Annotated in this window: 46 protein-coding genes and 2 pseudogenes (2 of these 48 cut by a window edge); 29 read left to right on the top strand and 19 right to left on the bottom strand. The window is 68.6% G+C overall.

What is annotated here, in order from left to right:
• Both ACFXGJ_RS00450 and ACFXGJ_RS00445 read right to left on the bottom strand, forming a co-directional pair.
• Nucleotides 1-505 carry the 5' portion of an HAD family hydrolase gene (locus ACFXGJ_RS00450; protein WP_378615321.1) on the bottom strand. 269 nt of this gene lie to the left of the window's left edge, so 505 of the gene's 774 nt are visible here — the first part of the coding sequence; its start codon is at nucleotides 503-505; its stop codon lies off the left edge, out of view.
• Between the two features lie 154 nt (nucleotides 506-659).
• Entirely contained in the window at nucleotides 660-1,550 is an 891-nt protein-coding gene (locus ACFXGJ_RS00445; protein ID WP_378615319.1) for a universal stress protein, read from the bottom strand.
• Nucleotides 1,551-1,835: 285 nt separating this feature from the next.
• On the opposite strand from ACFXGJ_RS00445, the gene ACFXGJ_RS00440 reads away from it, so the two are divergent.
• The 5 genes and pseudogenes from ACFXGJ_RS00440 to ACFXGJ_RS00420 all read left to right on the top strand — a co-directional run bounded on the left by ACFXGJ_RS00440 (nucleotide 1,836) and on the right by ACFXGJ_RS00420 (nucleotide 6,849).
• Nucleotides 1,836-2,813 (top strand): Acg family FMN-binding oxidoreductase, encoded by a 978-nt coding sequence (locus tag ACFXGJ_RS00440; protein WP_378615317.1) that lies wholly within the window; start codon nucleotides 1,836-1,838, stop codon nucleotides 2,811-2,813.
• Between the two features lie 223 nt (nucleotides 2,814-3,036).
• The gene (locus ACFXGJ_RS00435; protein WP_378615315.1) at nucleotides 3,037-3,678 is read left to right on the top strand and encodes a response regulator; all 642 of its coding nucleotides are present in this window, start codon (nucleotides 3,037-3,039) and stop codon (nucleotides 3,676-3,678) included.
• Between the two features lie 44 nt (nucleotides 3,679-3,722).
• On the top strand, nucleotides 3,723-5,477 hold the full coding sequence (locus ACFXGJ_RS00430; protein ID WP_378615313.1) for a GAF domain-containing protein: 1,755 nt from the start codon (nucleotides 3,723-3,725) through the stop codon (nucleotides 5,475-5,477).
• A 286-nt stretch (nucleotides 5,478-5,763) separates the two neighbouring features.
• On the top strand, nucleotides 5,764-6,300 hold the full coding sequence (locus ACFXGJ_RS00425) for a DUF2231 domain-containing protein (protein ID WP_378615311.1): 537 nt from the start codon (nucleotides 5,764-5,766) through the stop codon (nucleotides 6,298-6,300).
• Nucleotides 6,301-6,369: 69 nt separating this feature from the next.
• Nucleotides 6,370-6,849: pseudogene (locus tag ACFXGJ_RS00420) on the top strand (DUF6328 family protein).
• Nucleotides 6,850-6,909: 60 nt separating this feature from the next.
• Here the strand turns inward: ACFXGJ_RS00420 and ACFXGJ_RS00415 are convergent.
• Both ACFXGJ_RS00415 and ACFXGJ_RS00410 read right to left on the bottom strand, forming a co-directional pair.
• Nucleotides 6,910-7,323, bottom strand: a complete 414-nt coding sequence (locus tag ACFXGJ_RS00415; protein WP_378615309.1) for a hypothetical protein — start codon at nucleotides 7,321-7,323, stop codon at nucleotides 6,910-6,912.
• Between the two features lie 20 nt (nucleotides 7,324-7,343).
• A pseudogene (locus ACFXGJ_RS00410) lies at nucleotides 7,344-8,013 on the bottom strand (glutamate-cysteine ligase family protein).
• A 282-nt stretch (nucleotides 8,014-8,295) separates the two neighbouring features.
• Here ACFXGJ_RS00410 and ACFXGJ_RS00405 point away from each other — a divergent pair.
• A complete protein-coding gene (locus ACFXGJ_RS00405; RefSeq protein ID WP_378615307.1) occupies nucleotides 8,296-8,469 on the top strand; it encodes a CsbD family protein in 174 nt (57 codons plus the stop codon).
• A gap of 8 nt (nucleotides 8,470-8,477) precedes the next feature.
• A complete protein-coding gene (locus tag ACFXGJ_RS00400) occupies nucleotides 8,478-9,677 on the top strand; it encodes an AI-2E family transporter (protein ID WP_378615305.1) in 1,200 nt (399 codons plus the stop codon).
• On the opposite strand, the gene ACFXGJ_RS00395 is transcribed toward ACFXGJ_RS00400, so the two are convergent.
• From ACFXGJ_RS00395 to ACFXGJ_RS00380, 4 genes are all read right to left on the bottom strand, one after another.
• On the bottom strand, nucleotides 9,674-10,450 hold the full coding sequence (locus ACFXGJ_RS00395; protein ID WP_378615303.1) for a SigB/SigF/SigG family RNA polymerase sigma factor: 777 nt from the start codon (nucleotides 10,448-10,450) through the stop codon (nucleotides 9,674-9,676). The genes ACFXGJ_RS00400 and ACFXGJ_RS00395 overlap by 4 nt on opposite strands.
• 41 nt (nucleotides 10,451-10,491) lie before the next feature.
• Nucleotides 10,492-10,923 (bottom strand): ATP-binding protein, encoded by a 432-nt coding sequence (locus ACFXGJ_RS00390; RefSeq protein WP_378615301.1) that lies wholly within the window; start codon nucleotides 10,921-10,923, stop codon nucleotides 10,492-10,494.
• Nucleotides 10,924-11,009: 86 nt separating this feature from the next.
• The gene (locus tag ACFXGJ_RS00385; protein WP_378615299.1) at nucleotides 11,010-11,165 is read right to left on the bottom strand and encodes a DUF6131 family protein; all 156 of its coding nucleotides are present in this window, start codon (nucleotides 11,163-11,165) and stop codon (nucleotides 11,010-11,012) included.
• Nucleotides 11,166-11,271: 106 nt separating this feature from the next.
• The gene (locus tag ACFXGJ_RS00380; RefSeq protein WP_378615297.1) at nucleotides 11,272-11,688 is read right to left on the bottom strand and encodes an STAS domain-containing protein; all 417 of its coding nucleotides are present in this window, start codon (nucleotides 11,686-11,688) and stop codon (nucleotides 11,272-11,274) included.
• Between the two features lie 215 nt (nucleotides 11,689-11,903).
• Between ACFXGJ_RS00380 and ACFXGJ_RS00375 the strand changes: the two genes are divergently transcribed.
• The 4 genes from ACFXGJ_RS00375 (at nucleotide 11,904) to ACFXGJ_RS00360 (ending at nucleotide 14,739) form a co-directional block, all read left to right on the top strand.
• Nucleotides 11,904-12,515 carry a TetR/AcrR family transcriptional regulator gene (locus tag ACFXGJ_RS00375; protein ID WP_378615350.1) on the top strand — a complete coding sequence of 204 codons (612 nt, stop codon included), beginning with the start codon at nucleotides 11,904-11,906 and terminating at the stop codon, nucleotides 12,513-12,515.
• A gap of 680 nt (nucleotides 12,516-13,195) precedes the next feature.
• Nucleotides 13,196-13,756 carry a hypothetical protein gene (locus ACFXGJ_RS00370; protein WP_378615296.1) on the top strand — a complete coding sequence of 187 codons (561 nt, stop codon included), beginning with the start codon at nucleotides 13,196-13,198 and terminating at the stop codon, nucleotides 13,754-13,756.
• 62 nt (nucleotides 13,757-13,818) lie between these two features.
• Nucleotides 13,819-14,022, top strand: a complete 204-nt coding sequence (locus ACFXGJ_RS00365) for a hypothetical protein (protein ID WP_378615294.1) — start codon at nucleotides 13,819-13,821, stop codon at nucleotides 14,020-14,022.
• Nucleotides 14,023-14,094: 72 nt separating this feature from the next.
• A complete protein-coding gene (locus tag ACFXGJ_RS00360; protein WP_378615292.1) occupies nucleotides 14,095-14,739 on the top strand; it encodes a PAS and ANTAR domain-containing protein in 645 nt (214 codons plus the stop codon).
• A 191-nt stretch (nucleotides 14,740-14,930) separates the two neighbouring features.
• On the opposite strand, the gene ACFXGJ_RS00355 is transcribed toward ACFXGJ_RS00360, so the two are convergent.
• On the bottom strand, nucleotides 14,931-15,680 hold the full coding sequence (locus ACFXGJ_RS00355; protein ID WP_378615290.1) for a hypothetical protein: 750 nt from the start codon (nucleotides 15,678-15,680) through the stop codon (nucleotides 14,931-14,933).
• 185 nt (nucleotides 15,681-15,865) lie between these two features.
• Here ACFXGJ_RS00355 and ACFXGJ_RS00350 point away from each other — a divergent pair, with 185 nt between their 5' ends.
• The 7 genes from ACFXGJ_RS00350 to ACFXGJ_RS00320 all read left to right on the top strand — a co-directional run bounded on the left by ACFXGJ_RS00350 (nucleotide 15,866) and on the right by ACFXGJ_RS00320 (nucleotide 22,490).
• Nucleotides 15,866-16,528: a fasciclin domain-containing protein gene (locus ACFXGJ_RS00350; protein ID WP_378615348.1), complete on the top strand. Its 663-nt coding sequence runs from the start codon at nucleotides 15,866-15,868 to the stop codon at nucleotides 16,526-16,528.
• Nucleotides 16,529-16,605: 77 nt separating this feature from the next.
• Entirely contained in the window at nucleotides 16,606-17,928 is a 1,323-nt protein-coding gene (locus ACFXGJ_RS00345) for an NAD(P)/FAD-dependent oxidoreductase (protein WP_378615288.1), read from the top strand.
• Complete coding sequence (locus ACFXGJ_RS00340; RefSeq protein ID WP_378615286.1) at nucleotides 17,925-18,641, top strand: DUF1365 domain-containing protein; 717 nt, start codon at nucleotides 17,925-17,927, stop codon at nucleotides 18,639-18,641. The genes ACFXGJ_RS00345 and ACFXGJ_RS00340 overlap by 4 nt, the downstream gene beginning before the upstream one ends.
• Complete coding sequence (locus ACFXGJ_RS00335) at nucleotides 18,638-19,924, top strand: class I SAM-dependent methyltransferase (RefSeq protein ID WP_378615284.1); 1,287 nt, start codon at nucleotides 18,638-18,640, stop codon at nucleotides 19,922-19,924. The genes ACFXGJ_RS00340 and ACFXGJ_RS00335 overlap by 4 nt, the downstream gene beginning before the upstream one ends.
• A gap of 46 nt (nucleotides 19,925-19,970) precedes the next feature.
• Nucleotides 19,971-20,609: an ECF RNA polymerase sigma factor SigK gene (gene sigK, locus ACFXGJ_RS00330; protein WP_378615282.1), complete on the top strand. Its 639-nt coding sequence runs from the start codon at nucleotides 19,971-19,973 to the stop codon at nucleotides 20,607-20,609.
• The gene (locus ACFXGJ_RS00325) at nucleotides 20,602-21,345 is read left to right on the top strand and encodes an anti-sigma factor domain-containing protein (protein WP_378615280.1); all 744 of its coding nucleotides are present in this window, start codon (nucleotides 20,602-20,604) and stop codon (nucleotides 21,343-21,345) included. Before sigK ends, ACFXGJ_RS00325 begins: the two co-directional genes overlap by 8 nt.
• Before the next feature lie 182 nt (nucleotides 21,346-21,527).
• Nucleotides 21,528-22,490, top strand: coding sequence for an SDR family NAD(P)-dependent oxidoreductase (locus ACFXGJ_RS00320; protein WP_378615278.1), 963 nt, complete (start codon nucleotides 21,528-21,530; stop codon nucleotides 22,488-22,490).
• A 242-nt stretch (nucleotides 22,491-22,732) separates the two neighbouring features.
• Here ACFXGJ_RS00320 and mihF read toward each other — a convergent pair whose 3' ends face one another.
• The 5 genes from mihF to ACFXGJ_RS00295 form a co-directional block, all read right to left on the bottom strand.
• Complete coding sequence (mihF, locus tag ACFXGJ_RS00315; protein ID WP_378615276.1) at nucleotides 22,733-23,044, bottom strand: integration host factor, actinobacterial type; 312 nt, start codon at nucleotides 23,042-23,044, stop codon at nucleotides 22,733-22,735.
• 658 nt (nucleotides 23,045-23,702) lie between these two features.
• Entirely contained in the window at nucleotides 23,703-24,233 is a 531-nt protein-coding gene (locus ACFXGJ_RS00310) for a hypothetical protein (protein WP_378615274.1), read from the bottom strand.
• A gap of 139 nt (nucleotides 24,234-24,372) precedes the next feature.
• Nucleotides 24,373-24,510, bottom strand: a complete 138-nt coding sequence (locus ACFXGJ_RS00305; protein WP_378615272.1) for a hypothetical protein — start codon at nucleotides 24,508-24,510, stop codon at nucleotides 24,373-24,375.
• A 262-nt stretch (nucleotides 24,511-24,772) separates the two neighbouring features.
• A complete protein-coding gene (locus tag ACFXGJ_RS00300; RefSeq protein ID WP_378615270.1) occupies nucleotides 24,773-25,396 on the bottom strand; it encodes a transglutaminase family protein in 624 nt (207 codons plus the stop codon).
• 13 nt (nucleotides 25,397-25,409) lie between these two features.
• Nucleotides 25,410-27,731 carry an ATP-binding protein gene (locus ACFXGJ_RS00295; RefSeq protein WP_378615268.1) on the bottom strand — a complete coding sequence of 774 codons (2,322 nt, stop codon included), beginning with the start codon at nucleotides 27,729-27,731 and terminating at the stop codon, nucleotides 25,410-25,412.
• Between the two features lie 430 nt (nucleotides 27,732-28,161).
• Here ACFXGJ_RS00295 and ACFXGJ_RS00290 point away from each other — a divergent pair, with 430 nt between their 5' ends.
• Nucleotides 28,162-28,683, top strand: coding sequence for a hypothetical protein (locus ACFXGJ_RS00290; RefSeq protein WP_378615266.1), 522 nt, complete (start codon nucleotides 28,162-28,164; stop codon nucleotides 28,681-28,683).
• Between the two features lie 250 nt (nucleotides 28,684-28,933).
• On the opposite strand, the gene ACFXGJ_RS00285 is transcribed toward ACFXGJ_RS00290, so the two are convergent.
• Nucleotides 28,934-29,386: a hypothetical protein gene (locus ACFXGJ_RS00285; protein ID WP_378615264.1), complete on the bottom strand. Its 453-nt coding sequence runs from the start codon at nucleotides 29,384-29,386 to the stop codon at nucleotides 28,934-28,936.
• Nucleotides 29,387-29,623: 237 nt separating this feature from the next.
• Nucleotides 29,624-30,886 (bottom strand): KasA/KasB family beta-ketoacyl-ACP synthase, encoded by a 1,263-nt coding sequence (locus ACFXGJ_RS00280; protein ID WP_378615262.1) that lies wholly within the window; start codon nucleotides 30,884-30,886, stop codon nucleotides 29,624-29,626.
• Between the two features lie 31 nt (nucleotides 30,887-30,917).
• Here ACFXGJ_RS00280 and ACFXGJ_RS00275 point away from each other — a divergent pair, with 31 nt between their 5' ends.
• The 8 genes from ACFXGJ_RS00275 (at nucleotide 30,918) to ACFXGJ_RS00240 (ending at nucleotide 36,252) form a co-directional block, all read left to right on the top strand.
• A complete protein-coding gene (locus tag ACFXGJ_RS00275) occupies nucleotides 30,918-31,505 on the top strand; it encodes a TetR/AcrR family transcriptional regulator (protein WP_378615260.1) in 588 nt (195 codons plus the stop codon).
• 352 nt (nucleotides 31,506-31,857) lie between these two features.
• Nucleotides 31,858-32,199, top strand: coding sequence for an ArsR/SmtB family transcription factor (locus ACFXGJ_RS00270; protein WP_378615258.1), 342 nt, complete (start codon nucleotides 31,858-31,860; stop codon nucleotides 32,197-32,199).
• The gene (locus ACFXGJ_RS00265) at nucleotides 32,196-32,696 is read left to right on the top strand and encodes an SRPBCC domain-containing protein (protein WP_378615256.1); all 501 of its coding nucleotides are present in this window, start codon (nucleotides 32,196-32,198) and stop codon (nucleotides 32,694-32,696) included. The genes ACFXGJ_RS00270 and ACFXGJ_RS00265 overlap by 4 nt, the downstream gene beginning before the upstream one ends.
• Nucleotides 32,697-32,729: 33 nt before the next feature.
• Nucleotides 32,730-33,311 carry a dihydrofolate reductase family protein gene (locus ACFXGJ_RS00260; RefSeq protein WP_378615254.1) on the top strand — a complete coding sequence of 194 codons (582 nt, stop codon included), beginning with the start codon at nucleotides 32,730-32,732 and terminating at the stop codon, nucleotides 33,309-33,311.
• Between the two features lie 182 nt (nucleotides 33,312-33,493).
• Nucleotides 33,494-34,408: a transcriptional regulator CynR gene (gene cynR / locus ACFXGJ_RS00255; RefSeq protein WP_378615252.1), complete on the top strand. Its 915-nt coding sequence runs from the start codon at nucleotides 33,494-33,496 to the stop codon at nucleotides 34,406-34,408.
• A gap of 200 nt (nucleotides 34,409-34,608) precedes the next feature.
• Nucleotides 34,609-35,187, top strand: a complete 579-nt coding sequence (locus tag ACFXGJ_RS00250; RefSeq protein ID WP_378615250.1) for a carbonic anhydrase — start codon at nucleotides 34,609-34,611, stop codon at nucleotides 35,185-35,187.
• A 42-nt stretch (nucleotides 35,188-35,229) separates the two neighbouring features.
• Complete coding sequence (cynS, locus tag ACFXGJ_RS00245) at nucleotides 35,230-35,700, top strand: cyanase (RefSeq protein ID WP_378615248.1); 471 nt, start codon at nucleotides 35,230-35,232, stop codon at nucleotides 35,698-35,700.
• Between the two features lie 51 nt (nucleotides 35,701-35,751).
• Nucleotides 35,752-36,252, top strand: coding sequence for a nucleoside deaminase (locus tag ACFXGJ_RS00240; RefSeq protein ID WP_378615246.1), 501 nt, complete (start codon nucleotides 35,752-35,754; stop codon nucleotides 36,250-36,252).
• 39 nt (nucleotides 36,253-36,291) lie between these two features.
• On the opposite strand, the gene ACFXGJ_RS00235 is transcribed toward ACFXGJ_RS00240, so the two are convergent.
• Nucleotides 36,292-36,948, bottom strand: coding sequence for a TetR/AcrR family transcriptional regulator (locus ACFXGJ_RS00235; protein ID WP_378615244.1), 657 nt, complete (start codon nucleotides 36,946-36,948; stop codon nucleotides 36,292-36,294).
• Nucleotides 36,949-37,078: 130 nt separating this feature from the next.
• Here ACFXGJ_RS00235 and ACFXGJ_RS00230 point away from each other — a divergent pair, with 130 nt between their 5' ends.
• Together ACFXGJ_RS00230 and ACFXGJ_RS00225 are read left to right on the top strand one after the other, a co-directional pair.
• Entirely contained in the window at nucleotides 37,079-39,556 is a 2,478-nt protein-coding gene (locus tag ACFXGJ_RS00230) for a beta-glucosidase (protein ID WP_378615242.1), read from the top strand.
• A 47-nt stretch (nucleotides 39,557-39,603) separates the two neighbouring features.
• Nucleotides 39,604-40,425: an alpha/beta fold hydrolase gene (locus tag ACFXGJ_RS00225; protein WP_378615240.1), complete on the top strand. Its 822-nt coding sequence runs from the start codon at nucleotides 39,604-39,606 to the stop codon at nucleotides 40,423-40,425.
• Nucleotides 40,426-40,815: 390 nt separating this feature from the next.
• On the opposite strand, the gene ACFXGJ_RS00220 is transcribed toward ACFXGJ_RS00225, so the two are convergent.
• Both ACFXGJ_RS00220 and ACFXGJ_RS00215 read right to left on the bottom strand, forming a co-directional pair.
• Entirely contained in the window at nucleotides 40,816-41,847 is a 1,032-nt protein-coding gene (locus tag ACFXGJ_RS00220) for an alpha/beta hydrolase (protein WP_378615238.1), read from the bottom strand.
• Nucleotides 41,848-41,951: 104 nt separating this feature from the next.
• A protein-coding gene (locus ACFXGJ_RS00215; RefSeq protein WP_378615236.1) for a non-ribosomal peptide synthase/polyketide synthase crosses the window boundary here: on the bottom strand, nucleotides 41,952-57,671 show its 3' portion. The gene runs 11,148 nt beyond the window's last position; the window shows 15,720 of its 26,868 coding nt (coding positions 11,149-26,868); its start codon lies off the right edge, out of view; its stop codon occupies nucleotides 41,952-41,954.

Below are 57,671 nucleotides of genomic sequence, written 5' to 3'. Positions count from 1 at the left end.
TACCGTCGACGCGGACATCGAACTCGTCGATCAGTCCTGCCGCCTCGAGCACCCGCGCGGCGTTGCGGCTTGCACTGACGACCGCCGTCGGAACGCCCGCCGTCCGGAGCCGGCGGAGCACGTCGACCGTTCCGGCAAGGATGGGCACCCCTTCGGTAGTGAGGAGTCGGCGGAACAACGCATCCTTGCGAGCGCCGAGTCCACAGACACTGTCCGCTGACGCCGGATCCGATCGGGTCCCCGGCGGAAGGTCAATCCCCCGCGACCGCAGGAACGTGCTGACGCCATCCGACCGCTCGCGTCCGTCGACGCAACGGCGGTAGTCCTCGGGAGTGAACAATTGATCGGAGCCCCGGCCCTCGAGAAAGCTGTCGAACATGCATTTCCAGGCGGCTGCGTGGAGGCTGGCCGTATCGGTGACGACTCCGTCCAAGTCGAACAGCACCGCCGCAAACGGATGCCCACAGATCGTCGCCGTCGACCTCGCCTTGCCTACCTGGGGCATCCGTCGCCTCCGCGTCCGACCACACGGCGCCGTCCCCGGTACCGCCCGATCGGCACACCGGGGAACCGCTCCTTCCATCCTGCCACCCGCTCCGCCAGGACCGCCTCCTCGCCGGCCGCAATTGCGCGTGCGGAGTTTCGAGAGCCAGCATGATTCACTGCTCAGGGCGGCGCACGATCATCAGCGGGCTGGTAACCGAGTGCAGCAGCGCCCTGCTCGTGGACCCGAGCAGCAGGCTGGCGAAACCGCCGCGACCACGGCTTCCGACGACCACCAGTTGCGACTGTTTGGAGAATTCGATCAGAGCCTGCAGTCCGCGGTCCTGCACCACGACGCGGCGGACCGCGACGTCCGGGAAGTTCTCACCGAACCCCGCGAGGCACTCGGCCAGTGACGCCTCTTCGCGCGCACGAATGGACGTCCAGTCGAGAGACCGCTCGTTCGTGAGAAGGTTCGAGAGGTTCACATCCGACCATGCGTGTACCGCGATCAGTTCGACGCCGCGCAGCGACGCCTCGAGAAAGGCCTCAGCGATCGCCGGTTCGCTGTTCTCTGTGCCGTCCACCCCCACGACGACCGGGCCACCAGCGGCGCCTTCGGGGTCAGCGATCGCCCGGATGACGGCCACCGGGCACCCTGCGTGGGCGGCGACTGGCGTGCTGACCGACCCGAGCAGCCCGCCGGTGACTTCGCCGAGACCGCGAGACCCGACGACCACCATCCGGGCCCCTCGGGCGCGCTCGAGCAACACCCGGCTCGGCTGACCCGACACCAGTTCCGACTCGATCGACAACGGATTTCCCGACGCCGCCTCCCGAGCCAGGTCGGTTGCTCCCGACAGACGTCTCTTTCCTTCGACTTCTTGATCGTCGAAGTACGCCGGAGGCAGACCGATCGGTACTCCGTACGTACCCGCGACGAACAGGGTGGCGACCAGGTGAAGCGGGGCGCCCCGGCGGACTGCGTTCTCCGCCGCCCACCAGACCGCGTCGTTGGAAGACCTCGAGCCGTCGACTCCGACGACTATCGGGGGGTTGGCACTCATGTCGCTCTCCTCGCATTCGACGGGTGGGCATGCTTCTCTTCGACAACCGATTTCGGGTCCAACGTCATTGTTTTCGACCAGCTCGTTCCCGAGTAGAGACGAACGTCCCACCGGCACGGCCAGTGGTCATCGGACAGGAGGCCATCCGCGATGGCACCCACTGGACCTGCCGGGATGGCCCGGGAGGACAGGTGACCATCGGCACTATCGCCGGCAAGACCGCCGCACGAGACTGAAGTGTGCGATCCGAGCGAGGCCGACGCCGACCAGCTGTGAGGAGGCGGCATGGACACCACCGTTCCGGTCGCCAACGTGGTCCGGATCGCCGTCGACTTGGCCTGCCGGGCACCGTCGGTGCACAACACCCAGCCATGGCGCTGGCTCTACAACGACGGCCGGCTCGATCTGCACGGCGACCGGACTCGGCTGCTCGCCTCGGCCGATCCCTCGGGGCGTCAGCTCTTCATCAGCTGTGGTGCGGCGCTGCACCACCTGCAGGTGGCACTTCTGCCCCTTCGCTGGCGCGCAGCCGTCGAACTCCTGCCCGAGCCAACCCTGCCCCATCTGGTGGCCTCGGTGCGATTCCGGCGGGATGCCGTGCCTCGTTCACACGATTTCGACTTGCTGACGGCCATCAGGCACCGGCGGACCGACCCCAGGCCCTTCGCCCCCGCGGTCGGAACCCCGGACTTGTTCGACGTCCTGCGAGGGGCCGCAGGACGCTACTCGGCGACCGCCACCGTCCTGCCGCCCGAGGTTCGTCCCGAACCGGCCGCGGCGTCGGGGACGAGTTCGTCGAGCCGCCACTCCGAATCGCCGTACCAAGCCGAACTCAATTGGTGGGCAGGTCAATCATTTCCGTTCGAGGGGATACCGCCGGACGCCCTCGCCACCGGATCCGACGACACCCTGGTGTCGGCGGGACGGGTGCTCCCGATCCGTGCCCAGGCCGGTGCGGAACCGAGTCGAGGCGTCGACGAATCCACCGTCATGATGCTGAGTACCGCAACCGACCGCCCCACCGACTGGGCGTGCTGCGGCGAGGCATTGTCAGCGGTCCTACTCGAGGCGACCGCGCTCGGAAACTCCACCTGCCCGTTGACCCACCTCACCGAGATCGAGGGCAGCCGCGAGATGATCCGCGAGCTCGCTCCCGACGTCGGCTACCCACAGGTCCTCGTCCGACTCGGGACGGTACCCGGACCTGTCCGGCTGAGCGAAACACCACGTCGCCCGAGTTCGGAGGTGCTGTCACTCGGGTGACGAGGACACACCGACCGATCTCGAACTGCATCTCCCGTCTCGACGCCGTGTGTCCGGGAGACTCCGCCTCCGCGATCACCTTCGGCATGGTCGAGATCTCGACCATGCACTCGACTCCGGCTGCTCCGAGTACCCGCGTCCGGTGGGCTCGTTCTCTGCGCCGCCACAGCTGAATCTGACGTACGGTGGGACTGGCTGCAGTCACGGGCACGGAGGTTGCCGCATGATCAAGGTCTTTCTGGTGGACGACCACGAAGTGGTGCGCCGAGGCTTGGTCGACCTGCTCGAGTCCGACCCCGAACTCCAGATAGTCGGTGAGGCCGGAACCTGCTCGCACGCGCTCGCCCGCATTCCGGCCCTGCGACCTGACGTCGCGGTCCTCGATGTTCGTCTGCCGGACGGCAATGGGATCGAGCTCTGTCGCGAACTCATGTCCCGTCTACCCACACTCCACTGCCTGATCCTGACCTCCTTCACCGACGAGGAGGCCATCCTCGACGCGATCCTCGCGGGTGCAAGTGGATATGTCGTCAAAGACATCAAGGGGTTCGAGTTGACCAGGGCAGTGCACGAGGTCGGAACAGGCAAGTCCATGCTCGACAGTCAGGCCGCCGCCGCACTGATGGCGAGGTTGCGAGCAGGTGAACGTCCTGACTCGGGACCCTTCTCCGAGCTCTCGGACCAGGAACGGACGCTGCTCGAGCTTCTCGGCGAGGGGCTCACCAACAGGCAGATCGCAGCACGAATGTACTTGGCCGAGAAGACCGTCAAGAACTACGTCTCGCGCCTGCTCACCAAGCTCGGCGTAGAACGCCGCACTCAGGCGGCCGTCCTTGCCACGAAGATGGAGCCCCGAGCACATTGACCGGGCGGATACCGAGACAGTGACCGACGGTAGGAGACTCCACCATGGTCGGCCGCGATTCTGATGCCGAGGGGCAGGACTCCGCCGAGATTCGGGAATCACCGTCCCAGCTCAGGTTGCGGGAACCGCTCGTCGGCCTGCAGGACCGAATCCACGAGATCATCCATTCGCGCGATCAGGTCGACGCGCTGCTCGGTGCAGTTCTGGCCGTGGCCTCCGGCCTCGATCTCGACCGCACGCTACGCACCATCGTGCACGCCGCCATCAGCCTGGTCGACGCACGATACGGTGCGCTCGGAGTCCGTGGGCCCCGCGACGAACTGACCGCGTTCGTCTACGAGGGCATCGACGAGAAGACGCGCAAGCAGATAGGTGCGCTGCCCCGCGGCCGCGGAGTGCTCGGTGTCCTCATCGCCGAACCGAAGCCGATACGCCTGGACGACCTGTCGACCCATCCGGAATCGGTCGGGTTCCCCGAAGGTCATCCACCGATGCGAACCTTCCTCGGCGTGCCCGTCCAGATCCACGACGAGGTGTTCGGCAACCTGTACCTCACCGAGAAGGCCGACGGGCAGCAGTTCAGTGCCGACGACGAAGTCGTCGTCGAGGCGCTCGCGGCGGCGGCGGGTGTCGCCATCGAGAATGCCCGCCTCTACGAGCGGTCTCGGAACAAGCAGGCCTGGGACGAGGCGACCCGCCAGATCGCCGTGGCCCTCCTCGCCGGCGGTGAGCCGACCGACGTTCTCCAGCTGGTCGCGAGCAAGATCCTGGAACTGACGGATTCGGACTGCACCTTCCTGGCCGTGCCCGACGACCCGGACGCCGAGCAGGACTCACTGACGGAGTTGGTGGTGAGTGTGGCCGCCGGATCAGCACCGCCCACCATCATCGGCCACCGGATTCCACTCCAGGGATCGACCTCGGGCGAGGCCTTCCGCAACCGAAAGCCAGTTCACGTCGATCGACTGACCTTCGACCCCGGCCTCCGTGAGGCAGACCTGACGGGCGCGGCACTCGCGCTGCCGTTGCGGGCAGCACACACGGTGTCCGGTGTGCTGGTGTGCCTTCGCAACGCCGGCCGCGAACCGTTCAGCAGCGAGCAGCAGTCGCTGGTGTCTGCGTTTGCCGACCACGCCGCAGTGGCGCTCCGGCTCGCGAACACGCAACGGCAGATGCGCGAACTCGACGTACTCGCCGATCGCGATCGAATCGCACGTGACCTGCACGACCACGTCATTCAGCGCCTGTTCGCCGTGGGACTGTCAGTTCAGGGGAGCCTGCAGCGCGCGAGGTCTCCGGAGGTTCAGCAACGACTTTCCGACACGGTGGACGACCTCCAGGAGATCGTGCAGGACATCCGAACCGCAATATTCGACCTCCACGGCGGACAGGAGGGGACCACACGGCTGCGACGGCGACTGCACCAGGTGACCGCGGACGTCACGGCCGACTCCGGTCTCCGGACCACGTTGCACACGTCGGGTCCACTCTCCGTAGTCCCGCCGTGGATCGCGGATCATGCCGAAGCCGTGCTCCGCGAGGCGCTGTGCAACGTCGTCAGGCACGCCGACGCGACGACCGTGACCATCTCGGTCGCCGTCGACGACAATCTGACGATCGAGGTCTGCGACAACGGTCGGGGCGTACCGCCGGACGCACGCCGCCGGGGCCTCGCCAACCTCGAGGCCCGGGCCATCGCCGCCGACGGGACGATCACCGTCGACAGCACGCCCCTCGAGGGGACCACGCTCCGCTGGTCCGTCCCGATGCCTCGAACGGGGTCACGCCCCAACAGTTGACCCCTGTGTCGGCGACGGTTCTGGCCCGTTTCGGCCGGTGCGCCACTGGGAACATCTCGCAGGACCGATGCAGCGGTCCACTCGGGCGACGCGACGCCGAGGGAGGGCAACAGTGCCGAGGATGGGATCGGACCCCCACCTGAAGGACCAGGCGCGCTCCGCGGATCTCCGCAGGCAAGGCGACTACGCAATCACTAGGTCCAACCGGGGCGCTCCGACCGGAAAGCAGGCGGTCTCGCAGCCCGCTGGAAGTTTCGCCGGGCCCCGACACGGGTACGCCCTCGTCATGAGTATTCGAAGCGCACTGGGACGCGCCGAGTCGGTTGCAGCGCTCGATCCGGTCGGCGATGCGCTGCGCGACCGCATCCAGCGTGGAGTCGACGACCGTCCGATCGCAGGCATCCTGCGTGGCGCCTGGCTGGGACATCCCGTGCATCCGATGACGGTCACCGCCCCGCTCGGCGCATGGACGAGCTCCCTGGTGCTGGACATCGTTTTTCGCGATCACGTCGCGGCCCGCCGGATGATCGGGTTCGGCCTGGTCACGGTGCCGCCCGCGCTGGCGACCGGTTGGGCGGACTGGTCCCTGCGCGACGCGGCTCAACGGCGGGCCGGGTTGATTCATGCAGCCGGAAACACCGTCGCGGCGCTGCTGATGCTCGCGTCCTACCGGCGACGCAAGGCATCACCCGGATTCCGTGCCGGCCTGCTGAGCGTGCTCGGACTCGGCGCGGCAGGGGCCGCTGGCGCGCTCGGCGGTCACATCGCGTTCGCCGGAAATGCGCCCGAACCCGCCCTTCCTCTCGAGGTCCGGGACGACTGACGACGAGTGACCATGTCCGGCCGAGTTCGTGGCCACCGCACGGAGCCGGCGGTCGACGAGACACGCTCGATCCCCGTCGGCCATCCCGAGCTCGACGCGGAGTGGCATCGGCGCGAGCGGAACGAGACCGAGACCGAACGCCTCGACCGCAACTGGACGAGCATCTTGCAGGAACTGCGGGTTGCCCAGACCGGCGTCAACTCCTCACCGGATTCCTGCTGATCCTGCCGTTCCAGCCACGCTTCGATGAACTGTCGTCGGTCGAACGCGGCGCGTACCTGGCGACCGTCATGTGCTCGGCTGCTCATCGCGCCGGTCGGGATGCATCGAATCCTGTTCCGGCAGCGCAAGCTGCGCACGATCGTGGCCACCGCGCACCGGTTCGCACTGACGGGCCTCGTGCTCCTCGGCCTTGCGATGACCGGCGTGGTGACGCTCATCGCCGCTGCAGTCGTGAACCCGAGCGTCGCGACCGTCGCCGGGGCGGTGACGGCGTTGATGTTCGCGTACTTCTGGCTGGTCCTCCCCTGGCAGATTCGCGGGCGATGATCGGGCCCGACGACGACTCGACCGCCGCGACGCAGTAGCCGCGACCGGTCTGCCGTCCGGCTATCGGTCGCCGCCCGGATGCGGCCCGCCGTCGTGTTCGTTTGTGCCGCTGGGAGTGTTCGAGTCGTGGTCCGGATCGACCTTGTCCGCGCGATCCCATTCCTGGTTCAGCTCTTCCCTCGCCGTGGAAGCGTCATTGCTCCGCTCGGCGGCCCGTTCCTGCAGTCGCTTCGCCTCGGCCGACTTCGCGTCCGCCTCCGCGGCCGCCACGCGCGCCTTGGCCGCCGTCTCGTCGGCCAGTGCTTCACGCTGCCCGACCTTGAACGACTGCTCCGTCGCCTTGTCACGAATGGTCGTCGCCTCGTCGCGTCGTTGTTGGGTGCGCCGGCGTGCCAGCACCCAGACGGGTGCGACAGCCACGACAACGACGACGACAGCAACAACGATCCAGATGATCGTGGTGGTGGTGTCCATTTCGGCTCCTGTTCAAGTCGTCACAACTGTTCCTCCTGGGACAGATGTGCATTGTCCTCGAGGGTTCGTTTCGCCAGCAGCAGCACGAGCTGCCTCGGGTCCCGGTATCGCCGCAGCGCGTCGCGCTGCCAGATCGCGCCGTTGCCGTGCTCGAGCTGACGGTCCAGCATGGTCCGAACCCAGTGGTAGTCGCCGAGTTCGTATAGGGAATCACGGCAGTGGCCGACGAGCATGTCCAGCAGGCTGGCGGCGGAGACGGAGCGCGCGCTGCGTGGGTCGATTCCCTGGCCGCGCAATCCGTCTCGGGCCGCGAGCCAGTTTGCCGCCTGCAGAATCTCGAACCGTGCAACCGGGGGCCCGTTGCCGCCTGCAATCGACCGCAGTGCGGTCATAACCAGGGCCCGAATCAGCGTGGCCAGCAGGACGGCCTCGTCGACCGTCTGCTGTACGTCGCACACCCTGACCTCGACGGTGGGAAGGTGACACGACGGTCGAACGTCCCAATAGACCATTCGCTCGTCGAGGACCAGGCCCGAGTCGACCATCGTCGCCACCACCGATTCGTAACGCCCGCAACGCTCGGGCGTCTGTGCACACCGCCGAATTGGTCTCGACCTGACACTGGGAAAGTTCCAACTGGAGATCGGCGCCGAGATTCGCGGCGGTCGACGCGACAGCGACGTTCCGCATGCACGGCTCGCCGCTCTCCGGATCGACGAGCAGGAACTCCTCCTCGACCCCCACCGACGGAACCGTGGACGCCGTGCCCCCTCCTGCCGACTGCCGGAGCCGTCGGCCCGTTTCAGGCCCATGCCGGGGGGATGCCCGCATCCCGCGGTTCGAAACGTGTCCATGCGACGAAATCCTCCCGGCGGCGTTGTTTCCCGACAGCCACGACGGGGTACCACGGGTCCACGCAACACAACTCACCGACGCTGCAACCGCGCAGCTCGAACCGCGAAGGAGCAGACCATGGGAGCCGTCGACAAGGCCAAGAACAAGGCCGAAGAGCTGGCAGGATCGGCCAAGGAGAAGATCGGCAAGGCAACCGGCGACACCGACACCGAGGCCGAGGGACAGAAGGACCGTGCCAAGGGAAACCTCAAGCAGGCGGGCGAGAAGGTCAAGGACGTATTCAAGGACTGACCACTCCGATGCGAGACTCGGAGGCCGGGTCGTCGCCCCGTGACGACGACGCCGCGGAAGGCCACCGCGACTACGTCGGACAGCCGCATTCGGACACGGAGGGCGACAACATCGTCGCGGCCGAACGGGGCGCGGCCCGGATCAGCTCGCCCACACATCCGTTGGGTACGGCAGGCGCACCGTTCGACCGCCGCTCACCGTTCATGATCGGCATGGCCGCTGCCGCGGGAGTGGCGGTCACCTATGGCCTCATCGAAGTGCTGATCGCCGCGCGAGGCGTTCTCGTGCTCATCGCGATCGCCGCGTTTCTGGCGATTGGACTGGAACCGGCGGTCTCTTGGCTTGTGCGACATGGGTTTCCCCGATGGGCTGCCGTGACCGTGGTGTTCGTCGTGGCCTTCGGAATGCTCGCCGCATTCCTGGCTGCCGCTATCCCCCCGGTTGTGGATCAGGGCACCAACCTGGTCCACAACGCACCCGACTACCTCCATCACCTTCGGCAGCGCTATCCGGCTGTCGATGAACTCGACAGCCGACTTCACCTGCAGGACCAACTCCAGCAGGCGGTCGGCGGCGGTTCCGTCCCCGGTGTGGTCGGTGGGATCGTCGGCGCCGGGAAGATCGTGCTCGGCGCGGTGACCGGGACGGTGGTTGTCGTCGTTCTCACCGCGTACCTGCTCGCGGACTTCGCCCGGCTCCGCTCGTCGTTGTACCGACTGGCACCGAGCTCACGACGGCCGCGCACGATCCTCATCGGCGACGAGATCTTCGCCAAGGTCGGCGGATACGTCCTGGGCAACCTCCTGATCTCGCTGATCACGGCCGTACTCACATTCGGGTGGCTGATCGGCTTCGGAGTTCCCTATCCGCTGCTGCTGGCGGTGCTGGTCGCCGTGCTGGACCTGATCCCGATCGTCGGGTCGACCCTCGCCGGCGTCGTCGTCGCGCTCGTCGCCCTGACCGTGTCGCTGCCGGTGTCACTCGCGACGGTCGCCTTCTTCATCGCCCTGCGACTGTTCGAGGACTACCTCCTCGTGCCGAGGATCATCGGCAGGACGGTCAAGGTGCCGCCCCTGGTGACGGTGGTCGCGGTCCTGATCGGCGGCGCGCTGCTCGGTATCGTCGGTGCGCTGCTCGCAATCCCTGTCGCCGCGGCCGTGCTGCTGCTCGCGCGCGAGACCGTGTTGCCGCAACTGGACCGCAACTAGTTCGCCGCCGTGGGCCGGTCGCGGTCCCCGGTCAACTCCTCGCGCAGGTCCCTCAGCGTCCTGGACAGGATGCGCGACACGTGCATCTGCGAAATCCCGAGCCGATCGGCTATCTGAGTCTGCGTCAGCGACCCGTAGAACCGCAGGGCCAGAATCGTGCGCTCGCGTTCGGGGAGTCGTGCGAGGGCCGGGGCGACCGCCGTGAACTCCTCGACCATCTCCAGCGAGTCGTCCTCGGCTCCGAGCGTTTCCACCAGCGGAACGTCGAGTCCCCGGCCGGCGACCGGCGCGTCGATGGACGTCGTCCGGTAGGCGCTGCCCGCGATCAGGCCCTCGGACACCTCGGCGACGCCGATGCCCAGCTCGGCCGCGATCTCCCCCGCCGTCGGTGCGCGACCGTACCGCTGTGACAGCGCCGGAACCGCCTTCGTGATCCGCAGGTGCAGTTCCTTCATCCGGCGGGGCACGCGCATCGCCCATCCGGTGTCGCGGAAATGCCTACGGACCTCACCCATGATCGTCGGCACCGCGAACGACACGAAGTCCGATCCGCGGCCGACGTCGAACCGGTCCACCGCGTTCACCAGTCCGAGCCTCGCGACCTGCACCAGGTCGTCGTAGGGTTCGCCCCTGCCGCTGAACCGCCTGGCGATGTGCTCGGCGAGAGGCAGGCATCGCGCGATGATCTCCTCGCGCACGGACTCGCCATCGCCGGCACCGAGATCGGCAGCACGCTCGAACAGAACGGCGACGTCGGCGTAGTCGTCGGTCACTGACCTCGTGGGCCGTTCGCGTTCGGCTCGACCGAGCTGCACTACTCGCCGCCCTTGGCCTTCGAGAGCTCGACGGTGGTGTGGTAACCGGGGCCCGATGTGGCCAGTGCCTCCCGGGTGACCGCGATCGAATCGGTCAGGGTACGAAGGACGTGCCAGCCGAAGCCCTGCCGGTCGGGTGTGTCGGCCGTGCGCGTGTTCGTCGAGACGGCAACGTTCAGGACCCCGTCCGTCAGCTGAAAGCGACACACCAGCTCTGCTCCGGCGACCGCGTCGGCGATCAGATCCGAGCAGATCTGATCGACCGCGAGCGTGACGTCGGAGATCTCGTCGAGGTTGAACTCGCTGAGCAGCGTGATCGTCTCGGCCATCGCGCGCAGCACCGGGAGCTGCGCCAGCTCGGCTGCGACGCGCACTTCGACGGGGGCGCCCAGTTCCGCAGCGCGCGGCCCCGACCCGAGGGGTTCCGACATCGGCACTCCCTTCACCTGATCGAATGCAGCCGTGGGGCGCCCCTCAACTACCCAGACCGCAGCAGCTCCAGTCCCCGTTCGTCTGATCAGTAGTAGTGCCTACGTCCGCCCACCGCACGCCCGGACGCGCCGAGCAGCATCAGGATCAGCCCGATCACGAGCAAGACGATGCCGACGGTCCACAGGATCGGGATCCCGAACACGAACCCGATGATCAACAAGATGACTCCGAGAATGATCATGGCGGACTCCTATCGGTTACGCGGTTCACCTCGAGTCGAGATACCCCGTCCGGCGTCGCGGCAAACGCACCGCGTCGCGGGCTCTCGCCGAATCAGGGATGGGCGTTCAGTCCGTGCCCACCGCATCCCCGGTCGAGGGCGCCACCGCCGACCGGATCGACGAGTGGTACCGGAAGAGATCGCGAATGCCGGTGACCCGCAAGACATGTTCTACCGCTGGTGGTCCGGAGACGAGCGTCAGGTCGAGGCGCGAACGAAGGGCCTGTCGCTTCGCCTCTCCCAGCTGGGCCGCCGCCGCGATGCTGACGAAATCCGCCGCGGACAGGTCGATCACCACCCTGTGATAGCAGGTCGACAAGGCGAGGTCGAGTACCTGCCGGAACTGCCCGATGCTCGTCGCGTCGAGATCGCCGCCGACGCTGACGATCGCGGTGTGACAGCAGCCGTCGCGATCGGGCGGGCGAAAGAACGGACGGTCGGGATGCGGAGCCGGTCTGCGTTCGAGAGTGGTGGCAGCAATCATCGCGAACCTCCAGGAAATAGATGAGGTTTCCATGCGCGCGCTGCGTGCGACGACGTGGGAAAGGAGTCCACATGTGCACGATTGCCCGTCGGGCCGACTAGGTCATGGCTCGCGCGAACAGGTCCGGCTGTGCTCTCAACCACTTACCGTTCTAGCACGCCCAGACCGGTCTGTACACCAGGCACTCGATGAGTACCCTGGAACCTGTGACTGGGCTGCTCGACACCCCGCGAACCGGGCCGGGTGGTGCACGAGAACGCATCCTCGACACGGCTTACCGCCTGTTTTCCAGCCGGGGGATCCGGGATGTCGGTATCAACGAGATCATCGCAACGTCCGGCGTGGCGAAAGCGACGCTGTATCAGCATTTCCGCACCAAGAACGAGCTGGTCCTGGCATTCCTCGAACGCCGCGAGGCGAGGTGGACGTTCGCCCTCGTGGATGCGCAGTCCCGCGCCCGCGGAGAGACCCCGGAGCAGCAACTCCTCGCGATCTTCGACGTCTTCGACGACCTGTTCAGCGACAGCGCCCACTTCGATGGCTGCTCGTTCATCAACGTACTGCTCGAGATGGGCCCCGAGAGCGTCCCCGGCCGGGCCTGCATCACTCACCTCGAAACGATCCGCGGTGTCCTACGCAAACGTGCTCAACGCGCGGGCCTCGACGACCCGGAGGGGTTTGCCCGCTCGTGGCACATCCTCATGAAGGGATCGATCATTGCTGCGGTCGAGGGCGACGCGGACGCCGCGCGGCGCGCCCAGGGAATGGCGCGCACGCTGCTCGAACAGCATCGAGGTGGCCGCGACGAGATCCCGCCGGGTCCGTAACGTCCCTCACCCACGCCGGCCCCCGGCCCGGAGCCCGATCCGATACCCCCGGCGCCTCAACCGCCGCATCCGGGCCCTCCGGTTCGGGAATGACGCTGTGAAGATCGTTGGGGACACCCCTCGGTCCAGGCGGGTCTTCGAAGCATCGTCCGCCCCTTCGCGATCGGGCGGCGCCGTTGCTCCCTCCCGGTCGAGAATTCTCGACGCACTCATCCGTGTGCCGGGCGTCTACCGCCGGCAGCAGGATACTTGGCTGCCCACGTCCGTGCTGTCCGAAATCGACTCCCGGACGGGTCCACCGTGCTTGACTTCTGCACTGGGACAGGGGTACTCGCCAATTCCCCGTCCGTGCCCTGCCCGACCACGGTGGGCAGCGACTCGGCGCGACAGAGCAGGAGGTGGCCGCACGTGCGCGTGTCCCGTTCGGGCCGGTGTTACGCAGTCGCGCACGCTGATTGGCGGTCGCGCCCACACCAGACCCTCGAAGAACTGGTCGTCGTCATTGGCGACGGGTCACGGTGACGCGCTGTCGCGAAAGCTCGGTCGCCGGGCGTCATCCGGCCGCGCCAGCACAAATGTGGTGACCGGCCGGTAGCGACATTCGTGTCCCGTCAATGGCGCCGAAACCAGCCGATCGGCGTTAACCTGAATCGTGCCCGGGGGTCACCAGAAGGGACGACATGGTCGATCTGGACAAACACCACCGCGACGAGGAATTCAGGCGCCTGGTGGAGGCCCACGACTATCTGGGCCTGATGGCCTACGAGCAGTCACCTCGGGTGTCGAGCGAGAAGCAGGTGATCGGAGACGATCCCCCACGTCAGGAGACCACGAACCCCGGCCCCGCCAGATTTCCCGGGCCGATGGTTCTCCTCAGAGTCCCGTACGAGGCAATGCAGTTCCCGCTCCAGCTCATCGAGGACTTCGGGGTCTCCCACCTGAATCAGGCTGCGACGCTCCGCTTGGCCTTCGAACGACTCCTCGTCGACCTCGACTCCACGGCGGGCCGCCTGCTCGACGACAACGCCGCAACGGCACGCGCGTCCGCTCTTCGCCAACGAAGCGCGGCCGCCCGAATCGGTGTGGCGCTGGCCCGGCGCCGCTCTCGGCAACAGCAGGAGGCCGAGGCAGCGGTGGACGCCGAAATGTGGCGAGGACACCGAGAACGTTTCCGTCGTCGACACCAGCAATACGCTGCCGCCGCAGCCACCGGGGATTCACCTCCACCCGCCCGACACTGACCCGCAGGGGCGTTTACCACTCGACCTGCCCGGGTAGTCGGCAGCCGAATCCGGGAGGCGTCATGAGGATCGTCACGCTGATCGTGCTGGTCTGGCTGATCGTCGGCGCGATAGCCGCGGGCCAGCGCGGCTACTACAGCAGCAACTCCGCCACGAGCTGTGCGAACGCGGGGACCATCGCACTCACCGTCGTCGCGGGTCCGCTGAACTACTTCGGTGTCAACCCGAAGATCGCGGACTGCACGGTGCCGCAGCCGACTAAGTGAGGCATCCGGACTGCCCCGGTCAGCTTCGGCGGCGCGCTCGCCGGGCGCGAGGTTCGGTGACAGAATTGGTGGGTGACGACGGCTGACGACGGCTATCGCGAGGTGCTGATATCGGGCCGACTCACTCGGGTCGGCAGCTTCCGCTTCCTCTTCGAGGGGCAGCGCTGGGAGTGGTCGGATGCGGTCGCGCGTATGCACGGCTACGGACCCGGACAGATCACCCCCACGACCGAACTACTGCTCGCGCACAAGCACCCCGATGACCGGGACGGCGTCGCCGCCCTTCTGGAGCGCGTGCTGCGCGACGGCGAGCCCTTCAGCAGCCGACACCGGATCATCGACACCTCGGGCCGGGTCCACCACGTCGTGGTCGTGGGCGATCGCATAATGGCCGACGGCCATGCGATCGGCACGGCCGGTTTCTACGTCGACGTCACCGACTCCGTCGATGCCGACACCGACCGCACGATCGCCGAGTCGCTGCCCGAACTCATCGAGTCCCGCGCCGACATCGAGCAAGCCAAGGGCGCCCTGATGGTGGTCTACGGGGTCAGCGCGGACCGCGCCTTCGACGTGTTGACCTGGTGCTCACAACAGGCCAACGTCAAACTCCGCGTGATCGCGGAGAAGATCGTCGCGACCCTGCCGACCGCCATCGATCTGCCTGGCGGACTCCGAGATCGGTTCGACCACATCCTGCTCACCGCCGGCCGGTAGGGCTGCGGACGCTCCGTCTGCGACGGCTGTGAACCCGCCCTGCGCGGACGTCGCAACGGGCGCCGGAACCACCGAACCGAGCCGGGTCCGTTGAAGCGCAGATCCGTTGGGTCACATGCGTTGTTCGCGACCGAGGGTGAGCATCCACTCGCGGAGCCGGGCGTCTCGTCTGCGATTGTCGACAATCGGACTCACTGACGGCATCCATTGCCGGTAGTGGGTCCGGCGTCAGGATTCGCTGGGTCGCCCGGACCGTCCGGCGCAGGGGGCGTGGTGTACCAGCGGAGGACGTCGCCGGTGCTCGCCCGACTGGCGTTGACGACGGCGGCTGCGAATTGCTCGTCCTGGCCGGTCACGGCGACGAACCGGGTGGGCGCGCCCCCGATCACGATGACGGCGTAGGTACCGGTCGCGGCGACGGATGTGGTCTCGGCCAGCACGAGATACGAGGTCTGGGTCAACGGTTCGAAGAAGTAGCTGCGCTGAGTGTTGTCCAGTAGCCGCGCCTGCCCTGACGGATCGTCGATTGCCAGGCGGGGCTGCCCAGTGGCGTCGAGGCCGGTTTCAGGGGCCAGGTCGGGAATGAGCAGCTCGGCGTGGAACTGCTGGCCCGCCACGAGTTGAATCCGCACCGCGCGAGTCTCGCCGGTGTGGCCGGTACGGCCGTAGAAGGCGAACGAGGTGGTGCCGGAGAGCACCATCGGGCTGGCGGCGAGGGCATCCGCGTTGTCACACGGGGTGAGCATGACCGGGATGTGGGCACCGGCCGGGTAGCTCGCTGCGAGCACAGCGCAGACCGTGGCGGCAACGAGCAGCAGGGTCCGGCGCGGCCATCGGCGGTGCGCGCGGGGCGGCAGGCACGGCAGCGTCGCACCCGCGAGGGTGAGCGAGGCAGACGCGATCAGTCCGCCGAGAAGTCCGATGAGCACGTTGACGTGCATGATTGGCATTCGGAGCCGGGCCCGCTCCGGATTGGTCGCCCAGGAGGCATGGACGGGCCCGGGGCGGGGCACAGGTTCCGCATGAAGTTCCGATCGGACCCATCCACGCCGGAATCGGCGCCGAACCCACCGTTGAGAGCTGATCGCAACGGCGGTTTCGGCCGTCCGAGAAGGAGTGACCGATGATGAAGAGCATTCAGCACAAGGCAGTCGCGGCGGCCGGCATGGCCGCGGTCGCGGTGCTGGGCCTGGCGGCGTGTTCAGGTGACGACTCGGCCCCCTCGATGTCCTCACCTGCTGTGTCTCAGGACACGCCATCGGCGATGTCGGCCAAGACCGGTCAGATGGACCCGGCTGCCGATCTCGTGGGACCCGGATGCAAGGACTACGCAGCCAGGGTGCCGACCGGGCCCGGCTCGGTGACCGGGATGGCTCAGGACCCCGTTGCGGTTGCGGCGGCGAACAATCCGTTGCTGACCACGCTGGTGTCCGCGGTTTCGGGCAAGCTCAACCCGAACGTCAACCTGGTCGACACCCTCGACGGCGGTGAGTTCACGGTGTTCGCACCGGTGGATTCGGCGTTCGTCAAGATCGATCCCGCGACGATCGACTCGCTCAGGACCGATTCGGCGACGCTGACGAAGATCCTCACCTACCACGTGGTGCCCGGCCAGATCGGCCCGAACAGCATCGACGGACAGCACAAGACGGTCGAGGGCGGCACCGTCACCGTCACCGGGTCCGGAGACAGTCTCGACGTCAACGGCGCCGCCGTGATCTGCGGCGGGGTCCACACCGCCAACGCGACCGTGTATCTCGTCGACTCGGTCCTGATGCCGGCGCAGTAGCTGATCCGGCAGGACTCACCCATCCGCACCGGCGCCCGCGACGAATACCGGATGTGAACCGGACAGGAGGACAGTCGATGCGGCGGGTCGCAGTAATCGGCAGCGGGATATCGGGATTGACGGCGGCGTGGGTCCTGGCCCACTCCGCCGAGGTCACGCTCTACGAGGCCCAGCCACGTCTCGGCGGGCACGCGCACACGCATCGACTGCCCGTCGGCCGCGGCGACGACTCCGCGACCGTCGGCATCGACTCCGGGTTCATCGTGCACAACGACCGCACCTATCCGACGCTGCTGCGGTTGTTCGGCGAACTCGGGGTCGTCACCCAGGAGTCGGACATGTCGATGTCGGTGTGCTGCGACGGGTGCGGACTGCAGTACGCCGGCGCGAAGGGCCCGCGCGGACTGTTCGCCGACCCGGGTTCGCTGCGGCGCGGCCGGTACCTGCGAATGCTGACGGAAGTCACTCGGTTCCACCGGATCGCCCGCACCGAACTCGACACCGGTAGCGCCGGCGACACCCGACGCACGCTCGGGGAGTTCCTCGGCGCGGCCCACTTCTCCCAGTACTTCACCGCACACTTCATGGTGCCGTTGGTCGCCGCGGTGTGGTCGTGTCCCCCTGGCGCGGCACTGGACTTCCCGGTCCGGTACCTGCTGACGTTCCTCGATCACCACGGGATGCTGACGTTGTTCGGTTCGCCGATCTGGCGCACCGTCACCGGCGGTTCCGGCCGCTACGTGCAGGCCGTCGCAGACCGTCTGCACGCTGTGCGCGGTGGGGTGCCGGTGCGCGCCGTCCGCCGCGACACGGCCGGGGTGACCGTACGCGACGCCGTCGATCGGGTCGATTCCTTCGACGCGGCCGTCGTCGCCACTCACCCACACGAGGCGCTGGCGTTGCTCGCGTCCCCGACCCGCGTCGAGACGGAGGTGCTCGGGGCACTCACGTATTCGACAAATCACACGGTGCTGCACGGTGATCCATCGGTGCTGCCGAGCCGTCCGGGGACGCGGGCGTCGTGGAACTACCGGCTGCCGTCGTGCGACGCACGTCCGGACCGGGTGCTGGTCAGCTACGACCTGAACCGCTTACAGCGCCTCGACGCGCTGACCGACCGGCGGTTCGTGGTCACTCTCGGCGACGGTGCCCGGGTGGATCCGGCGGCGGTAATCGACACCATGGTCTACGAGCACCCGCAGTACACGCCGACGTTCCTGGCGGCGCAGCGGCGGCTGCCGGAGCTCGGGGACACCCGGCTGGCGTTCGCCGGCGCCTACCACGGCTGGGGTTTCCACGAGGACGGGGCGGTGTCCGGTCTGGTGGCGGCCGAACGTGTCGGTGGCCGCTGGGACGGCCCGGCGCCCGACGCTCGCCGCGTGGTGGCGGTGACCGGGTGAGTTCGCCGCGGATGGTGCGGACCCGGATCCGGCACGTGCGCCGGGCACCGGTCCGTCACGAGTTCGCCTACCGCAGCTACTGCTGGCTCGTCGACCTCGACGAACTGCCCGACCTGCCGAGGATGCTGCGGCCGTTCGCGCGCTTCCGTGCCGCCGACCACCTCGGTGATCCGCGGCGGACTCTTCGGGAGAACGTCGACGCCCACCTCACCGACCTGGGCATCGACCTCGACGGCGGCCGGATCCTGATGCTCGCGAACGCGCGCGTCCTCGGCCACGTGTTCAACCCGCTGACCCTGTACTGGTGCCACAGTCGGGCCGGCGACCTGCTGTGTGTGGTCGCGGAGGTGCACAACACCTACGGCGGCCGGCATCGCTACCTGGTGCTGCCCGACCGGGCCGGCGATGCGACCGTGACGAAGGCGCTCTACGTCTCCCCCTTCAACGAGGTCGCCGGCACGTACCGGCTGCACGTGCCCGAACCCGGCCGTCGGCTGGGGGTCGCGATTGCCTTGCGCGATCCCGCCGGAGACACCGTGTTCGCCGCGACCATGACCGGCCCGGTGCGGCCGGCCGACACGCGCACCGTGCTGTCTGCCCTGCTCACGATGCCGGTGGCACCGCTGCTCGTCTCCCTGCGTATCCGCTGGCAGGGGTTGCGTCTGTGGTCGCGCGGCCTGCCGATCGTTCCCCGACAGGAGGCACTCCGATGACCCTCGATCACGCCCACGCCCACGCCACCGCACGACCCCTCCCGGCTCGGTGGGAGGCGATCGCCCGTCTCCCCCGTGGACCGCGTGCGGTGGCCGGCGCCCCGCTCGTCGCGGCGATGTTCCGGGCCGCGGTGACCGATCTGCCGCTGCGGGTCGAGTACCCGGACGGGACGGCGCTCGGCGCCGCGCCCGGTGGTGGTCCGCTGATGCTGCTGCACCGTCCCGGCGACTTCGCCGCGCGGGTCGCCGCAGGCGGCCTGATCGGCTTCGGTGAGGCGTACATGGCCGGGGACTGGTCCGCACCCCACCTCGCCGCCGTCCTGACCGTCCTCGCCTCGCACATCGACACCCTGGTCCCGGCACCGCTGCAGCGGCTGCGGGCGCTGTGCCTGCCGCGGCAGCCGCGCGCCCAGCGCGGCACCCGGGCCGGCGCCCGTGCGAACGTCGCCCACCACTACGACCTGTCGAACGAGTTCTTCAGCCTGTTCCTCGACGAGACGATGACGTACTCGTCCGCGCTGTTCGACGGGCTCGACCCGGCGCCGTCCTGGACGGATCTGGCGGACGCGCAGCGTCGCAAGATCGACCGGCTTCTCGACGCCGCCGGTGTCGGCGCCGGCGCCCGTCTGCTCGAGATCGGTACCGGCTGGGGCGAACTGGCGATCCGGGCCGCGCAGCGCGGCGCCCGCGTGCACACGGTGACCCTGTCGCGGGAACAGCAACTGCTCGCCCGTGAACGGATCGCGGCGACCGGCCTGGCGGACCGGGTCACCGTCGCGCTGCAGGACTACCGGGACGTCACCGGCCGGTACGACGCAATAGTGTCGGTGGAGATGCTCGAGGCGGTCGGCTACCGCTACCTGCCCACCTATCTGCAGACCCTCGACCGGCTCCTCGCCGACGGCGGACGCGTTGCGCTGCAGGCGATCACCATGCCGCACGAGCGGATGCTCGCCACCCGCCGCACCTACACGTGGGTGCACAAGTACATCTTCCCGGGCGGATTCCTGCCGTCGGTGGAGCTACTCGAGCAGTTGACCGCCGCGCACACCGGGCTGCGGGTCACCGACAGGTACTCGTTCGGGCCGCATTACGCGCACACTCTGCGGTTGTGGCTGGGCCGGTTCACCGCACGCTCCGGCAGCGCCGACACGCTCGGATTCGACCCGATCTTCCGCCGCATGTGGCGGCTGTACCTCGGGTACTCGGAGGCCGGTTTCGCGTCCGGCTACCTCGACGTCCACCAGTTCGTCCTCGCACGGGAATCGTGCCGTGGCCGATGACTCCCGGGGCCCGGCGGCCCGCCCGGCGTTGTGCCACGATGCTCTCGTGGACATTCCGCGTCGCGCCGGCGGCGATGCGACGGTCCCCGCCGGCCCGGTCGCCCGACCGGGCAGGCACGCGGACCCGCCGACCGCCGAACTCGCCAGCCTGCTGGGCGCAGCCGCTGACGGGGACCGAGATGCGTTCGCCCGGTTCTACGACCGCACCTGCGCGCGGGTGTTCGGGCTCGCCTCCCGCGTCGTGTGCAACCCGACGCTGGCCGAGGAGGTCACCCAGGAGGTCTACCTACAGGTGTGGTCGTCGGCGGCCCGCCAGTACGACCCGGACCTGGCGAGTCCGATCGGCTGGCTGCTGACCCTGACGCACCGACGCAGCGTGGACCGGGTCCGGTCCGAGCAGTCCGCTGCCGATCGCGACAAGGCCTACGGTGCCGCCCATCTCGGCCGTGAACACGACGTCGTCGCCGAGCGGGTCGCGCAGCGGTTCGAGGAGCGGCAGGTGGTGGACTGCCTCGACACCCTGACCGCCACCCAACGGGAGGCGATCGGGCTGGCCTACTACAGCGGGCGTACCTACCGCGAGGTCGCCGATCACCTCGACGTCGCGCTGCCGACCGTCAAGTCCCGTATTCGCGACGGACTGATCCGACTGAAGAACTGTCTGGGGGTGAACACCGATGCCTGACAACCACACGGGCGACGAGCAGGAGCTGCTCGATCTCGCGTACCCGTATGCGCTCGCCGCGGTCTCGGAAGCGGAGCGCTCGGAGATCGCCGGCCGGCTCGACCGTGCATCCCCCGACACCGGCCGCCGTTTCGGCCGAATCGTCGCCGACGTGCAGGAAACGATGGCGCTCGTCGGTGACCAGGACGCACTGGCGCCTCCGCCCGAGCTGCGTGAACGCGTCCTGCTCGCCGTCGAAGCCCTCGATCAGCAGCCGAGCGACGAACTGGCCCGTCGCCGTGGTCAGCGTCGACGGCGCATACGGCGGGCCGTCCTGGCCGTTGCGGCCGGCGTCGTGATCGTTGTCGGAGCGGCCGTGGCGATCAGGCAGTTCGAACCGTCCCCGTCCACTCCGACGGTCGCTGAGGTGCTGGCAAGCCCCGACACCCGAACGACGACCACCGACGTCGCCGGCGGCACCGTCACTCTCAGTGTCTCCGAGCAGTCCAACGCGCTGGTGGTGTCGATGGCCGATGTGCCGACCCCACCGGAGGGCCACGTCTACCAGATGTGGTTCGTCCCCGAGTCGGGTGCGCCGCGCTCGGCCGGCACGATGAGCGCGACGACGATGCCCCCGCCCGGCGGCGAGGTGATCCCTGCGTTGGATTCGGCGACCGCCGTCACGGTGACCGTCGAACCGGGGACCGGCTCGACCCTGCCGACCGGCACCCCGGTGGTGACGATCCCGCTCACGTGAGCCTGGGACCCGGTGCCCGGAACCGGGCACGCCCCGCGAACCGCCGGCCGATTTCCCGCCGGCGCTCGCGCCGTCGACGCCGCGATCCTCGGCGGCGTCGGCTACGAGTGACCCATCCTCCGGCACGTCCGCTGCGAACCACTACCGACCATGTACCCCATTCGCCCAGGAGCGCCGCGCCGATGACGCCCGCCGCCGCACTCGACGGGATGCTCGACCGCACCATCGTCGCTGGTTACTCACGCTTCGGCTACGACATCCGCCGCCGCGGGTGGCCGGCAGGCGATCCCCGCCCGAACGCCCTCGCCGGGGCAACGGTACTGGTCACCGGCGCGAACTCCGGCATCGGCAAGGCCACCGCCGCCGGCGCCGCAGCACTCGGCGCGGCCGTGCTGATGGTGGTGCGCAGCCCGCGGCGCGGCGAGTCCGCGCGCCGTGACCTGCTCGCGGAGACACCCGGCGCCGAACTGGTCGTCGATTCGTGCGACGTGTCCGATCTCGTGGAGGTCCGGTCGTTCGCCACCAACCTCGTGGTCCGGCAACCCAGAATCGACGCGGTGATCCACAACGCCGGAGTCATGCCCGAGCACCGGGCCGAAACGGATCAGGGCCACGAACTCGCACTCGCCACCCACGTCCTCGGGCCCTTACTGCTCACCGAACTGCTGTTGCCCGCCCTGGCTGCAGCACCGGACCCGCGGGTGGTGCTGGTGTCCTCCGGCGGCATGTACACCCAAGCGCTGCCGACCGCCGACGTCGAGTACCGCGGCGGTGACTATCGCGGGGCCGTCGCCTATGCGCGCAGCAAGCGTATCCAGGTGGCGCTGGCTCCGATCCTGGCCAGCCGGTGGGCCGAGAACGGCGTGACGGTCGCGGCGATGCATCCCGGCTGGGCCGACACCGCGGGACTTGCGCAGTCGCTTCCCGGGTTCCGGCGACTGACCCGCCCCCTGCTGCGCACCGCCGAGCAGGCCGCCGACACCGCGGTGTGGCTGGTCGCGACAGCAGCGCGGCTGCCCTCCGGGCGGTTCTGGCACGACCGCGCGGCCAGGCCCACCCACTACCTGCCCACCACCCGGTACACCGATGGCGAACTCGAGCGGGTGTGGCGATACTGCGCCGACGCGGCCGGTCTCGAGCCGTAGCCGATCACGATCGGACCAAATAACCCCGTTTCGTCGCGGACGCCGCCCCCGCATCGCCGCCAGACTCCGCGCCTGATCGGTGTGCCGACTCAGCTGCGGGCGCCGAACCACCCGCGGCGTCCGGGACCGTGAATGGACTGTGCCCCGGCACTTCTCGGAGGAGCACCGGGGCACATCGTCGTCGTCCACGCCCGCTCCGGAGCCCGCCGGGCTCCGTTGCCGAACAGGTGTCGCGGATCGAGTCAGGCGACCTTGGCCAGCAGTTCGGCCCGTTGACGCGCACCGAGACCGGCCACCCGGCGGGTCTCGGCGATGCCGACAGATTCGGCGATCTCACGGGCCTTGATCTTGCCGATCTTCGGGAGGGACTCGAGCAGGTACAGCACCTTCGTCTTCCCGATGATCTCGTCTGCCTCCGCCTTGTCCAGGACGTCCTCGAATCGGACCTTTCCCGACTTGAGGTTCTCTCGCAGTTCGGCCCGCGTCTTGCGGGATGCGGTCGCCTTCTCCAACGCCGCGGCACGCTGTTCTGGGGTCAGGGTGGGCAATGCCATGGTCGGCCTCTTCTCTCTCGGGTCACGCGGATCTCTCGATCTTGCGATACCTCAGCGTAGAACGGCCTGCCGACAGCCTGCTGGCACATCCGCTCGGCGTGTTGAGCAGGGCCGACCGCGGCACGCGGCGAACCTGCCGACCGCAGATCCGCTCAAATCCGCTCGATCCCAACAGGTTGCAACCGGCGTGCGTATTCACTCGGACCACCGATCTCGCGGATGCGGACCGTCGTACGTCGGTCCCAGTGGGCGGTCCCGGTGAGGTTCGGCGACCGCCTCACTCGGTCCAGAGACCTGGATGAGGCAGCGCCCGAACCGATCGGTTGGCCAGCGTAGGGGCCACGTCGAACGGAGGTCGAAGCGTGAAGGATCGGCACGAAACACGACGAGACGGCCTGAACGACAGCACGAATCAGTCACTCGAGTCAGACGTCCGCACATCGCGTCGACCACGATCGCGGACGTCGACCTCGCCGAGGCACTGCCGCACGACGCGGTTGCTGCCGCGTTCTTCGCCGATGAGATCGCGACGAGGGTCGCGAGCGGATCGAGACACCGGCGCGGGGCTTCGGATCGTCCAGGCCCCGAACCGGGTGAGCGACCCTCACCCGTGCTCCGCGGGTGAGGGTCGAGGAGCAACCAGACGTGAGTTCTGGACTCAGCCGGGCCGCTGCGTGATGAGCGCAATCCCGACGCTCGGGCCACCGCCGGGCAGCAGCACCACCGGACTGTTGGCGAAGCGCTGATCGGTCTGCTCGAAACCGACCATTGGGAAACCGACGTTGTCCTGGTGGTACCAGGTCCGATTGACATTGATCACGGCGGGACCGGCCGAGTCCGGCGACACCCAGAAGGTATCCGGCCCGACCGTGCCCATCGTCACGAACTTCGTCGTAGGCGAGCTCAGGTCGTAGTCGCTGGACACCCGCCGATACTCGATCATCCAGAATGCCCGCTTCGGGGCCTGATACAGCACCTTCTCGGCTGCCTCGTAGATCGGGAACCCAGCATTCCGGGCAGCGATCAGGGTCTGAATGGACATGCCGTACGGCACCTCGAGGCTGGAGGCCGCCGCGGTGACCGGCGACAGTGGATCGGTGGTCGCGCCCACCGGGGCCACCACCCCGACACCGATCGCGACCGCGGCCACTCCCCCGACCAATGCACGCTTCGCCGCCGTACCCCTCATCGATGAATCCCCCTCCGTCGATTGACTGAAACCTACCGATCTATCCGATTTGCCCGACCGGTTCGTTACAGCCACCGAGTGCCCCCACCTTGCCCCGATTGCCGCGGGTGCGGGGATGGCCGTCCGATCCGCCGTCAGGTCATGATTCCTCCGGCGGCTCGAAGATGGCTGTGACGGCATTGATTTCATCGTTCCGAACGATGAAGAGTTCGGTGATGCGGACGGTTGCAGACACATCCGGCCCGGCCTGCAGATCCAGCAGGTAGCGGGCGACCACGTTCGACTCCCGCTCGTGGAACTCGAGCTCCCGGATCGCCCTCAGCGACAGGTACTTTCAACCGTTCGCCAGAGCGTCTCCGGATCTCCGGCCCGTCTGCCTCGATCGTTTCGGCTCGACGGCGCACAGGAACTCGCCGCGGCCGGCGTGACCGACCCGATCGTGGTCCCGTGGGCACCCCACGGCCCCGCCTTCGGCTGCGAACTCGGGGCGAAGAAGGACGCGCTCCGCCGCGCGCCGCGCGACTCCCGCCCGAACCGGTTCAGGGCAACAGATCCGGCAGCGGCTCGTCGGGCAGGATTCCCAGACCGACTGCGGCCAGCGTCCTGATGTCGTCGACGGACCGCAGCGCACGGACCAGCTGCTGCGGCGGGGACACGTGCAGAGTCGGGAAGTCGCGTTCTCCCAGTTCCGGCCGTACCGGCCACGCCAGCCGCTCGACCTCCAGGTCGAACTGCGCATCGACACCGTCCTTGTTGCCACGCGCGTCGAGCCGATGCCAGGTGCCGTCGAGATGAACCGCGACCAGTCCGTGCAGCATGAAGTACTCGTCGTCGACGAGCCACTGGTAGCACAGGGCGGTCGGGACGCCCCCGATCCGCAACAGGGCCGCGAGGAGATGAGACTTGGCGTAACACAGTCCGACCCGGCTCTCGAGGACCTCGCGGGCCGTCACGGTGACCCGTGGATCGTCGGCGTCCCACGAATGCGCGATCTCGTCCCGAACGAACTCGAAGGCCCGTCGGGCATAGTCCGACCGGTCGACCGCCTGACCGAGCAGACGGTCGGCGGCCGCGCGCACCACCGGATCGTCAATCAGGACAACCTCGTCCCCGGCCAGGTAGTCATCGATCGACGCGCGGGCCCGGAAGGTCAGCATCGCCATTCCCTACGACCTCTCACGAGGCGGTCGTCGCCGCCTGGCCCACGCCCGCGACGACCCAGGCTGCGATCTGCGCGCGGGTCGTGAAGCCGAGCTTGGTGAGGACGTTCTCCACATGCCCCTCCGCGGTGCGCTGCGAGATCACCAACTGCTCTGCGATGGCCTTGTTGGTCAGTCCCTGGGCGACGAGCTCGGCGATCTCTCGCTGCCGTCGGGTGAGCCGCACGGTCGGCCCACTCGCTCTCGGCTCGGCAGACGTCTGGTCACGGAGTGCGTAGGCGATTGCCGCGTCGCCGCCGAGATCGCGCCCGCGTGCGAATGCGGCCTCGAACGACTTCTGGCCGATAGCGTCTGTCGACTCGCGAACAACTCGATCGTGATGTCCGAACAGGTCGCGGACGACGATCGTGGGGCTGCCGGCCGCCTCACCCACCCACGCCGATGCACCCATCAGCACCGCGGCCCGCTCGGGCCGGTCCACCGCGAGCCAGCTCAGGATCTCGAGACACATCGCGAGGCCGAGCGGATCGTCCACGAGGCGGGTGAGCCGAATCGCCTCCTCGATCAGATGTGCCGCGCGCTTGGTGTCGCCTCGCTCCCAGACCGCCAGCCCCAGCATGCTCAGCGAGTAGGACCGGTACATGGACTCGCCGTGCGATTCGGTGAGTGCGATCACCTCCTCGTGGCAGGCGATCGCGCGTGAGGAGTCCCCCGCCAGCCCGCACGCCATTGCGAGTCCGACGAGAGTCCCGACGCGGGCCAGCAGACCACCCTCGGTGCGCAGGGTCGGCAGCGATGCCTCGAAACACTCTGTCGCGCCGGCGAAGTCACCGGTGAATGTCGCGAGGTAGCCACTCGCGGAAACCGCGAACGCAGACACCGCGGGATCGTCTTCGGACTGTGCCAGGGTGCGCGCGGTGTCGGTCCACACCCGGGCCGCCTCAACATCCCCCTGCATCAACGCCAGCATGCTGCCGAGGCACAGCGCCGACACCCGCATCGCGGTCGGAGAGCCGTCGGCACGGGCGAGCGCCCGCTCGATCCAGTACCTCCCCTCGCTGTACAACCCACGGGAAACCCAATACGGATAGATCGCGGCGACCATGTGCAGCGCGGCGTCCGGGTCAGCCGCGGCAGTGACGCTGAACTCCAGCGCCCCACGGAGATCGGCGCGGGTGCGGTCGAATCGGGCGATCCACTCGAGCTGCCGCTTCCCGATCCACTCGGCCTCTGCCTGCAGCGTCAGCCGCACGCACCAGTCCTGGTGACGTTGCCGCAGGAGCGCCGACTCGCCGGCCTCCGTCAGCTTTTCCAGCCCGTACTCGCGGATCGTCTCGAGCATCCGGTACCGGACAACCGCGCCCGTCTCCTCCCCGATCAGGATCGACTTGTCGACCAGCGAGGCCAGCACGTCGATCAGCTCGCCTTCAGCGAAGCCGCTGACCTCCCCTGCGGCGTCGAGCTCGAAGCCGCCGGCGAACACCGCCAGCCGCCGCCACAGCGTCCGCTCCCGCTCGCTCAACAGGTCGTGGCTCCAGTCGATGCACAACTGCAGCGTCTGCTGCCGTGACGGGGCGACGCGGTTGCCGGTGGTCAGCAGTCGGTAGCGATTCGTGAGCCGCTGCAGGATCTGCTTCGGCGACAGTGCGCGCAGCCGGGCGGCCGCGAGCTCGATCGCCAATGGCAGGCCTTCGAGCCGCTGGCAGATCTCCGCGACCGTGACCTGGTTGTCCTCGGTGAGGCTGAACCCGGGAACCGCGGCGCGGGCACGAGCTTCGAACATGGTGACGCCCTCGTACCGGCCCAGGCCCCGCAGCGACGCCGTCGTATCCGGACCCGGGACCGTCAGCGGCGGCACCCGCAGCACCGCCTCCCCGCCGGCGGACAGCGCCTCCCTACTCGTCGCCAGGATCCGCACCTGGGGGCATGCGCTCAGTACCGCCGTCGTGAACTCGGCGACCTCCGCCACCAGGTGCTCGCAGTTGTCGAGAACGATCAGCGCGCGCCGACCGGCCAGGAAGTCGATGAGCAGTGGGAGCGGGGACCGGGCCACCCGTTCCCGAAGGCCGAGTGCGGCGGCCACCGTGTCCGCCAGCAGGTCCGGCTCGGAGAGTGCACCGAGTTCGACGAGCCAGACCCCGTCCTCGAATTCTTGCTGCAGGTTCGCGGCCGCCCGGAGCGCGATCCGGGTCTTGCCGACACCACCCATGCCGATCAGCGTCACCAGGCGTGATTCGGACAGCAACCGGCGAACCTCGCCCAGCTCGCGGCGACGACCGATGAAGTTGGTGAGCTCGTGCGGGAGGTTACCCACCCGCTCGCGCGTCGCGGACGGCATAGGTGACATCCCTTCGTGATCGCAGCGCCGTAACGCGGCGGCTACGCGGCGAACCTGACGGGTAAGGGTATCGCCCCACCGGTCCGATTGGGCGAACCGAACCCCGAACGGGTCGAAACGCAGGTCCGCCGCACCCCCGATCCGGCCGGCCCATTCCGCCGAAAAGTGTTCGGCGGGGACTGATCCCATACGAGGTCGAGCGGAGGCAGGTACGGCGTATCATTCGCCCGGTTGCCGAACAGCGGCAATGGTCTCCAGGTCTCGACGGGTGAGGAAAACACGAATGGTCAAAGGTCCTGAGCAGTTCGGTGGCCGGCGGTTTGGGGGCTCGGCACCCAAGCTTCTCGCAGCCTGTGTGCTGGCTGCCGGCGTCGCGCTGGGGGGTGTCGGAACGGCAGGGGCCGAATCAGTTTCGGGTTCCTCCTCCGGGGTGGGCGCGGAATGGAACGCCTCGTGGGCGGCCTACCAGTTCGAGTCCAGCCAGGCCTGGGCGCTGGCGACCGTGGACGTCACGCTGCCGATCACCATCAACGCACCCGTCGATCGCGTGTTCCCGGCGTACTCGAACCTCTACAACAGCCTCGGGCGGCACCCGTTCCTGCAGGACGTGCTCGACCACCGCAGGTACACCGAGGGCGACGCCGACGTCTGGGAGTTCATCGCCCTCGAGAACATCCCGGCCGGCTCGTCATCGATCCCGGGACGCACCGTCGGGCAGCAGCGGATACACGCCGCGGACCGCTGGTACAGCACCGACACCTGGGACGCGCCCGGCGTGATCACCCACCAGAAGGTCACCTTCGCCGAGACCGGCGGCGCGACCACGGTCACCGAGCACCTGACGTTCTCGGCCCCGGCCCTGTTGATCGACTACACCGTGCAGAACGGCGTTTCCTCGCACATCGCGAACCAGCAGGCCATGAAGCGCGACATCGAGAACGGCACGCTCTAGAGCCCGGGGCGAAACCCGACCGGCCTCGACGTCAGCGATGTGGGTGCTGTAGCCACGACGCGAGGTCGAGGCCGGTCGAACGGCCTCGGCTTCCACGCCGATATGCCGTCGCATTCGGGCGCGAGGCGACGTCACGTGCACCCGAATGGGGAGCCCTACTGACGGCCGTGCCTGCCCGAGGCAGATAGTCACAGCAGGCAGTCGCTATCGAGGGCAGGTGAGGGTGCCGGCCGCTGTTGTTGGTGATCCCTCACTTCGGTTGCCCTCCGCCGCGTTGATCATCGAGAACGCCACCGCAGACTTGTCGCCACTGAGGTGGACTCGCGATGCTGCTGCTGTCGGGTGCTGCCATCTGAACGTATGTGCCCGTCGAATCGGCGAAGGCCACGACGGCCTGCGCGGCCCATTTCTCGGCACCCTCCAATCGAGCCTCATCGAAGACGACCACAGATAGGTAGTAGAAGTCCGCCGTCGGATAGTTGTCGACGCCGGAGAACCGCTTCGCCGTCTCTGTCGTGACGTTGTACGTCCGACTGTTGTTCCCGGTGTCATAGGTGCACGAGAGAACTGCTGGATCGTTGCTGACCGATGTCCCCGACCACAGCCCATCAAGCGTGAATCTGGCACCCGGCACCGTCGAGGCAGGGAGCTCGGGTACCTCCGGTAGGTCCCGCGGCCCCGTATGTGTGTTCTTCGAGAACACAGCCGCAGACGAGTCAGGGTATGGGTTGATCGACTCCGTCGCCGAGCAGGCAGTGATGAGTCCGAGCGCTAGTAACGACATCCACATCCGACGGTTGATCGCTCGCCGCTTCACTGTGTGGTCAATGTGCAACGAGAGCCCCAGACGCCACGTCGGCGCCCTCGAGGGCGTCGGGGCGGGCGAGCGACAGGTGCGGCGACCGAGGGGTCGCGAGGGCGCCGGAAGTCGACTGCGCCGTCACCGGGCCCGACCGAATGCGAGTGCGACGTTGTGCCCGCCGAAGCCGATCGAGTTGCTCACCGCGTACTCAATCGCCTGACGACGCGGTGACGCCCGCACCACGTCCAGATCGATTGCGGGGTCCAGATTGTCGAGGTTGAGCGTGGGCGGCACGATCTGGTCCCGAAGGGTCAGGATAGTGAGAATCGCCTCGAGCGCGCCCACCGCACCGATCGAGTGGCCGAGCGCAGACTTCGGCGCATACACCGATGCGTGCGGGGCAACGGCGGAGATCGCTGCCGCTTCCGCGGCATCGCCGACCGGGGTCGCCGTGGCGTGAGCGTTGACGTGATCGACCTGGGCGCTCGTCAACGACGCGGTGGCCAAGGCGATGCGCATCGCCCTGGCGATCCCGGCCCCCTGCGGATCGGGGGCGACGATGTGGTGCGCGTCGGAGGTGATCCCGGCGCCGAGCACCCGACCGTGGATGGTGGCGCCGCGGGAGCGGGCATGTTCCTCGGATTCGAGCAGCAGCAGTGCTCCTGCCTCACCGAACACGAACCCGTCGCGGTCCCGGTCGAACGGCCGTGACGCGCGCTCCGGTTCGTCGTTGCGGGTGCTCATAGCGCGCATCATGGAGAAGCTCGCAATCGACACCGCGTCGATCTGACCCTCGACGCCGCCGGCGACCACGGCGTCGGCCTCGCCGGTCCGGATCAGGCGCCAGGCCTGCGCGACGGCCTCCGATCCGGACGAGCACGCCGAGACCGGCGTGTACACACCACCTTTGGCACCAACCTCCAACCCGACGGTCGCGGCCGGACCGTTGGGCATCACCATGGGCACCGACAACGGCGGAACCTTCCGGTACCCACCCTCCCGCAGCGCATCGACCGCGCCGATCAATGCCTCACCCCCACCGAGTCCCGTTCCGATCACGACGGCGAGCCGCTCGTCGTCCACCTCCGGGTTCTCCGCCTCGCGCCACAGTCGGCGCGCGAGGGTCAATGCGCACTGTTCGACGAAGGACAGCCGGCGTTGTTCGACACGGGTGAGCTCCGCGGACGGATGGGAGGCCAGCGTGCCGCCGATAGCGACGGGCAGGCCGTAGTCGGCCACAAACGGCGCCTCGAGTGGCCCGATCCCGCTCCGCCCCTGCAACAGTGCCGACCACGTCGAATTCACGTTGTCGGCGAGCGAGGTCGTCACCGCCATGGCCGTGACGACGACCGATCGACCACCACTAGTTTCTGTACCACTCGCTACATTCACAATTGACATGAATACCTGTACCGTTCGCTACAGTCAAGGAATGGCGCGCCCGCTCGATCACGACAAACGCATCCAACTGCTCGGCGAAGTCGTCCGGTACATCAGTGAGCACGGGCTGGTCGACCTGTCGCTGCGCCCTCTGGCGGCCGCCCTGGGGACCAGTTCACGCATGCTCATCTACTACTTCGGAACCAAGGAAGAACTGCTGGTCCAGGCGTTGGCGACGCAGCACCCCGATCTCGGTTCCCTCTTCGCCGAGGTGTCGACTATCGACGCCCTGCGCCGGCGTCTGGAAGACCTATGGACGTCAACGACCGTGGGCGAGTCCTCGGTCAGCGCGGGAATACTCTTGCAGGTCATCGGTGTAGCTCCTCAACAACACGGCCTCTACGAGGATTTCGCTCGCTCGGCAATCGACCGCCTCGTCGGGGCCCTGGCCGACGCCATCGCGCGGTGTGGATGCAGCCCGGGGGATGCCGTGTCGACTGCGACGATCGCGGTCTCGGGGCTCCGGGGAATCTTGCAGGACAGGCTTGTCACCGGCGATGTCGAACGAACAGATCGCTCTGCCATGCAGTTGGTCGATCTGGTGACACGCACCGTCGCGGCCGCGCCCCAGAATCAGTGACCTCGCACCAATGCGAGAACGACCATCGTATCTGACGGAAGTCACGCGGCCCCGGATACGGCGATCGAACTGCACTGCGTAGATGCCCAAGAGGTTCCGGAGGACAACCTCGCTGACCGGTCGGGGCGTTCACCTATGGCGGGTCATATTGGGCTGCAAGTGAATTGGATAGGTTGCCCAGTCGGTGATCACACTCAACGGAGGCTCCTGATCACACAGACCCGGAGCAGTCGGATCCCCAAGTTGCTGCGGACCGCTCCGTCCGGCCGGTAGGCGCGCGTCAACCGTTCCATGGTTGCCGGCCACAGCGATGCCTTGCAAAAGTCATCGGACGAAACTATCGTACAACCCGATGGTTGTACTTCGAGAAGAGAGCGAGGAGTCGCTCAACCAGCTCTTCCGCGCCCTGGCCGACGGCACGCGTCGCGACATCCTCGAGCGCTCGCTCACGGAGACGCCGTCGGTGTCCGATCTTGCGACGCGCTACGAGATGAGCTTCGCCGCCGTGCAAAAGCACGTCGCCGTGCTCGAACGCGCGGGTCTGGTTCGGAAACGTCCACACGGCCGCGAGCAGCTGGTCTCCACCGACCTCGCGCGGCTCCGGCGCGCCGGCGAGCTTCTCGACCACTACGAATCCATGTGGCGCCGGCGCATGGCGCAGCTCGACGACGTCCTTCTACCGAGAGAAGAATGACGATGCCGCTGACTTCTGTCACCAAAGACGCCGCAACGCTCACCGTCACCGTCGTGGGCGACTATCCCGTTCCGCAACAACGCCTGTGGGACGCCTTCGCCGACCCGCGCCAACTCGAGCGCTTTTGGGGCCCACCCGACTGGCCCGCCACGTTCACCCACCACGAGCTGAAGGTCGGCGGTCGCGCCGAGTACTTCTTGAGCGGGCAGAACGGAGAGAACTGGAGCGGCTCCTGGGAGTTCATCGCCGTGAAACCCATCAGCTCCTTCGAGGCGCGCGACGGCGAGCACAACGCCGAGGACGAGACCATGCCGTCGTCGATGACGTTCACCTTCGACACCACACCGACGGGATCGCGCGTGACCATTGCCACCCGGTTTTCCAGCGTCGAAGCAATGGAGCTGACGATTCCCGGCATGGAAGCGGGGCTACGCGCGGCGATGCCCGAACTCGACGCGGTCCTGGCCGAACGAGGCGCATCCACCGCGCACATGTGAGGACGGACGCCAACCCCGGAACAGGAGACTCGGATGAGAACGCTCAAGATCATCGAACACATCTCGCTGGACGGTGTGATCCAGCATTCCGGCGACGACGACGATTTCCCCTACAGCGAATGGTCCGTGCCCTATCGGACTCCTGCGGGCCGGGATGCAATGCTCGCCGCGCATGGGGAGAGCTTCGATCTGCTGCTCGGCCGTCGCACCTACGATCTCTGGTCGGACTTCTGGCCGAAGGCGCCGAGCAGTCCGATGGCGGATCGCCTCAATGCGGCAACAAAATTCGTCGCGACCCACCGTCCGGAAAGTCTTGAATGGGGCCCGTTCGAGAGCCTCGGACCCGACATCGTCGAGGGCGTCCGCCGCATCAAATCGGACAACGGCCCGGACCTTGTCCTCTCCGGTAGCTCCACGCTGACATCGACGCTGCTCGAACACGGGCTTGCCGATGAAGTCCTGCTGGTCGTCTACCCGGTCCTGTTGGGCACCGGCAAGCGCTTCTTTGCCGAGGGAACCCCGGCCCAGTCCTTCGAGTTCACCGGCACGAAAGCAATGCCGTCCGGCGTCCTCCTCAGCACCTACACGATCGCCGGGCCCTTGACGACCGGATAGGTTCGACGACGCCGCACGGTCGCGGCCGGTGCGGCGCCGGCCGCGAATGTCGGGCGGACCCCTCCGTCGCGTACCGGACCCCTCCGTCGCGTACCGGACCCCTCCGTCGCGTACCGGACCCATACCATTGAGACGAAGCCTCATATTTCGCCCAATAGATTGATGGCATCTATGGTTTGCCCATGGAGTTGCGCCACATCCGCTACCTTCTCGCAGTCGCCGACCACGGGAACTTCACCCGCGCGGCGGAGGCGCTGCACATCTCGCAACCGACCCTGTCGCAGCAGATCAAACAACTCGAACGATCCCTGCGGGTACAGCTGCTCGACCGGTCCGGCCGCACGATTCGCCTCACCGCAGCCGGCGAGGCGTACGCCCACCACTGCCGCCTCGCGCTGCACGAACTCGACGCCGGTACGCGCGCGGTCAACGACGTACAGGATCTGTCCCGCGGGCACCTGAGAGTCGCTATGACACCGACGATCTCCGCCTACCTCGTCGGCCCACTGGTCGGCCGCTTCCACGCCCGGCATCCCGGCATCACCCTCACGATCGTCGAGACCACCCAGGATCGAATCGAAACGGATCTACTCGCAGACCGCATCGATCTCGGCATCGCCTTCGCTGGGACTCGTGGCGCCGGCATCGATCACCGACCCCTCTTCGGCGAGCACCTCTGCCTCATGGTCGGGTCCTCCCACCCACTCGCCACCCGCACGACGCCACTCCCCCTCCGCGAACTCTCCGGACAGCCCCTCGCACTGTTGAGCCGGGACTTCGTCACACGCGTGCACATCGACGAGCATCTCGCCGCCAACGGCGTCCACCCGCAGGTCGCCATCGAAGCGAACTCCATCGGCGCCCTGGTCGAGTTCGTCCGCCCCCGCTCTCTCGCCACCATCCTGCCCGAGGCCATCACCCACACGCATCCAGGCCTCCATCCGGTGACACTCACTCCGGCACTGCCGACCCGGACCGTCGAACTCCTTCGCCGCAGCTCGGCATACCACTCCGCGGCCACGCAGGCGTTCAGCGCGATCGCAGAGGAACTTCGCGACGGAGTCGGCCGACCCCAGCCGAACCCCGCCGTCGAGTGAAATAGCTACGCTGCAAGCGATTCGGCGCGGACGTGGCGAGGCGAGCCACCCGCGTCGGACGTGCTCGGACACGGGAAAGGGCATAGATGTCATCTATGCCAACGATGTCTAGTAAGTATTGGACGCTATACCACTAGGACGTGCATCCTGGACTTCGTCAGGGCCAATCCGGTCGACCTACTGGCATACAGGAGCGATCCATGCACGACCTCGCCGCCGGCGTCGCACAGTTTCAGCGGGACGTCTTCCCCGACAAGTCGGACCTGTTCGACCACCTCGCGACAACGCACACACCCGACACCCTGTTCATCAGTTGCTCCGATGCACGCGTGGTGCCCGAACTCATCACGAGCAGCGATCCGGGCGAACTCTTCGTCATCCGCACCGCGGGCAATCTCGTTCCCGCGTACACGCCCGGCGCGGACGCGGTCGCGGCCAGCATCGAATTCGCAGTCGCCGAACTCGCCGTCTCGCGCATCGTGGTGTGCGGGCACTCGGGCTGCGGCGCGATGACGGCGCTGGCGCGGCGCCACGACCTCAGCGCCGTGCCAGCGGTCGCCCAATGGCTGCGTCACGCGGACGTCTCGGTGGCACGCGCCGGAGGTGAGTCGGATGCTGACCCGGTATCCGCCCTCATTCGGTCGAATGCCGTTGCGCAACTGGCCAATCTGGCCACTCACCCGTCCGTTGCCCGCGCCATCGCGGCCGACACGGTCACCCTCGAGGGCTGGATCTACGACATCGGGACCGGCACGGTCGCGGTTCTCGATACTCCCTGAATCCCGTCCACACTCGTTTCCCCAAGGAAGGAATCACCCATCATGGTTCACGCTCAGTTCGATCCCACCGCCCGCGAGATGCTTGCCGCGACAGCAGTGGAGGCCAAGATCGCCAAGAACCTCACCTGGCAGCAGATCGCCGACACGGCAGGACTGTCGGTGGCGTTCGTCACCGCGGCCGTGCTCGGACAGCACCCCCTGCCGGCGGAATCGGCCGCCGCCGTCGCCGAGCTGCTCGGTCTCGACGACCGAGCGGCGACGCTGCTGCAGACCATTCCGACCCGCGGCTCGATCCCCGGCGGGGTGCCCACCGATCCGACGATCTACCGCTTCTACGAGATGCTGCAGGTCTACGGCACCACCCTGAAGGCACTGGTCCACGAGCAGTTCGGGGACGGCATCATCAGCGCGATCAACTTCAAACTCGACGTCAAGAAGGTCGCCGACCCCGAAGGCGGAGAGCGCGCCGTGATCACCCTGGACGGAAAGTACCTGCCCACCAAGCCCTTCTGAGCACGGCGCGTCAGTCTCCCCACCACCACCCGTTTCCAACGAGGACTCACCATGGACTTCGCACAACACACCGTCGACCTCGCCCGTCGCAACGTCGACGAGGGCGGACGCCCCTTCGCGACCGTCATCGTCAAGGACGGCCAGATCCTGGCCGAGAGCCCGAACCGGGTCGCCCAGACCAACGACCCCACCGCCCACGCGGAGATACTGGCGATCCGCGACGCGTGCACCAGACTGGGCACCGAGCACCTGGCCGGCGCGACGATCTACATCCTGGCGCTCCCCTGCCCGATGTGCCTCGGCGCGCTCTACTACTGCTCACCCGACGAGGTCGTCTTCCTCGCCACCCGCGACAGCTACGAGCCCCATTACGTCGACGACCGAAAGTACTTCGAGCTGAACACCTTCTACGACGAATTCGCCAAGCCGTGGGACCAGCGACGACTGCCGATGCGCTACGCGCCGCACGATGCGGCGGTCGAGGTCTACCGCCTCTGGCAGGAGAGGAACGGCGGCGAGCGCCGTGTGTCCGGCGCACCCACCGCCGGCTGACGCGCGTTCCGTCGGGAAGATTGGAAGGGGTTCGTACCGCTACGAGTCCCGGCGGGCCCGGATCGCCTCCAACGTCTCGCGCATGTACACCTCGAACACCGCCCCCATGTCGACCGCCTCCGCGTCCACCAGCCACTGCTGCTGGAGGCCGTCCATGAGGGCGACCACCCGGAACGCGTGCGCTTCGGGGTCGACGTCGGACCGGAACTCGCCGGAGGCGATCCCGGCGCGGATCGCCTCCGCGATGAAGCTCCGGATGCGCCGGTAGCGGTTACGAGCCCAGGCATGCGCGGGATGATCGGCGGTGGCGGCCTCTGCGCTCAGGACCGTGAAGAGCTGGACGAGTCCGCGGACGCGCTGATTGCGCTCGACCAGGTCGACCAGGGCCTCCATTGCGGCGACGCCGGCCAGGGCCGCGCCGTCGGCGCCGGTGAATCGCTCGACGTCCATCTCGTCACGCAGGTCCAGCGTGGCGGCCAGCAACTCCTCCTTCGTGCGGAAGTGGTGCAGCAGGCCCGGCTGGGAGAGTTCGGCGCGCTCGGCGATCCGGGCGAGCGACGCGCCGCGGTAGCCGTTCTCGGCGAACTCCTCCATCGCGATGTGCAGGATGCGGGCCCGCCGGGCCCGCCCGACGGCGTAGCTGCCGCCCCGCCGGGGCCGGACGGTCGCACTGCTGCCCTTGTCTGCGCTGGTCACACCCCCACTGTAGGAGGTTCGGGTAACGTCGGAAGCACAAAACCTACTAATCACTCGGTATTTGCGGCTAGCCTCGACCCGAGCGGCCGAGAACACCCGGTCAGCGTGAGGGCACGAAGGAGCGTTGGTTGTGAACGACCCCGGAGGAAAGGCGATCGCGGTGGACGAGACGAGGCTGGGAGAGCTCCTCACGGAGCTGACGCTCGAGGAGAAGGTCGGCCTGCTCACCGGCGCGGACTTCTGGTCCCTGCACCCGATCGAGAAGATCGGCCTGCGCCGGATCCTCCTCTCGGACGGCCCCAACGGCGTCCGCGGCACGACCTGGGACGAGCGCGACACCAGCCTCCTGTTCCCGAACCCCTCGGCCCTGTCCGCCACCTGGGACCCCGAGCAGGTCGAACGTGCGGGAGCTCTCATGGGCGCCCAGGCCCGGGACAAGGGCATCGCGTGGTTCCTCGCCCCGAACATCAACCTCCACCGCTCGCCGCTCGGCGGCCGGCACTTCGAGTGCTACTCCGAGGATCCGTTGCTGACCGCGGCGAGCGTGGCGGGCTTCGTCGCCGGCGTGCAGGGCAACGGTGTGGCCGTGACGATCAAGCACTACATCGGGAACGAGTCCGAGACGGACCGCATGAGCTACGACGCGCAGATCCCGGAGAAGGCCCTGCGCGAGGTTTATCTGGTGCCCTTCGAATCCGGGGTCCGCGCGGGCGCGTGGTCCGTCATGGCCTCGTACAACTCGGTCAACGGCGCCTCGCTGACCGACAACCGGCGCCTGCTCACCGACGTCCTCAAGGACGAGCTGGGCTTCGACGGCGCGGTGGTGTCCGACTGGTTCGCCACGCGCTCGACGGCCGCGTCCGCGAACGCGGGCCTCGACGTCGCGATGCCGGGGCCGCACAGCCCCTGGAACGAGGCGCTGGTCGCCGCGGTCCGCGCCGGCGTGGTCACCGAGGACGTCATCGACGACAAGGTGCTGCGTGTGCTCCGCCTCGCCGCGCGCACCGGCCACCTGGACGGCTTCGCGGCACCCGCCCCGTCGACCACCCCGGCCGACGCGTGCGAGCAGCTGCGGGACATCGCGGCGCGGGCGATGGTCGTGCTGCGCAACGAGGCCGGCGTCCTGCCTCTGGTTCCGGCGCCGCTGGGCCGCGTCGCGGTCCTCGGACCGAACGCCGCGCTGCTGACCGCCCAGGGCGGCGGCTCCGCGCACGTCAACCCCGCGCACGTCGTCAGTCCGCTGGCCGGGCTGCGCGAGGCGTTCGGCGACGCGGTCGCGATCGACCACCAGGAAGGGGTTTCGACGCAGCGCATCCTCCCGGCGCTCTCGGCGGACGACGCGCGCGACCCGGAGACGGGCGAGCCGGGCTTCCGCGTCGACTTCGTCTCCGCGGCCGGCGACGTGCTCGGCACCGAGCGTCGGCTCGCGTCGCGCCTGGTGTTCATGGGCACCCTCCCAGCGGGCACCGCCGAGGTCCGGGTGCGAACCGACCTCGCCGTCACCGAGGCGGGCGCGCACCAGTTCTCGGTGACCGGCGCCGGACAGTACTCCCTGACGATCGGTGCGACCGAGCCCCACGCGATCACCCTCACCAGCGCCGACAACGACCTGATCGAGAACCTGGTCAAACCGCCGGAGCACCGCGTCTCGGCGGAGCTCGCCGCCGGGACGGTCCGGGTCGAGATGCGCGCGGCCATCCCGGCTTTCCCGATGGCGATGTTCGGCCTGAACCACCAGGGACCGCGTGCGGAGTCCGACGACGCGTTCGCCGCCGCCGTGGCCGCGGCGCGGGACGCCGACGTGGCGCTGGTCTTCGTCGGCACCACCGACGAGGTCGAGAGTGAGGGTTTCGACCGTACCGACCTGGCGCTGCCCGGTCGCCAGGACGAGCTCGTGTCAGCGGTGGCCGCGGCGAACCCGAGGACCGTCGTCGTCGTCAACGCTGGCGCGCCGGTGGAGATGCCCTGGCGGGACGAGGTCGCGGCGGTGCTGTGGGCGTGGCTGCCAGGCCAGGAGGGCGGCCACGCGATCGCCGACGCGCTGACCGGTGTCGTCGAGCCGGGCGGCCGGCTGCCCACCACCTTCCCCGCGGTCGGCGCCGATTCGCCCGTGCTGTCGACGCAGCCCGTCGACGGCGTCATCGACTACGCCGAGGGATCGACGTTCGGGTACCGCGCGTACGAGCAGGCCTCGATCGACCCCGCCTACCCGTTCGGGCACGGACTCGGCTACACCACCTGGGCCTACGAGGACATCACCGCCGCGGAGACAGACTCGGGCGCGGTGACCGTCGAGGTGTCCGTCCGCAACACCGGGGCGCGCGCCGGACGCGAGGTCGTCCAGCTCTACCTCGGCGGCGAGGGTACCGGCGGCACGGATCCGCTGCGGCTCGTCGGATTCGCCTCGGTCACCGTCCAGGCGGGTGACGCCGCGATCGCGCGGATCACCGTGGACCGCAAGACGTTGGCTCGCTGGGACGAGCCGGCGGCGGCCTGGCGGGTCGTCGGCGGCGGGCGAACGCTGGTCGCCGCCCGCTCGGCCGCCGACCGTCGCCTGACCACTCGGATCGAACTGAAGGACTCGGCCGACTGCACCTGGGACCTCTGACGCCCCGCCCCACCGAGCCCGCCAACCTCTACAAGGAGAACGCTGCCATGACCGTCAACCTGTCCCGCCTCGAGATCTCGCGCGGCGAACTGTCCTACTTCGACGCGACACCCGAGGGCGAGGCCAAGGGCACCGTCGTCATGGTCCCCGGCTTCACCGGCTCCCGGGAGGACTTCCTCCCGATGGCACCGTTCGTCACCGCCGCCGGCTACCGCCTGATCTCGTATTCGCAGCTCGGCCAGTACGATTCGGACGGCCCGGACGGCCGGGACGCGGTCGGCGAGTACACGATCGCCAAGTTCGCCCTCGACCTCGGCGAGGTGCTCGACAGGGTCGCGCCCGGCGAGAAGGTCCATCTCCTCGGCCACAGCTTCGGCGGGCTCGTCACCCGCGCCGCGGTTCTCAACGACCCGACGCGCTTCCTGGACTACGTGATCCTCGACTCACCGCCGAGCGGCCAGAACCTCGGCATGGCCGTGGACATGACGCAGATCCCCGAGTTGCTGTGGGCGGGCGGCAACGAGGCACTGTGGAAGGCGATGTTCGGTGCCTTCGAGGAGATCTTCCCGGCACCGGTCAAGGAGTTCCTCCACAATCGCATCATGGTCACCAGGACCGCCAACATCGCCGGCATCGCCCTCACCATGAACGCCGAACCGGACCGCGTCGAGGAACTCGCCGCGACCGGCCTGCCGATCCTCGTCGTCGCGGGCGAGCACGACGTGATCCCGGTGGACGTCCAGGCCGACGCCGCGTCCCGGCTCGGCGTGAAGTTCGAGATCATCGCCGGGGCCGCCCACACACCGAACGAGGAGAAGCCCGAGGAGCTGACGAAGGTGCTCGTCGACTTCTGGGGCGGAGCCGCCTGAGCGGCGATCAGGTTCGGCTCGTCCATTCGCGCGCGGCCTCGTCGATCGGATCCACGACGGGGCCGGGCTGCGATGCGACGCGTGACTCGCATCAGGTTCGACGATCCTGTGGGCATTCATCCGTCGTTCATGCACGTCCTGCGCGAATGATCGGCACGAGGCGGGGCGTCGCCCGGCAGGTCGGCTACGCGTCCACCGCGGCGTTCAATCGGGCCTTTCGACGCCGCTACGGCGCCCCTGCGCTGCGGTGACGCAAGTCGAACCCGTCCGGCCGGGGTACGGGCCGACGGCCGTCGCCCCGAACGATCGTGAACACCTCGACGAGAGGGCGACACGGACCGGCTCGGCGGTGATTTCGATGGCGTCGGTACCGGCGCCGGATGCCGACGACTAGCCCAGTGAACCGGCGATCATCGGCCAGGAATTGTGCAGGTCGTCCTGCCAGTAGCCCCACGAGTGGGTTCCGGCGGGCCGGAAGTCGTAGGTGGCCGGGATTCCGAGCGAGTTGAGCCTGTCGGCCAGCCGATGCGTGCATTGGTTGGTGCCGGCCTCGATGACTCCGCCCACGATCACCTGGTTGGCCAGAACGCCAGGGTCTCCGTTGACATCCGGTCCGTTGAGGTTCTCGTGGGGGCCCGGCAGCCCGGTGCCGTTGCTGATGTACAAGTTGATGCCGCGCAGCTTCTCGGCATTGACCACGGGGTCGTTGGCCACCCATTCCGGATCGCCGGGCGGGCCCCACATGTTCACGACGTCACCCCCTCGGGCGCTGACGACGAAGGTGACGTAGTCGCGCCCGGGTGCGGTGCTCGTCTCGGCGCACCCGCTGAAGGCGCCGACTGCGCGATACAGCGACGGAGCGGATTCGGCCAGGCTCAGGACGGAAGTCCCCGACATCGACAGTCCGGCGATCGCGTTCACCCCGGTCGTTCCGAGCGTGGCGTCGACGATCGGGGGAAGTTCCTCGGTGAGGAAGGTGGTCCATTTGTTGAGGCCGAGGACGGGGTCCGGCTTCTCCCAGTCGGTGTAGTAGCTGTACGCGCCGCCGACTGGTGTGACGACGTTGACGTTCTTGTCGGCGAAGAAGCCGACCACGTCGGTCCTGGCCTGCCATGTTGCCGAGTCCTGTCCCCCGCCGGCGCCGTTGAGCAGGTACAGGGTGGGTCGGGGCACGCTGGAATCCGCGGGACGGATCACCTCGAGGAGGATCACCTTCTCCATCGCCGCCGAGCGGACGTACATGTTCAGTTGACGGTCGCCGACCTTCTCGATGTGGTCGAGGGCAGATCCGTCGGCGGTTGCCGGCTTGTCGGCCGGGAGCGCACGCGACGCTGCCGACGCCGCGGCCGCCTCACCGAAAAGACTCGACGCGACGAGTGCCGCTACGACCGCAAGTGTCCGCCAGTGCCCGATCGCGCTCATGGCCGCTCCTCGTGCTCGACTGCGATGCCCGACGACCCCTTCGGTGATGCTCGGAACGTTCCCCCTCGAGGGTAACGAAAAACCGGCCCCCCATCGGCAAGTTCTCAGGTACGAGCGGAGAGGGCGTGGGCGAGTACCGGCCCGATGATCGCCAGGACGGGCGGTTCGATCATCTCGTTGTGCGCGCAGTCCACGGGATGCTCGTCGATCCGGCCGCTCACGAGCGGCCGCCATTCCTGCGGCGACCGCACCCGAGTGGCGCCGCCGTCGCCGTCGCGCGTGGCCGTGAAGACCAGCAGGTCCCCGTCGTACATCCGAGGGACGAACCCTCGGCCGAGGCGGGTGGAGTTCTCGTAACCTGTCTGGATCCGTTCGAGGTCTCGCTCTCGTACACCCGGCTCCGTCCCGAACGACTCGCCCAGCACCCGCGCCGCGCGCTCGTAGGTCATCACACCGCCGGTGTCGATTTCGAGTCCCAGCCCGCGCAGGAGGTCCCCGATGTCGAGCTCGCCGGCCGGCGGTTCGTCGCCGTTGTCGGGATAGCTGTCCATCACGGCCAGTGTGGCGATCTCGTCACCCGACCTCTGGAGTTCGACGGCCATCGCGTGCGCGATGACCCCGCCCAGTGACCAGCCGAGCAGGTCGTACGGGCCGGTGGGCGCGACGGCCTTCATCTCCTCGACGTAGCGGCGTGCCAGTTGTTCGATCGACCGGTAGTCGCCGTCGCCGCTGATCGTGGGCAGCTGCAGTCCGTACACGGGTCGATCCCGCGGTAGGTACGGCACCAGACCGGCGTAGCCCCAGGACAGTCCGATTCCCGGATGCACGCAGAACAGCGGTCTGCCACTCCCCTGTGCGCGCAGCGGAAGCACGACGGCGAATGCCTCGTTCACCTCCGGGCTGGGCGTCGGAATGTCGAGTCGGCGGGCGATTCCGGCCGGGGTTGGGTCGAGGAACATCCACTGCAGCGGAACCCTCCGGCCCAGTTCCGCCTGCAGCCCGCTGACGATCCTGGTCGCGAGCAGGGAGGTCCCGCCGAGCTCGAAGAAGCTGTCGGCGGTGCCCACCCGGTCCACCCCGAGCACTCTCGCGAACGTGTCGACGACGACGCGCTCGGTTTCGGTGCTCGGTGCCCGGAACGCGGCGGCGGTCGAACCGAACTCGGGCGGGGGCAACGCCTTCCGATCGAGCTTGCCCGCCGGCGTCATCGGAACCTGGTCGAGCACGACCACCGCGGAGGGCACCATGTGTGCGGGCAGGTGCTCGGACGCATAGGTGCGCAGTTCCGCAGGCTCCACCTCCTGCCCGTCCCGAGCCCACACATACGAGGCGAGCACGGTGTGACCCGATGGGCCGGTGTGGCCGACGGTCGCAGCCAAGGCAACCGCCGGATGACCGGCGAGGACGGCATCGATCTCCCCGAGTTCGATGCGGAATCCGCGAACCTTGACCTGGAAGTCGCTGCGGCCCAGGTACTCCAAGGTGAGGTCGCGCTTCCACCGCACGATGTCGCCGGTCCGGTACATCCGGCGTCCCAGTTCCCCGAAGGGGCACGCGACGAAGCGAGTCGACGTGAGCGCCACCCGATTGTGGTAACAACGCGCCATACCTGGCCCGGCGATGTACAACTCGCCGGGCACACCGACCGGGACGGGCTGCAATCGCTCGTCGAGCACCAGGAATGCGAATCCCAGCGCGGGTGCCCCGATGTTCACTCCCTCGCCGGGACGCATGGGAGCGCTGACACTCGCCTGGACGGTGGTCTCCGTGGGCCCGTACCCGCTGTGCAGCCGACGGCCTGGGGCCCACTGCGCCACCACCTCCGGCGGGCACACCTCACCCACCAGGTCGAGGACACGCAGTGAGTCGAGTCCGGCGTCGCCGAGGGCCGCCAGCGCGGTCGGCGTGATGGTTGCGTGGGTCACCCGCTCGCGACGGAGCAAGTCCGCCAACTCGGCGCCCCCGACGACGGTGGGCGGGACGATCACCACCCGCGCCGATGCGCTGAACGCCATCATCAGCTCGAACACCGAGGCATCGAAACTCGGTGACGCCAGCTGCGACACCCGGGACTCGTGCGTGACCTGGAACCGTTCGCGCGTTTCGGCGGTGAAGTTGGCCAGGCCGCGGTGCGTGACGGTCACTCCCTTCGGCCGTCCCGTCGACCCCGAGGTGTAGATGAGATAGGCCGGGTGAGCGAGATACAACGGACTCGCCCGGTCCCGGTCGGTGACCGACGCCGACGACATCCCCGCCACCTGCTCGGCAAGGTCCTCGTCACCCAGCACCAGCCACGGAACCGCGTCGGGCAGGCTGCTCCGACTGCCGCTCACGGTGAGCCCGAGCGCGGCCCGGCAATCGGTGAGCATGTAGGCGAGGCGCTCGCGCGGGTACGCCGGATCGACCGGCACGAAGGCCGCACCCGCCTTGGCGACCGCCCAGATCGCGACCACCGCCTCGATCGAGCGGGGTATGCCGACCGCCACGAAGGTCTCCGGTCCCACCCCACGGCGGCACAGGACCCGTGCCAGCCGGTTGGACCCCTCGTCGAGTTCCCGGTAACTGACCCGACGGTCCTCGCAGGACAGGGCCACCGCGTCCGGATCGAGTGCGGCGGCGGCCGCCAGCAGGTCGGGCCACCGCTGCGGGCGCACTTCCGGCCGGCCGCTGGCCGGCGCCATCGCGCTCCTCTCCGCCTCGTCGAGGAGGGGGAGATCGCCGACCGGCCCGTCGGGGTTCACGGTCACCGCGTCGAGTATCCGCACGAATCGGTCGGCGAATCCGCGGACGGTGTCAGCATCGAAGAGATCGGTGGCGAAGTCGACGGCGCCGTTCATCCCGGCCGGTTCGCCGTTCGCGTCGAACTCCTCCGCCAGGAGGAATTCGAGATCGACCTTGACGACGTCGAGCTGGGGGTCGATGCCACGGACCTCCAGTCCCGGCAGCGTCGGTACCGGTCGCTCGTTGTTCTGAAACTCCAGCGATACCTGGATGATCGGCGAGAACGCCGTGGATCGCGTCGGCCCGACCGCCTCCACCACACGCTCGAAGGGAACCTCGGTGTGCGCGAACGCCCCGAGGTCTACCTCGCGGCAGTGCGCCACCACGCACGTGAACGACTCGCCCGCCTGCACCCGGGTCCGCAGGGCCAGCGTGCCCACGAACATGCCGACCAGATCGTCGAGGACCGGCTCTCCCCTGCCCGCGATCGGCGTTCCGATCACGACGTCGTCGGTGCTGCCGAGTCGTGCCAACAGAACGGCGAGCGCGGCGTGCACGGTCATGAACTCGCTGGAGCGGAGGCGTCGCGACAGGTCCCTGATCCGTCGGTGAAGGTCGCGGTCCACGGAGAAGTGGACGCGTGCACCGCGGAAGGACTGCTGGGACGGCCGGTCCCGGTCGGTCGGTAGTTCCAGCAGATCGGGCATGCCCGCCAGCGCCGTCCTCCAGTAGTCGAGCTGCTCCGACAGCAGGGACTCGGGGTCGTCGTCCGATCCCAGCAACTCCCGTTGCCAGAGCGCGTAGTCGGCGTACTGCACCGCGAGCGGTGCCCACTCGGGAGCGCCGCCACCGACCCGGGCGCCGTACGCCGTCATCACGTCGCGCACCAGCGGGACCATGGAGAACCCGTCCGCCGAGATGTGATGCACCACGACGGCGAGTACATGCTCGGTGGCGGAGAGTGAGAACAGTCCGGCCCGCAACGGAAGCCGCTCCGTGACATCGAATCCCGTCGAGACCAGCCGGGCCAGCTCGTCCCGCAGTCGGCGCTCGTCCGGGACGGTGACGGGGATCAGCGTGGGCACCGCCCCCTCGGCGGGCAGTATCCGCTGAACCGGCCAGTCCCCGCGGATCGGGAACACCGTACGCAGTGCCTCGTGCCGGGCGATCACATCGACGAGCGCCGAGTTCAGCGCCGGCACATCGAGTTCACCGCCGAGCCGCACCACGATCGGGATGTTGTAGACGGCCGAGGCGGTGTCGAGCTGGTTGACGAACCACATTCGCTGCTGAGCGAACGACAGCGGAATGTTCCGGGGCCGGGTGCGGGGTGCGAGGGCCGGGCGTGCGGACGACCCCGCGCCGGCGTGCTCGATCCGCGCCGCCAGCGATGCGACCGTGGGCGCCTCGAACAGATCACGCACCCGACAGCCGGTTTCGAGCAACGCTCGCAGCCGGGCGGTCACCCGGGTGGCGCTCAGGGAGTTGCCGCCGAGGTCGAAGAAGCCGGCCTCGGCACCGACGCGTTCGAGTCCGAGTACCTCCGCGAAGACGTCGGCCACCGTTTCTTCGACCGGACCGACCGGTGCCCGGTATCGGCTCGTCCCGGAATGCCGGTCGGGCTCCGGCAGTGCGGCGCGGTCCAGCTTGCCAACGGCAGTCAGCGGAAGGCGCTCGAGCACCGTGATCGAGGACGGCACCATGTGGGACGGCAGGCGGTCCGCCAGTCGCCGGGCGAGTACGGCGGTGTCGAGGGAACGACCCGGCGTCGGCACGACGTAGGACGCCAGCAGGGTGTCACCGGTACGCCCGCGATGCGCCAGGGTGGCCGCGAACCCGACGTTCGGCTCCGACATGAGGGTGGCGTCGATCTCGCCGAGTTCGACCCGGAACCCGCGCACCTTCACCTGGAAGTCGCTGCGGCCCACGTATTCGATGCGGTGGGCGGCAGTCCACCGCACGATGTCCCCGGTGCGGTACATCCGTGTGCCCGGGTGAGAGGGATCGGCAACGAACCGCTCGGCGGTCAGTGCGGGCCGGCGGTGGTAGCCGCGGGCCAGGCCGATCCCGGCGAGGTACAGCTCGCCGGGAACTCCCACGGGGACCGGTTGCAGCCGGGTGTCGAGCACCAGTTCCGTCACTCCGCGGATGGGGCCGCCAATGGTGATCGGTTCCCCCGAGACCATCGGATCGCTGATGTTGGACATGATGGTCGACTCGGTCGGTCCGTAGGCGTTGTACAACCGACGGGCCCCTCCTCGGGTACCCGGGAAATCGGGGACTCCTCGGGAACTCGGGCGGTCGGATACGACCCAGCGGGCGACGAGTTCGGGTGGGCACGCCTCGCCGCCGAACACCAGGTCCGTGAGATGGTCCAGTCCGGCAGGATCGAGTGTCGCGAGCGCGGCGGTGGTGATGAAGGCGTGGGTGACCTTCCGCTCCTCCAGGAGTCGCGCGAGTTCCTCGCCGCCGAACACGGTAGGCGGCGCGATCACCATCGTCGCGCCTGCACCGAAGGCCTGCAGGTACTCGAACACCGACCCGTCGAAACTCGGTGTGGAGAAGTGCAGAGTGCGGGACTGCGGGGTCGCCCCGAAGCGCTCGAGCTGGTCGAGTGCGAAGTTGTCCAGTCCACGGTGGGTGACCACCACGCCCTTCGGCTCACCGGTGGACCCCGACGTGTAGACGACGTACGCGGCGGTGTCCAGAGTGACCGGACCGATTCGATCGTCGTCGGTCACGGGCGCCGCGCACATCTGTGTCCATTCCGTGGCGAAGTCGGGTTCGTCGAGAATCAGCCAACTCGCGTTGTCGGGCAGACGGCCTCGATGCTCGGTCGTGGTCACAGCGACGGTGGATCCGGAATCGACGAGCATGCGGGTGATGCGCTCGTCGGGGTAGTTCGGGTCGATCGGCACGAACGCCGCCCCGGTCTTCGTCACCGCCCACACCGAAAGCACCGAGTCCAGGGAGCGCGGTATCCCGACGGCCACGAAGGTCTCCGGGCCCGCCCCGCGGGCGATCAGCGCGCGGGCGAGTCGATTCGACCGCTGGTCCAGCTCGCCGTAACTCACTTCGGCGCCGCAGTAGGACAGTGCGATCGCGTCCGGGTCCAGAGCGGCGGCGGCCGCGAGGATCTGCGGCAGCGTCCGGGTCGACCCGCCTCGGCGGCCACGGACGGGCACCAGGTCGGCGCGCTCCCGGTCGACCAGCAACGACAGCGCGGCCAGCGGCTGGTCCGGCCGAGTGCAGGCGTCGAGCGCCCGCACCACGCGCCCGGCGATGCCTTCGACGGAGCTCCCGTCGAAGACGTCGGGCAGGTACTCGAATTTCAGTCGCAGACGAGAGTCGACCGATGCCACCAGGCTCAGCGGATAGTGGGCGGCGTCGCGCGCGCCGACCCGGTCGACGCGCATTCCGGCGATGTCGGTATCGGTCGTCAGCCCGGCGCGGTCGACGGGGTACGACTCGAACACGGTCAACGTGTCGAATCCGACCTCGGGCCCCGCGGCGTGCTGAATCTCGGCCAGCCCGATGTAGTGGTGGTCCATCAGCGTCGCCTGCTCGGCCTGCACCCGGTCCAGCAGAGCCCCCAGAGTCTCGTTGGGGCTCAATCTGATCCGGACGGGAAGTGTGTTGACGAACAGTCCGATCATCGTCTCGATGCCGGCCAGCTCGGGCGGCCGCCCGGAGACGGTGGCCCCGAACAGGACGTCGTCACGGGCGGTCAACGTACCCAGCACGATCCCCCAGGACACCTGGACGAGGGTGTTGACGGTCAGTCCACGCGAACGTGCGACGTCGCGCAGACGGGCGGTGCGATCCTCGTCCAGGTCGAACACCCACTCCTGGGGCGTGGTGGACAGCCGCCGTGCCCGGTCCGCGGGAACATTCCCCGGCGCTCCGGCCCCGGTTGCATTCCCCGTCGCTCCGCTCGCCCCCGCCGCGAGCAGCGTCGGACCGTCCACCCCGGCGAGAGCCCGAGCCCACACCTCGAGGGCGGCGCCCCGATCTCTGTGCTCCATCCACGCCAGGTAGTCGCGGTACCCGCGCACCTGCGGCAGCGCCGACGGGCCCGAGTCCGTGGCGTAAAGCGTCAGCAGCTCCTTGACCAGCAGCGGCATCGACCAGCCGTCGAGAAGGATGTGGTGGTTGGTCGACACCAGCCGGTACCGGTTCTGTGCGGTCGCGATCAACATGAACCGGATCAGCGGGGCGCGTGTCATGTCGAACGGGCGAACCCGATCCTCGGCCAGCAGTCGCTCGACCTCGGCCGCACCGTCGTCGTCAGTCCTCAGATCGACCTCGCGCCAGGGCGCCTCCACCCCCTCCCGCACGACTTGGACGGCGTCGCCCTCGGCGTCGTGCAGGAAGGCGGTGCGCAGGTTGGGGTGTCGGCTCAACACGGCATCGGCCGCGCGGCGGAGGCGACGCGGATCCACCTCGCCGTGAAGGTCGAGACTCACCTGCACCAGGTAGGCGTCGACGGACTCGTCGGCGAGCTCGGAGTGGAAGAGCAGGCCGGACTGCAGGGGCGACAACGGCCACACGTCGGTCAGGTCGCGGCAGCGGCTTTCGATCTCCTCGATGGCCTCCTGCCGAAGTTCGACGAGGTCGAAATCCGACGGCGTGAACCCGCGGGCGCCCGCCTCCGCCTGCGCGGCGAGGGCGGCGAGTGCCTGCACCCAGAGCTGGGCGAGCTCCTCGACGTCCTCGCGGCGCAGGACCGCCGGCGGATAGGTCCACGTGGAGTGCAGCCGCGCGCCGTCGCCCGCGTCGACGGTGATCGCATTGACGTCGACGACGGCCGCGACGGGCATGTCGGCATTCGATTCTCGCCGTAGTCCGGGTTCCTCGATCGGCACCCAGCCGGCGGTGTCCTCCGTAGCGGCCCGACCCACTGTGCCGAGGTAGTTGAAGCTGACCTGGGGCGGCGTCGGCGACGAAAGGACCCGAGCCGTCTCGCTGTTCAGGTACCGGAGCAGACCGAAACCGATGCCGTGGTCGGGAACGGCGAGGAGTTGTTCCTTGACGGACTTGATTGCGGCACCGGCGGACGGGCCTCCGGCGAATGCGTCGTCGAGGTTCACACCGCGCAGATCGAGTCGTACGGGGAATACGGTGGTGAACCAGCCGATCGTGCGGGAGAGATCCGCCCCCGGCACCACCTGCTCTTCACGACCGTGACCCTCGAGGCTCACCAGCGCCTCGGTGAGGTCGACGTCCCGGTCTCCCCGCCATCGGATCAGCGCCATGGTCAGCGCGGTCAGCAATCCGTCGCCCACGCCGGTGTGGAAGGCCTGCGGCAGGGTCGTCAGGAGCGACTCGGTCAACGCGGAGGGGACGCGCACCTCGACGTCCGCGGCGGTGACGGCGGTGTCCGACGCGGCCACCGGGCGCGACCCCAGCGGCGGGTCGGGCCCGTCCAGAATCCGCTGCCACAGCCCGAGTTCGGCGATGCGGTGCGGGTCGCGCGCGGCCTCGCCCAGTGCATCCGACCACCGGCGCATCGACGTCCCCACCGGCTGCAGCGCAGGTACCCTGCCGGCCCGAGTGTGCTCGCAGGCGGTGGCGAGGTCGGGAATCAGGATCCGCCAGGACACACCGTCCATCGCCAGATGATGGACGGCGATCAGCATCCGGCCCGGACCGTCGCCCGCGTCGAGCCACACGACCTGCATCATCACGCCCGACTCGGGGTCGAGCCGATCGAGCGCGGCGTCGAGTTCGGCGCCGAGATCGTCCACCCGCCCGCAGCGGACCACCACGGCCGCCGGCACCGACCCTTCCGCCTGCACCTCCAGCGACCAGCCCTGTTCGGCGCGGGAGTTGCGGTGCAAACGCGCCCGCAGGAGGTCGTGCCGGTCCAGCACGGCCTGCACGGCCCGCGTCAGGGTGTCCACGTCCAGCGTCGCGGGCACCGTGAACAGTGCGGTCTGCGAGTATCGGCGGAAGTCCCCGCCGCGGCCCAGCATCCACGCCGCGACCGGTGTCAACGGGACCTCCCCAATGCCCCCTCCGGGCAGCTCGCCGAGGACCACCGCCTGGTCACCCGTGCCGGCCGTCTCGGCCAGCCCTGCAACGGTTTTGCGTTCGAAGACGTCGCGCGGCGAGATCAGTACCCCCGCGGCCTTGGCGCGGGTGGCCAGCTGGATGGACATGATCGAATCCCCGCCGATGGCGAAGAACGAGTCGTCGACGCCCACCGAGTCGAGGCCGAGTACCTCGGCGAACACCCCGGCGAGGACGCGTTCCGTCTCGGTGGCCGGGCTGCGACCGGCCGTCACCCGCTGCCCGAAGTCCGGTTCCGGCAGCGACTTCCGATCGAGTTTGCCGTTCACCGTCAGGGGCACCCCGTCGATGACCACCACGGCTGCCGGCACCATGTGCGGCGCCAGTCTCGCCGCGACGGCGTCGACGATCGCCGCCGAGTCGATCTCGACGCCGGCCTCCGGCACCACGTACCCCACCAACCGATCGTCCAGCTCAGCCACCGCCGACTGCGCCACCCCGTCGCAGGCGAGCAGCGCCGACTCCACCTCGCCGAGTTCGATCCGGTAGCCCTTCACCTGCACCTGGAGGTCGTTGCGGCCGAGATACTCCAACTGCCCGTTCCGGTTCCACCGGCCCAGGTCACCGGACCGGTACATCCGGGCCCCGGGCGTGAACGGGTCGGCGACGAACCTCGCCGCCGTCAGCGCGGGCCGGCCGAGGTACCCGCGCGCGACCTGCGCACCGGAGACGTACATTTCCCCGACCACGCCCGGCGGCACCGGATGCAGTCGTCCGTCCAGCACGTAGACCCTCAGTCCCGGCAGGCCCCGGCCGACGACCGACGCCGACTCCGCCGCCGCGAGGTTCCGGTCGATCGGCAGATGGCTGACGTGCACGGTCGTCTCCGTGATGCCGTACATGTTGACCAGGACGGGCGCGGCGCCGCCCCGACGTTCGTACCAGCGTCGCAGCTGCCCGAAATCGAGGGCCTCCCCGCCGAGGATCACGTATCGCAGGGACAGTCCGGTGCCACCGGCGAGGCGATCCGCCTCCACCAGCTGGTAGAAGGCGGTGGGGGTCTGATTGACGACCGTGACGCGTTCGTCACGCAAGAGGTCGCGGAACTTCTCGGGCGAGCGCGCGGTGAAGTAGTCCACCAGCACCAGTCGGCCGCCGTGGACGAGCGCGCCCCACATCTCCCACACCGAGAAGTCGAACGCCGCGGAATGGAACATCGTCCACGTGTCGGCGGGGCCGAATCCGAACAGCGTCTGTGCGTTCGCCAGCAGCGTGACCACGTTGCGTTGGGTGACCTCTACGCCCTTCGGCCGCCCGGTGGAACCCGAGGTGTAGATCACGTACGCCACCGCATCCGGGTGCAGGGGACGACGACGGTCCTCGTCGGTCACCGGCAGCGGCGAGAACTGCTGCAGCGCATGCACGGTCTCCGGATCGTCCACGACCACCGCGGGAATGCCGGCGGCGTCGAAGGTCTGCGCGTCCGTGGTCGTCGTGAGCACACACCGCGGCCGGGCGTCTCCGAGCAGGAATCGCAACCGCTCCGTCGGCGACGCCACGTCCACCGGTAGGTAACCGGCGCCCGACTTCACCACTGCCAGGAGCGCAACCACCAAGTCGATCGACCGCGTCATGCCCACGGCCACCAGCGTTTCGGCGCCCACACCCTGCACCATCAGCAGTCTCGCGAGCCGGTTCGCCCGCCGGTCCAGTTCCCGGTAGGTCGTCGATGCCTCGCCGCAGCGCACCGCGACCGCGTCGCCGACCGCTGCCACGGACCGATCGAACAGCTCCACCAATGACCCGTCGGCTTCCGACCAGTCCACACGGCCGGTCAAGAACTCGAATTCGGCCGCGCCCAGGATGTCGATGTCCCCCACCGGCACTGCCGGGTCCGCGGCCACCGTTTCGATGACGCGTACGAATCGTTCCGTGAGAATCTCGACGGACTCACGGTCGAACACGTCGCTCGCGTACCGGAATCCCGCGCTGATCCCGGCCGGCTCCCCGCGCTCGTCGACCTGCTCTGCCACACTCAGTTGCACGTCGAACTTCGCCACGTCCAGGTCGACGTCGAGCGACTGGACGGCCAGCCCGGGCAGTTCCAGGCGGGTGCGGGTGGCGTTGCCGAACTCGAGCATCACCTGGAACAGGGGTGAGTGCGCAGTGGACCGTTCGGGTGCGAGTTCGTCCACCAACCGCTCGAAGGGAAGGTCCGCGTGCTCGAACGCACCGAGGTCCACCGACCGCACCTCGGCGAGCACATCGGCGAACGACGATCCTGGCGCCACCGGAGTTCGGAGTACCAGTGTGTTGACGAACATGCCCACCACATCGTCGAGTGCGGCGTGTCCCCGGCCCGCGATCGGGGTGCCCACCACCACATCGTCCGATCCCGACACCCGCTCCAGCAACACGGCCAACGCCGCGTGCACCACCATGAACAACGTCGAATTGCTCTGGCGCGCAAGTTCGGCGAGAGCGTTGTGGACGGCGCGCGGGATGTCGAAGGTGACCACGTCGCCGCGGAAGGACCGCTGCAGGGGCCGCGGGCGGTCCAGGGGTAGCGGCAGCACCTCCGGGAGGCCCGACAACGTCCGGGTCCAGTAGGCGAGCAGCCCGGGAAGCACCGAATCGGGCTGCTCCTGCGTGCCGAGCAACTTCCGCTGCCACAGGCTGTAGTCGGCGTACTGCACGGTCAGCGGCGCCCAGCCGGGTGCCTGCTGCTGCGTGTGTGCGGTGTAGGCGAACATCACGTCCCGCGCCAGAGGCGCCATCGAGAAGCCGTCGGCTGCAATGTGGTGCACGACGATGGCGAGTACGTGCCGCTCGGGGCCGAGTCGCAGTAGGCGGGCCCGGAGTGGAAGGTCCTCGGTGACATCGAATCCCACACCGAAGAACGCGGCCAGCGCGCCTCGAAGCTCACCGTCGGCAACGGGCACCGGGCTCAGGTCGGGAGAGGCGGGCGCGGAATCGACGATCACCTGCCGGGGCCCGTCGACGGAGCCGGGGAACACCGTCCGTAGCGACTCGTGGCGCTCGATGACGTCCCCGAACGCAGCCCGCAGTGCGCCCGGGTTCATCACTCCGTCCAATTGCAGGGCGATCGGAAGGTTGTAGGCCGGCGACGAGGTGTCGAACTGATTGACGAACCACATGCGCTCCTGTGCGAGCGAGAGGGGAATTCGATCGGGCCGCGATCGTGAAATGAGGGGCCTCGCGGCGAGCGCCGGGGAGGCTGGACTCGTCGTCGCGGTCGACTCGATCGCGACGGCCAGATCGGTCACCACCGGTGCATCGAACAATGCCGCGACACCCAGGTCGCTGCCCAGCGCGCTGTTGATCCGTGCCACCGCTCGGGTGGCGCTGAGCGAGTCCCCTCCGAGTGCGAAGAAGCTGTCGTCCGCGCCGACCCGGTCCATGCCGAGAACGTCGGCGAAGACCGTCGCCACCGCCTCCTCCGCGGGGGTGCTCGGGGCGCGGTTCGCGGTCGTGGTGAATTCCGGCACGGGCAGCGCTTTCCGGTCGAGTTTGCCGTTCGCAGTCACCGGCAGTTCCGGGAGCACGACCACCACCGAGGGCACCATGTACCCGGGAAGCGCGGCTGCGGCGGTCGCGAGCACGGCCCGCTCATCCACCACCTTCCCGTGCGCCGGTGTCACGTACCCGGCCAGATGGTCCCCGGCCGCCCCGCTGCCGAGCACGACGACCGCCTGCGCCACACCCGCGTGCCGCCGCAGCGCCGCCTCGACCTCCGCAGGCTCGATGCGCTGACCGCGCAGCTCGACCTGGAAGTCGGTTCGCCCTAGGTATTCGAGCTGCCCGCCTGGCAACCACCGCACCAGGTCCCCGGTGCGGTACAACCGCGCACCCGTGACATCCCCCGTCGCTCCGCCCGCCCCGCCCCCGAACGGATTCGCGACGAACCGGTCCGAGGTCAGATCGGGGCGGCCCTGGTAGCCGCGAGCCAATTGCACACCGCCGAGGTACAACTCCCCCGCGACGCCGACGGGCACCGGGCGCAGGCGGGTGTCGAGCACATACGTCTGGGTGTTCCACACCGGCGCCCCGATCGGCACCGTGGCCTGCTCCCGCCGGCGGTCGTCCGGGCCTGTCGCGTACCACGTGACGTCCACCGACGCCTCGGTCGGCCCGTACAGATTGTGCAGCTCCGCCCCGCTGGCGCCGTGCATCCGTGCGACCGTCGGTGGCGCCAGCGCCTCACCGCTGGCGAAGACCCGGCGCAGCGAGCCACATCGCCCGATGTCCGATCCGGCCAGAAACACCTCGAGCATCGACGGAACGAAATGCACGGTGGTGACCGACTCCTCTCGGATCACCCGCTCGAGATACACCGGGTCGCGGTGGCCGTCCGGCTTCGCGATCACCAGCCGGGCACCGGTTTCCAACGGCCAGAACAACTCCCACACCGACACGTCGAAGGTCACCGGCGTCTTCTGCAGGACCACGTCCTCCGACGTCAGCGGATACCGGTCCTGCATCCACAACAGGCGGTTCGTGATCCCCGCATGCGGCACCGCGACGCCCTTGGGCCGGCCGGTGGAACCCGACGTGAAGATGACGTATGCCGGATTTCGCGGATCGAGCGGTGCCACCCGGTCCCCGTCCCGCACCGGGGCGGCCGAGAGCCCGGACACATCGAGGGTGTCCAGCTCGACGACGGCCGCCGCGTCGGGCACTCCCGCGCGATCCGCGGTGGTGGTCACGATCAGCACCGGGTCGGCCGTCGCCACCACGTACTCGATGCGCTCGGCGGGCTGATCGGGATCGATGGGGACGTAGGCACCCCCCGCCTTGATCACCGCGTAGATCCCTACCAGCAGGTCCACCGACCGGCGCACCGCGACGCCCACCAGCGACTCCGGACCCACGCCCGCCGAAATCAGATGCCGGGCCAACCGGTTCGCGCGGGCGTCGAACTCCGCATACGACAACACGATCCCGTCGAACGTGACTGCCGGCGCGTCGGGGGTCCTGGCGACCTGCGCGTCGAACAACTCCGCCAGCGTCGTGTCCGGCACCGTGTGCGCCGTCGCGTTCCAGGTGTCGAGAACGAGGTCCCGCTCGCCCGGTGCGAACAGGTCGACCGCACCGACGGCCGTGCCCGCGTCCCGTGCGACGGTCACGAGGATCGCGGTCAGCCTCGCGGCGAGCCGGGTGGCCGCACTCCGGTCGAAAACTCCCGGCTGGTACCGCAGACTCAGCCGCAGTCGGGGTTCGAGGACCGACAGCAGCGTGAGGGGGTAGTGGGTGGCGTCGCGGGCGTCCAGGCCGGTCACACGCATCCCCGCGACGTCGGTGGTCTCGTCCAGCCCGGAGGTGTCGATCGGGTACGACTCGAACACGGACAGCGTGTCGAACAGATTTCCCAGACCGACGCGCGACTGAATCTCGCCGAGGCCGACGTGGTGGTGATCGAGCAGCGCTGCCTGTTCTGCCTGCAGGCGGGCGAGGAGTCCGACGAAGGTCTCGTCCGGGTCCACCCGGACCCGCACCGGCAGGGTGTTGACGAACAGCCCCAGCATGTTCTCGACACCGTCCAGTTGCGGAGGACGACCCGAGACGGTGGCACCGAAGACGACGTCGTCACGCGAGAGCAACTGGGAGAGCAGCACCCCCCACGCCGCCTGCACCACCGTGTTCATCGTGACCCCGGCCCGCTCCCGAACGGCGGCGAGCGCCTCGAGCACCGGCGCGGACAGCGCAATGTCGACCTCGCCGGGCACGCCGGAGCGTGCCGACGTCGCCCGCGCCGCCAGCAGCGTCGGCTCCTCGAGCCCGGCCAGCGCCTCCTCCCAGGCGCGGATCGACGCGCCCGTGTCGCGGTTCGCCACCCATTCCAGATACGTGCGATACGACGGTGGCTCGGGCGAACAGGCCGGGTCGTCGTCGGTGTAGTGCGCCAGCAATTCCCGCACCAGCAACGGCATGGACCAGCCGTCCAGGACGATGTGGTGGTTCGTGACGGCCAGCACGAAGCGCTCCGGGCCGGTGCGGATCAGCGTCAGCCGCAGCAGCGGCGGTGTATCGAGGTCGAACCGGGCGGTGCGGTCCTCGTCGAGTAGTCGTGCGAGTTCCGTCGGGGCGGCCGACCCGTGGCCGGTCAGATCCACCTCCCGCCACGGCAGCTCCACCGCGTCGACCACCAACTGCGCGGGTGCCCCGTCGTCGTCGTAGACGAACCCCGTCCGCAGATTCGGGTGACGGGCGACCAGTGCGGACGCGGCGGCGCGCAGACGCCCGGCGTCGACCGCACCCGCGAGGTCGATGCGAAGCTGTGCCGTGTACACGTCCACCGACGCCGCAGCCAGAGACGCATGGAACAGCAGCCCCGACTGCAGCGGAGACAGGGACCAGACGTCCCGCAGCGCCGGGAACCGGGACTCCCACCGCTCGATCTGCCGCTGACTCACCGTCACCAGCGGAATGTCGGACGGCGACAGTCCGCCCGAACCCGGTCGGGCCGAATGCCTCGCGAGTCCGTCGAGGGCGCGGCGCCACAGCTTCACGAACGCCACCACCTCGGCCTCGCGCAGCACCTCCCGGGGAAAGGTGAACGTCGCCCTCAGACGCGGTCCGTCCGGGCGATCCTCGACGACGGCGTTGATGTCGATCACCGACGCGACCGGCATGTCGGGGTTCTGGGTTCCACCGAACTCGCCGCTGCCCTCAACCGGCTCCCAGTCGCCCGGTCCGCTCGTCGTGCTCACCCGCCCCAGATAGTTGAAACTTACTTGTGGACAAGGGAATCGGCTCAGGGTCTCCGCAGCCTCACTGTCGAGGAAGCGCAGCATTCCGAAACCGATCCCGTGATCCGGAATCGCGAGCAGCTGCTCCTTGACGGCCTTGACGGCCTGCCCGGTCGCGCGTCCCCCCGCGATGGCGTCGTCGACGTCGATTCCGGTCAGATCCAATCGCGCCGGATACCGGGTGGTGAACCAGCCGACGGTGCGGGACAGGTCCGCGCGGCCTTCTCGGGCGAAGCCTCGGGCATCTGTTGCGACGACGCTCTCCTCGCGACCGTGCCCCTCGAGGTCGATCAGGGCGTCCGACACCGGAACACCCCGTTC

This window comes from Rhodococcus sp. NPDC059234 (assembly GCF_042754225.1).
Taxonomy (GTDB): Bacteria; Actinomycetota; Actinomycetes; order Mycobacteriales; family Mycobacteriaceae; genus Rhodococcus_G.
Note: the sequence above shows the minus strand (reverse complement) of the source record. Positions and strands in the feature narration are given on the sequence as shown.

Excerpts from the sequence above, each read along its gene's own strand:
- ACFXGJ_RS00445 (WP_378615319.1), bottom strand. The coding sequence starts at position 1,550 with ATGAGTGCCAACCCCCCGATAGTCGTCGGAGTCGACGGCTCGAGGTCT.
- ACFXGJ_RS00440 (WP_378615317.1), top strand. The coding sequence starts at position 1,836 with ATGGACACCACCGTTCCGGTCGCCAACGTGGTCCGGATCGCCGTCGAC.
- ACFXGJ_RS00435 (WP_378615315.1), top strand. The coding sequence starts at position 3,037 with ATGATCAAGGTCTTTCTGGTGGACGACCACGAAGTGGTGCGCCGAGGC.
- ACFXGJ_RS00430 (WP_378615313.1), top strand. The coding sequence starts at position 3,723 with ATGGTCGGCCGCGATTCTGATGCCGAGGGGCAGGACTCCGCCGAGATT.
- ACFXGJ_RS00425 (WP_378615311.1), top strand. The coding sequence starts at position 5,764 with ATGAGTATTCGAAGCGCACTGGGACGCGCCGAGTCGGTTGCAGCGCTC.
- ACFXGJ_RS00415 (WP_378615309.1), bottom strand. The coding sequence starts at position 7,323 with ATGGACACCACCACCACGATCATCTGGATCGTTGTTGCTGTCGTCGTC.
- ACFXGJ_RS00405 (WP_378615307.1), top strand. The coding sequence starts at position 8,296 with ATGGGAGCCGTCGACAAGGCCAAGAACAAGGCCGAAGAGCTGGCAGGA.
- ACFXGJ_RS00400 (WP_378615305.1), top strand. The coding sequence starts at position 8,478 with ATGCGAGACTCGGAGGCCGGGTCGTCGCCCCGTGACGACGACGCCGCG.
- ACFXGJ_RS00390 (WP_378615301.1), bottom strand. The coding sequence starts at position 10,923 with ATGTCGGAACCCCTCGGGTCGGGGCCGCGCGCTGCGGAACTGGGCGCC.
- ACFXGJ_RS00385 (WP_378615299.1), bottom strand. The coding sequence starts at position 11,165 with ATGATCATTCTCGGAGTCATCTTGTTGATCATCGGGTTCGTGTTCGGG.
- ACFXGJ_RS00380 (WP_378615297.1), bottom strand. The coding sequence starts at position 11,688 with ATGATTGCTGCCACCACTCTCGAACGCAGACCGGCTCCGCATCCCGAC.
- ACFXGJ_RS00370 (WP_378615296.1), top strand. The coding sequence starts at position 13,196 with ATGGTCGATCTGGACAAACACCACCGCGACGAGGAATTCAGGCGCCTG.
- ACFXGJ_RS00365 (WP_378615294.1), top strand. The coding sequence starts at position 13,819 with ATGAGGATCGTCACGCTGATCGTGCTGGTCTGGCTGATCGTCGGCGCG.
- ACFXGJ_RS00355 (WP_378615290.1), bottom strand. The coding sequence starts at position 15,680 with ATGCACGTCAACGTGCTCATCGGACTTCTCGGCGGACTGATCGCGTCT.
- ACFXGJ_RS00350 (WP_378615348.1), top strand. The coding sequence starts at position 15,866 with ATGAAGAGCATTCAGCACAAGGCAGTCGCGGCGGCCGGCATGGCCGCG.
- ACFXGJ_RS00345 (WP_378615288.1), top strand. The coding sequence starts at position 16,606 with ATGCGGCGGGTCGCAGTAATCGGCAGCGGGATATCGGGATTGACGGCG.
- ACFXGJ_RS00335 (WP_378615284.1), top strand. The coding sequence starts at position 18,638 with ATGACCCTCGATCACGCCCACGCCCACGCCACCGCACGACCCCTCCCG.
- ACFXGJ_RS00325 (WP_378615280.1), top strand. The coding sequence starts at position 20,602 with ATGCCTGACAACCACACGGGCGACGAGCAGGAGCTGCTCGATCTCGCG.
- ACFXGJ_RS00320 (WP_378615278.1), top strand. The coding sequence starts at position 21,528 with ATGACGCCCGCCGCCGCACTCGACGGGATGCTCGACCGCACCATCGTC.
- mihF (WP_378615276.1), bottom strand. The coding sequence starts at position 23,044 with ATGGCATTGCCCACCCTGACCCCAGAACAGCGTGCCGCGGCGTTGGAG.
- ACFXGJ_RS00310 (WP_378615274.1), bottom strand. The coding sequence starts at position 24,233 with ATGAGGGGTACGGCGGCGAAGCGTGCATTGGTCGGGGGAGTGGCCGCG.
- ACFXGJ_RS00300 (WP_378615270.1), bottom strand. The coding sequence starts at position 25,396 with ATGGCGATGCTGACCTTCCGGGCCCGCGCGTCGATCGATGACTACCTG.
- ACFXGJ_RS00295 (WP_378615268.1), bottom strand. The coding sequence starts at position 27,731 with ATGCCGTCCGCGACGCGCGAGCGGGTGGGTAACCTCCCGCACGAGCTC.
- ACFXGJ_RS00280 (WP_378615262.1), bottom strand. The coding sequence starts at position 30,886 with ATGTCAATTGTGAATGTAGCGAGTGGTACAGAAACTAGTGGTGGTCGA.
- ACFXGJ_RS00275 (WP_378615260.1), top strand. The coding sequence starts at position 30,918 with ATGGCGCGCCCGCTCGATCACGACAAACGCATCCAACTGCTCGGCGAA.
- ACFXGJ_RS00270 (WP_378615258.1), top strand. The coding sequence starts at position 31,858 with ATGGTTGTACTTCGAGAAGAGAGCGAGGAGTCGCTCAACCAGCTCTTC.
- ACFXGJ_RS00265 (WP_378615256.1), top strand. The coding sequence starts at position 32,196 with ATGACGATGCCGCTGACTTCTGTCACCAAAGACGCCGCAACGCTCACC.
- ACFXGJ_RS00260 (WP_378615254.1), top strand. The coding sequence starts at position 32,730 with ATGAGAACGCTCAAGATCATCGAACACATCTCGCTGGACGGTGTGATC.
- cynR (WP_378615252.1), top strand. The coding sequence starts at position 33,494 with ATGGAGTTGCGCCACATCCGCTACCTTCTCGCAGTCGCCGACCACGGG.
- ACFXGJ_RS00250 (WP_378615250.1), top strand. The coding sequence starts at position 34,609 with ATGCACGACCTCGCCGCCGGCGTCGCACAGTTTCAGCGGGACGTCTTC.
- cynS (WP_378615248.1), top strand. The coding sequence starts at position 35,230 with ATGGTTCACGCTCAGTTCGATCCCACCGCCCGCGAGATGCTTGCCGCG.
- ACFXGJ_RS00240 (WP_378615246.1), top strand. The coding sequence starts at position 35,752 with ATGGACTTCGCACAACACACCGTCGACCTCGCCCGTCGCAACGTCGAC.
- ACFXGJ_RS00225 (WP_378615240.1), top strand. The coding sequence starts at position 39,604 with ATGACCGTCAACCTGTCCCGCCTCGAGATCTCGCGCGGCGAACTGTCC.
- ACFXGJ_RS00220 (WP_378615238.1), bottom strand. The coding sequence starts at position 41,847 with ATGAGCGCGATCGGGCACTGGCGGACACTTGCGGTCGTAGCGGCACTC.